The organism is Streptomyces sp. TE5632 (genome assembly GCF_054061295.1).
Window position 1 is genome coordinate 3,898,689 of sequence record NZ_JBSSEA010000003.1, and the last position, 56,775, is coordinate 3,955,463.

The following is a 56,775-nucleotide window of genomic DNA, read 5'->3' on the forward strand; positions in this document are numbered from 1 at the left end:
CCCGCTCCCGGCGACCCGCTGCCCCTCGGCCGGGACGCCGCGCGGTGGGCGTTGCTCCGGCCCGCGTCGCACGACCGGCCCCGGATCACCGGCGAGCACCTGGTCCAGCGGGAGAGCAACCCCCTCTTCCGGGTGCGCTACGCCCACGCCCGCACCCGTGCCCTCCTGCGCAACGCCGCCGATCTCGGGTTCGGGCCCGAGCCCGGCCCCGTCGGCGTGAGCGGAACCCGGCCCCTGCTCGCCGCCCTCGCCGACCACCCCCGCGTCCTGGCCGCTGCCGCCCGGCACCGTGCCCCCGACCGGCTCGCCCGGCACCTCGTCACCGTCGCCGATGCCACGCAGCCCCTGCTTCCCACCGTGCTGCCCCTCGGTGAGGAGAAACCCTCGGCCGCCCACCGCGCCCGGCTCGCGCTCGCCGAAGCCGCCGGGACGGTGCTGGCCGGCGGCCTGTCCCTGCTCGGCATCGACGCACCCGACCATCTGTGAAAGAGCACGCGAAGAATGAGCCGTTCCGCACACCCCGCCGGACCCCGTCACGCCGACGTCCTTCCCGAGGGGCACTATTCCGCACCGCCCGCCGATCTCAACGCCCTCGACCCGAAGGTGTGGGCGCAGACCGTCAGCCGTGACGAGGACGGTGTGGTCACCGTCGGCGGGATTCCCGTCACGCGCCTCGCCGAGGAGTTCGGCACCCCCGCCTACATCCTCGACGAGACCGACTTCCGCGCCCGCGCGCGGGCCTGGCGCAGCGCCTTCGGGGAGGACGCCGACGTGTTCTACGCCGGTAAGGCGTTCCTCTCCCGGGCCGTCGTGCGGTGGCTCGACGAGGAGGGGCTGAACCTCGACGTCTGCTCCGGCGGGGAACTGGCCACCGCACTGTCCGCCGGTATGCCCGCCGACCGGATCGCCTTCCACGGCAACAACAAGTCCGTGGCGGAGATCCGCCGGGCCGTCGAGGCCGGTGTCGGGCGGATCGTGCTCGACTCCTTCCAGGAGATCGTCCGGGTCGCGCACATCGCGCAGTCGCTGGGCACCCGGCAGCGGGTGCAGATCCGGGTCACCGTCGGCGTCGAGGCGCACACGCACGAGTTCATCGCCACCGCCCACGAGGACCAGAAGTTCGGGATCCCGCTCGCCGGCGGGCAGGCCGCCGAGGCCGTGCGGCGGGCGCTCCAGCTGGACGGGCTGGAGGTCATCGGGATCCACTCGCACATCGGGTCGCAGATCTTCGACATGTCGGGGTTCGAGGTCGCCGCGCACCGGGTGGTCGGACTGCTCAAGGACATCCGTGACGAGCACGGGGTCGAGCTGCCCGAGATCGACCTCGGGGGCGGCCTCGGCATCGCCTACACCAGTGACGACGACCCCCGCGAGCCGCACGAGATCGCCAAGGCGCTGACCGAGATCGTCACCCGGGAGTGCGAGGCCGCCCGCCTCGGCACCCCGCGCATCTCCGTGGAGCCGGGGCGTGCCGTCGTCGGGCCGACCGCCTTCACGGTGTACGAGGTCGGCACGGTCAAGCCGCTGGCCGGCCTGCGCACCTACGTCTCCGTCGACGGCGGGATGTCGGACAACATCCGCACCGCGCTGTACGACGCCGAGTACAGCGTCGCCCTCGTCTCCCGCCGCTCCGACGCCGAGCCGATGCTCAGCCGGGTCGTCGGCAAGCACTGCGAGAGCGGGGACATCGTGGTGCGCGACGCCTTCCTGCCGGGGGACCTGGCGCCGGGCGACCTGATCGCCGTACCGGCCACCGGGGCGTACTGCCGGTCGATGGCCAGCAACTACAACCACGTTCTTCGCCCGCCCGTCGTCGCCGTCGCGGACGGCGAGGCGCGGGTGATCGTCCGGCGCGAGACCGAGGAGGACCTCCTCCGCCTCGACGTCGGGTGAGGTAAGAACAGAGGACGCGAGGAGACGCGGGAGAGGGAGGCGGAAGATCTTCGGTTCTCGCGGGCTTCGCAATGAAATTGATGTCTCACGATCCGGACAAAGGGCAGAAACTTCCGTCCGGTGAGTGAGACTGGTGCAATCGAGACGGTAATCGGGAAACGAGGTCGGATGATGCGTACGCGTCCGCTGAAGGTGGCGCTGCTGGGCTGTGGAGTGGTCGGCTCAGAGGTGGCGCGCATCATGACGACGCAGGCCGACGACCTCGCCGCCCGCATCGGCGCCCCGGTGGAGCTCGCCGGGGTCGCCGTGCGGCGCCCCGACCGGGTGCGTGAGGGCATCCCGGCCGAGCTGGTCACCACCGACGCCACCGCCCTCGTCAAACGGGACGACCTCGATGTCGTCGTCGAGGTCATCGGCGGGATCGAGCCCGCGCGGACGCTGATCACCACCGCCTTCGCGCACGGCGCGTCCGTGGTCTCCGCGAACAAGGCGCTGCTCGCCCAGGACGGTGCCGCGCTGCACGCCGCCGCCGAGGAGCACGGCAAGGACCTCTACTACGAGGCCGCCGTCGCCGGTGCCATCCCGCTGATCCGGCCGCTGCGCGAGTCGCTCGCCGGTGACAAGGTCAACCGGGTGCTCGGCATCGTCAACGGGACGACGAACTTCATCCTCGACGCCATGGACACCACCGGCGCCGGCTATCAGGAGGCGCTCGACGAGGCCACCGCCCTCGGGTACGCGGAAGCCGACCCCACCGCCGACGTCGAGGGCTTCGACGCCGCCGCCAAGGCCGCCATCCTCGCCGGAATCGCCTTCCACACGCGTGTGCGGCTCGACGACGTCCACCGCGAGGGCATGACCGAGGTCACCGCCGCCGACATCGCCTCGGCGAAGGAGATGGGCTGCACCATCAAACTGCTCGCCATCTGCGAGCGGGCCGGTGACGGCGCCTCCGTCACCGCGCGCGTGCATCCGGCGATGATCCCGCTCACCCACCCGCTGGCCTCGGTGCGCGGCGCCTACAACGCCGTGTTCGTGGAGTCGGAGGCCGCCGGGCAGCTGATGTTCTACGGGCCCGGCGCCGGCGGGGCGCCCACCGCCTCCGCCGTGCTCGGCGACCTCGTCGCCGTCTGCCGCAACCGGCTGGGCGGGGCCACCGGACCGGGTGAGTCCGCCTACGCGGCGCTGCCCGTCTCGCCGATGGGCGACGTCGTCACGCGCTACCACATCAGCCTCGACGTGGCCGACAAGCCGGGCGTTCTCGCTCAGGTCGCGACCGTGTTCGCGGAGCACGGCGTCTCGATCGACACGGTTCGCCAGCAGGGCAAGGACGGGGAGGCATCCCTCGTCGTCGTCACCCACCGTGCGTCCGACGCGGCCCTCGGCGGCACCGTCGAGGCGTTGCGCAAGCTCGACACCGTGCGCGGTGTCGCCAGCATCATGCGGGTTGAAGGAGAGTAAGCAGCAATGACCCACCAGTGGCGCGGAATCATCGAGGAGTACCGGGACCGGCTGCCGGTCGCCGACACCACGCCGGTTGTGACGCTCCGTGAGGGCGGTACGCCGCTCGTGCCCGCGCAGGTGCTCTCCGAGCGCACGGGCTGCGAGGTCCACCTCAAGGTCGAGGGTGCCAACCCGACCGGGTCCTTCAAGGACCGGGGGATGACCATGGCCATCTCCAAGGCCAAGGAGGAGGGCGCGCAGGCCGTCATCTGCGCCTCCACCGGCAACACCTCCGCCTCCGCCGCCGCCTACGGGGTGCGCGCCGGGATGGTCTCCGCGGTGCTCGTGCCGCAGGGCAAGATCGCGCTCGGCAAGATGGGCCAGGCCCTGGTGCACGGGGCGAAGATCCTCCAGGTCGACGGCAACTTCGACGACTGCCTCACCCTCGCCCGCGCGCTCAGCGACAACTACCCCGTGGCGCTGGTCAATTCGGTCAACCCGGTGCGTATCGAGGGGCAGAAGACGGCCGCCTTCGAGATCGTGGACATGCTCGGCGACGCCCCCGACATCCACGTCCTCCCGGTGGGCAACGCGGGCAACATCACCGCCTATTGGAAGGGCTACCGGGAGTACGCCGCCGACGGCGTGGCCACCCGGACCCCGCGCATGTGGGGCTTCCAGGCCTCCGGCAGTGCCCCGATCGTGCGCGGCGAGGTCGTCAAGGACCCGGCGACCATCGCCACCGCCATCCGGATCGGCAACCCGGCCTCGTGGCAGTACGCGCTCGCCGCGCGGGACGAGTCCGGCGGCCTCATCGACGAGGTGACGGACCGTGAGATCCTGCGCGCCTACCGGCTGTTGGCCTCGCAGGAGGGCGTCTTCGTCGAGCCCGCGTCCGCCGCGTCGGTCGCCGGTCTGCTGAAGGCCGCCGAGCAGGGCAAGGTCGACCCGGGGCAGAAGATCGTGTGCACCGTCACCGGCAACGGTCTGAAGGACCCGGACTGGGCCGTCGCCGGCGCCCCGCAGCCGGTCACCGTCCCGGTGGACGCCGCCACGGCCGCCGAACGGCTCGGGTTGGTCTGACGGTGCCGACGGGGCCGACGGGCCCTCGCGCCCCCGGCCCCTTCGGCGCCCTCCGCGCCCCGCAGCCGCCGCATCGGACGGCAGGAAGGGCGTAAGAGGGCGCTTGCCCGGGGAAGTTCCCCGCGGGGGGTGCACAGGGGGCTTGAGACACGCATCGTGCGCCTCCCGTGCGCCCTATGTCGACACAGAACCGTCCTTCGATAGGCTGTACTCAACCCGCCCGCCGCATATGCCGCGGTACCGCGTCGTCTCCGTGGTCCGGAAGCGACCCCCGAGAGGCGCGGAAAGCGGCCGGCCACCCTGGTCGGCGGCGATCCCGGGGTTCCGTACGTCGTCGAATGCCATTCGGCAGTCACCAGCTCAATCGACAGTCGCCCAGATCCCACGACAGTCACCAGCTCAAGGAGAGTCAACGAGCGATGGCCGGTCCCGCGTTCCGCGCCGCCGCCGTCCGGGTGCGCGTCCCCGCCACCAGCGCCAACCTCGGTCCGGGCTTCGACGCCCTGGGCCTCGCGCTGGGCTTGTACGACGACGTGGTCGTCCGGGTGGCCGACGCCGGGCTGCACATCGACATCGCCGGTGAGGGCGGCGAGACCCTCCCGCGTGACGAGAGGCATCTGCTCGTACGCTCCCTGCGCACCGCCTTCGATCTGCTGGGCGGACAGCCGCGCGGCCTGGAGATCGTCTGCGCCAACCGCATTCCGCACGGTCGGGGCCTGGGCTCCTCCTCGGCCGCCATCTGCGCCGGCATAGTCGCCGCCCGCGCCGTGACCATAGGCGCCGAGGCCAAGCTCGACGACACCGCGCTGCTCGAACTCGCCACCGAGATCGAGGGACACCCCGACAACGTCGCGGCCTGCCTGCTGGGCGGCTTCAGCCTCTCCTGGATGGAGGGCGGAGCGGCCCGCGCGATCAGGCTGGAGCCCGCCGAATCCATCGTCCCGGTGGTCTTCGTACCGGGGAAACCCGTTCTCACCGAGACCGCCCGCGGCCTGCTGCCGCGTACCGTGCCGCACGTCGACGCCGCCACCAACGCGGGCCGTGCCGCCCTGCTCGTCGAGGCTCTGACCAGGCGTCCCGAACTGCTGCTGCCCGCCACCGAGGACCGTCTGCACCAGGACTACCGGGCCCCCGCCATGCCCGAGAGCGCGGCGCTGGTGGAGCGGCTGCGCGCGGACGGCGTCCCCGCGGTGATCTCCGGTGCCGGGCCCACCGTCATGGCGCTGGCCGACGCCGACACCGCCGACAAGGTCGAAGCACTGGCCGGTGCCGACTGGGCCGCCAACCGGCTCCGTCTCGATCTGCAGGGAGCGAGCGTGCTTCCGCTTGCCGCCTGACACACGGTTGCCGGATGAGGAGAGGGGGAATGTTTGTTGGATCCGGTAGTGTTAACCTCAAGTCTGCACCCGACCCCACCACGGCGAGGTGCCTCGTGTCCCCGTTCGGGACAGACATTCTTCCGGGAGCTCCCCAAGCCACACTGTGTTCTCTGCGCCGTACGCGGACAGTACGTCGCACGCGGACACTGAACGGCCCGCCGAGCACGCTCCGGAACCGGTGCGACCGCGCCACGTGACACTGGATGTCACGGCTCGGCAAGCGCCATCACCAGAAATTTCTTCCGCCGTTCCGGCGGACAACCGCCCCGGCACGGTTCGCCCAGTAAGGACCGAAGCCGGACAGCACAACCGGTCGCCGAGCCAGACAGGCCGACGTCCGCTCCAGGGAAGGACCCTTCGTGAGCGACACCACCGATCTGATGGGCGCACGTGTCGAGGAGACCGCTGCCGCGCCCGCCACGGACGCTTCCGCGCCTGCCAGCGGTGCCGGCTCCCGGCGGCGCCGCGGTACCGGCCTCGAAGGCATGGTGCTGGCCGAGCTTCAGCAGGTCGCATCGGGCCTCGGTATCAGGGGCACCGCGCGTATGCGCAAGAGTCAGTTGATCGAGGTCATCAAGGAGGCGCAGGCGGGAGCAGGCGCCGCCGCGCCGAAGAGCGAGGCCCCGGCCGAGGCGGCGGAGACCAAGCCCAAGCGCCGCGCCACCTCCCGGACCCGTACGGGTGAGACCGCCGAGAAGAAGCCGGCCGCCGCCGAAGACACCGCGGCCCAGCAGCAGATCGACATTCCCGGCCAGACGGCCCCGAAGGCTCCCGCTCCGGCCGAGCAGGCCCCCGCCGAGGCCGCCCCCGTCGAGCGCCGCCGTCGCGTCACCGCCGAGGCGGGCGCTCCGGCCGCCGCGCCGGAGAAGACCGCCGTCGAGGCGAAGACCGAGCCGCAGGACGAGCCGAAGAGTGAGGCCCCGTCGCAGCAGTCGCCGTCGCAGCATTCGCAGGGCGACGCCAGGTCCGACCACGACGGCCACGACGGGCGCCGCCGCGACCGCCGTGACCGCGGCCGCGACCGTAATGACCGCAATGACCGGAGCGACCGGGCAGACCGCGGTGACCGTCGCCACAGGAGCGACGACCAGCAGCAGACCCAGGGTGGCCAGAGCGGTCAGGGTGGCCAGGGTCGTCAGCAGAGCCAGCAGCAGGGCGGCGGCCGTCAGGACGACGGTTACGACGACGACGGCAGCGGCCGTCGCGGCCGGCGCGGTCGCTACCGCGACCGTCGCGGCCGGCGCGGGCGCGACGACGTGCAGGAGCCGCAGATCAACGAGGACGACGTCCTGATCCCGGTCGCGGGCATCCTCGACATCCTCGACAACTACGCGTTCATCCGGACCTCCGGCTACCTGCCCGGTCCGAACGACGTGTACGTCTCCCTCGCCCAGGTCCGCAAGAACGGCCTGCGCAAGGGCGACCACCTCACCGGCGCGGTGCGCCAGCCCAAGGAGGGCGAGCGCCGCGAGAAGTTCAACGCGCTGGTCCGCCTGGACTCCGTCAACGGCATGGCGCCCGAACACGGCCGCGGCCGCCCGGAGTTCAACAAGCTCACCCCGCTGTACCCGCAGGACCGCCTCCGCCTGGAGACCGACCCCGGTGTCCTCACCACGCGGATCATCGACCTCGTGTCGCCGATCGGCAAGGGCCAGCGCGGTCTGATCGTGGCCCCGCCGAAGACCGGCAAGACCATGATCATGCAGGCGGTCGCCAACGCGATCACGCACAACAACCCCGAGTGCCACCTGATGGTCGTCCTCGTCGACGAGCGTCCGGAAGAGGTCACCGACATGCAGCGGTCGGTCAAGGGCGAGGTCATCTCCTCGACCTTCGACCGCCCGGCCGAGGACCACACCACGGTCGCCGAACTCGCCATCGAGCGGGCCAAGCGCCTGGTGGAGCTGGGTCACGACGTCGTCGTGCTGCTCGACTCGATCACCCGTCTGGGCCGTGCGTACAACCTCGCCGCCCCGGCCTCCGGCCGCATCCTGTCCGGTGGTGTCGACTCGACGGCGCTGTACCCGCCGAAGCGCTTCTTCGGTGCGGCCCGCAACATCGAGGACGGCGGCTCGCTGACCATCCTCGCCACCGCGCTGGTGGACACCGGGTCCCGCATGGACGAGGTGATCTTCGAGGAGTTCAAGGGCACCGGCAACATGGAGCTCAAGCTCGACCGGAAGCTCGCCGACAAGCGCATCTTCCCCGCGGTGGACGTCGACGCGTCCGGCACCCGCAAGGAGGAGATCCTGCTCGGCAGTGACGAGCTGGCCATCACCTGGAAGCTGCGCCGGGTGCTGCACGCGCTCGACTCGCAGCAGGCGATCGAACTGCTCCTCGACAAGATGAAGCAGACGAAGTCGAACGCCGAGTTCCTGCTGCAGATCCAGAAGACGACGCCGACACCGGGCAACGGCGACTGACGCCGGTCCCGCCCGCCTCGGCTCCATCTGGCACAAGGGCCGCTCCCCTCCGGGGGAGCGGCCCTTTGCGTGTACTCGGACAGGTGTACGATCACGCTGTTCCGGGCCGATTTTCACATCAAGGCCCGAACTTCCGATCCCGAGGGGGGACTTGCGTGGGTACTTCCATGTCCGGGGGCGGTCGGCACAGACGCCGGGTCAGAATCGCGCTGCCCGTCGCCGCCGCCGGCGTCGCCGCAGCCGTCACCGCCGCCCTGCTGACCTCGTCCGCCGGCGCCGCCACCGCGCTGCCGCAGCCGACTGCCGCCCCGGCGTTCGGTTCGCCGTCACCGGCCGAGCTGAAGAAGCGGGTCGCCGGCGCGCTCGCCGGTGACGACACCGCCGGCCAGACGAACCGGTCGTCGCTGAACAAGAGCACCACCACCGGCGCCGGCGGCAGCGGCTCCGTCATCGACGCGAAGATCATCGGTGGCAGCACGACCGCCGTCACCTCTGCGCCCTGGATGGCGCAGCTCCACTACTACGACGACCGGGGCACCAGCCGCACGAGCGACGACATCGGCTTCTTCTGCGGTGGTGCCGTCGTGGCCCCGACGAAGATCCTCACCGCCGCGCACTGCGTCAAGGGTTACAACTGGAAGGCCAACGGCGCCGTCGTCACGGGGACCGCACAGCTCCCCTCCGCCGACGGAAACCTGAACGGCGGCACCGTAACCGGCGTCTGGCGGCAGTGGAACCACCCGTCGTACAACGCGACGACCATCGACAACGACATCGCGGTGCTCACCCTGCCCGGCCCCGTCAAGGCCACCCCGATCCGCATGACCACCTCCGGCGACACCGCCTCCTACGCCGCCGGAAAGAGCGCCAAGGTCTACGGCTGGGGCCGCACCAGCTCCACCAGCCAGGACGTCTCCGAGACGTTGAAGGCGGCCACGCTGCCCATCCAGTCCGACGCCACGTGCGCCCGCACCTACGGCGCCGACTTCGTCAAGGGCCACATGGTCTGCGCCGGCAAGCCCGCCACCGGCACCGACAGCGGCACCACCTCCGCCTGCAACGGCGACTCCGGCGGCCCGCTGGTCGTGAACAACCGGATCGTCGGCGTCGTCTCCTGGGGCGTGAGGGACTGCGTCGAGAAGGGTGCCTACAGCGTCTTCGCCAAGGTGAGCAGCTACGTCGGGGCCGCCTACGCCCGCGTCGACGACACCAACATCAGCGGCGACCACCGCGCCGACCTGTGGGTGCGCAAGTCCTCGACGACGACCGGCTACTCCATGGACTCCAAGGGCTCCTCCTTCGCCGCCCGCAAGTCCTGGGGCGACTGGAAGGGCGTCAACGTCGTCCTGCAGACCGACCTCAACCGGGACGGGTACCAGGACCTGGTGTACCGGCGCAGCAGCGACGGCGCCGTCTACTGGACCCGGTACGTGATCTCCAGCGGCACCTGGTCCACCAAGCGCGTCTTCGACAACTGGAAGTCCCGTACCCGCATCGTCACCCCCGGTGACGTCACCGGCGACTACCTGCCCGACCTGCTGTCCGTGGACTCCGCCGGTGTGCTGTGGATCTACCCGGGCAAGGGCAACGGCACCTTCTCCGCCCGCGTGAAGGTCGGCTCCGGCTGGAACCAGTACGACTCCGTGCGCGGCCACGGCGACTTCAACGGCGACGGGAAGACCGACCTGATCGCCCGCCACAAGAGCACCGGCGCGATGTACCTGTACCGGGGCACCGGCAAGGCCGGCACCGGCGCCTTCTCCGGCCGGGTCAAGGTCCGCACCTGGAGCAACAAGACGTACAACGCCTTCGCCACCGTGGGCGACGTCAGCGGCGACGGCAAGGCCGACTTCCTGGCCCGCACCCCCGGCGGCACCCTGTACCTGTACAAGGGCACCGGGAAGGCCACGAGCGGGATCTTCGCCGCCAGGATCTCCGTCGGCACCGGTTTCCAGCAGTACGGCATCTTCGGCTGACGGCGCGGGACACCGCAGGTGAGCGCCGTGCTCACCGCTCCTGAACGGAACACCCCGGGCCCGGCCGTGCAACGGCCGGGCCCGGGTGCCGTGCGGCCACCCGCCGGACTCCCCCTCCGGCCGGGCGGCGGGACGACGGGTACGGCGGGACGATGGTTGCTGTACGGGTCGTCGCCCGGCCGGATCCAACACCGGACGCAGGGGTGACCGACCGGGCAGGAGCTGAGGAGCGCATGTCCGCGGAGAGCACACCCGAGGCCGGTCCACGGGCCTGGAGAAGGCGCCGCACGCCGCACGACGGGCGGCACAGCGGTCTGAGGGCCATGGCGTGGACCGCCGCGGCCGTGCTCGTCCTGGGCGGCGTCGGCGCCGGATACGTGTACGTCGGACTCAACGGCAACCTCACGAGCATCGACATCGACGGTCTCCTCGGCACCGACCGGCCCGAGAAGGCCGGCGACGGCTCCGAGAACGTCCTCGTCCTCGGTTCCGACACCCGCTCCGGGGGGAACCGGAAGCTCGGCGGCGGTGCCGACGGCGGCGGCGCCCGCGCCGACACCGCGATGATCGTGCACGTCCACGAGGGGCGCGAGAAGGCGTCCGTGGTGTCCGTCCCGCGGGACACCGTCGTCGACCGGCCCGAGTGCACCGACACCGAGGGCGGCACCCACCCCGCCGCGAACGGTGTGATGTTCAACTCCGCGTACACCACCGGTGGGGCCGCCTGCGCCGTGAAGACCGTCGAGTCGATGACCGACCTGCGCATGGACCACTACCTGGAGGTCGACTTCACCGGCTTCCGGAAACTCGTGGACGAACTGGGTGGCGTCGAGGTCACCACCACCGCGGACATCGACGACCCCGACAGCCACCTCGAGCTGGCGGCCGGCACCCACCGGCTCGACGGCGCACAGGCCCTCGGTCTGGTGCGCACCCGGCACGGCGTCGGCGACGGCTCGGACCTGGGCCGCATCCAGCTCCAGCAGGCTTTCGTCAGGGCCCTGGTCCGGCAGGTGAAGGACGTCGGCCTCCTCACCGACCCCAAGAAGCTCTACGACATCGCCGACACGGTCACCAGGACCGTCACCACCGACTCCGGCCTGGGCTCGGTGAACTCCCTGATGTCCTTCGCCGACGACCTGAAGGGCATCGGCCCCGACAGCATGCACATGGTGACCATGCCGGTGCGTTACGACCCCGCCGCTCCCAACCGCGTCCTGCCGTGGAAGGAGAAGGCGCGGCTGGTCTGGGAGGCCCTGAAGAACGACGAGCCGATCCCGAGCGCGGCGACGGCGGACACGGCCACGGGTGGAGCCAGGGGCGTCGTCAGCGCCTCCTGAACACGCCTCGCGCGCCCCTCGGGCCCCGGAGCCGCCGGCCGGACCCGCCCCGGGGGGCTCCCGGAAATCCCCGGGGACCCCCGGGGAACAAACGACGGCTGCCCCCGGTTTTGGGGGATGGCCCCAGTCCTGGCAGACTGGTACGTCGGCTCCGGTTCACGCTCCCGCATCCCGTGGTGGCGACCCGGCGCCCTCCCCGATCTAGGAGACACCTTGAAGCGCGACATCCACCCCGCGTACGTCGAGACGCAGGTCAGCTGCACCTGCGGCGCGTCGTTCACCACCCGCAGCACCATCGAGTCCGGCACCGTCCGCGCCGAGGTCTGCTCCGAGTGCCACCCGTTCTACACGGGCAAGCAGAAGATCCTTGACACCGGTGGCCGTGTGGCCCGCTTCGAGGCCCGCTTCGGCAAGGCCTCCGGCTCCAAGAAGTAGCGAGCCACCTATCGCCGGTCCACGGCAGCGCCTCCTCCGGGAGGTGCCCGCCGGGACCGGCGTTTTTGGTCGCCCGCCTTCCCCTTCCCACGCAGCAGCAGGAGCCCAAGATGTTCGAGGCCGTCGAGGAACTCGTCACCGAGCACGCCGACCTGGAGACGAAGCTCGCCGACCCGTCGGTCCACGCCGACCAGGCCAACGCGCGCAGGCTGAACAAGCGGTACGCCGAGCTCACCCCGATCGTCGCCACGTACCGCTCCTGGAAGCAGACGGGCGACGACATCGAGACCGCGCGTGAACTGGCCGCCGACGACCCGGACTTCGCCGCCGAGCTCAAGGACCTGGAGCGGCAGCAGGGGGAGCTGACCGAGAAGCTGCGGCTCCTGCTGGTCCCGCGCGACCCCAGCGACGACAAGGACGTCATCCTCGAGGTCAAGGCGGGCGCGGGCGGCGACGAGTCCGCCCTGTTCGCGGGAGACCTGCTGCGGATGTACCTGCGCTACGCCGAGCGCGTCGGCTGGAAGACCGAGATCATCGACGCCACCGAGTCGGAGCTGGGCGGCTACAAGGACGTCCAGGTCGCTGTGAAGACCAAGGGCGGCCAGGGCGCCACCGAGCCCGGACAGGGCGTGTGGGCCCGGCTGAAGTACGAGGGCGGCGTGCACCGCGTGCAGCGGGTGCCGGCCACCGAGTCGCAGGGCCGTATCCACACCTCCGCGGCGGGCGTCCTGGTGACGCCCGAGGCGGAGGAGATCGACGTCGAGATCAACCCGAACGATCTGCGGATCGACGTCTACCGGTCCTCGGGCCCCGGCGGCCAGTCCGTCAACACCACCGACTCCGCCGTGCGCGTCACACACATCCCGACCGGAGTCGTCGCCTCCTGCCAGAACGAGAAGAGCCAGCTGCAGAACAAGGAGCAGGCACTGCGTATCCTGCGCTCCAGGCTGCTCGCGATGGCGCAGGAGGAGGCGGAACGGGAGGCCTCCGACGCCCGTCGCAGCCAGGTCCGCACCGTCGACCGCTCCGAGAAGATCCGTACCTACAACTTCCCGGAGAACCGCATCTCGGACCACCGCGTCGGGTTCAAGGCGTACAACCTGGACCAGGTCCTGGACGGCGACCTGGACGCGGTGATCCAGGCCTGTGTCGACGCGGACTCGGCTGCCAAGCTCGCCGCAGCGTAACTCTCGTAGACAGTCCGGAGGACCAGCGTGCAGCAACCATTTGGGGGGCGCCCCCCGAACCCCCGCAGCGTGCTGCTCACGGAGGTGGCCCAGGCCACCCAGCGGCTCGCCGACGCCGGCGTGCCCTCGCCGCGCACCGACGCGGAGGAGCTCGCCGCGTTCGTGCACGGAGTCAAGCGCGGCGAGCTGCACCAGGTGAAGGACTCCGACTTCGACGCCCGGTACTGGGAGGTCGTCGCCCGCCGCGAGGCGCGCGAACCGCTCCAGCACATCACCGGGCACGCCTACTTCCGCTACCTCGAACTCCAGGTGGGGCCCGGGGTGTTCGTGCCGCGCCCGGAGACCGAGTCGGTCGTCGGATGGGCCATAGACGCGGTACGGGCCATGGACGTCGTCGAGCCGTGCGTCGTCGACCTGTGCACCGGCTCGGGCGCGATCGCGCTCGCGCTGGCCCAGGAGGTCCCGCGGTCCCGGGTGTACGCCGTGGAGATGTCCGAGGACGCCCTGGTGTGGACCCGCAAGAACATGGAGGGGTCACGGGTCGAACTGCGCCAGGGGAACGCCCTGACGGCCTTCCCGGACCTCGACGGCCAGGTCGACCTGGTGATCTCCAACCCGCCGTACATCCCGCTCACCGAATGGGAGTACGTCGCCCCCGAGGCGCGTGACCACGACCCCGAGATGGCGCTGTTCTCCGGCGAGGACGGCCTCGACCTCATCCGCGGCCTGGAACGCACCGCGCACCGGCTGCTGCGCCCCGGCGGGGTGGTGGTCGTCGAGCACGCCGACACCCAGGGCGGCCAGGTGCCGTGGATCTTCGCCGAGGACCGCGGCTGGACCGACGCCGCCGACCACCCCGATCTGAACAACCGGCCCCGGTTCGCCACCGCCCGCAAGGCGGTCCCGTGAGTCCCCCGCAGACTTCATCCACCCCCAGCCGCACGTGTACGAGGAGGCCCGCCAGATGGCTCGGCGATACGACACCAACGACGCGACCGATCGCGCGACCGGTCTGCGTGAAGCCGCGTCCGCCGTCCGTCGTGGCGAACTCGTGGTGCTGCCGACGGACACGGTCTACGGCATCGGCGCGGACGCGTTCACCGGGGAGGCCGTCGCCGACCTCCTGGAGGCCAAGGGACGCGGCCGCAACATGCCCACGCCGGTGCTCATCGGCTCGCCGAACACCCTGCACGGGCTGGTCACCGACTTCTCCGAACAGGCCTGGGAACTGGTCGACGCCTTCTGGCCGGGCGCGCTGACCCTGGTCGCCCGGCACCAGCCGTCCCTCCAGTGGGACCTCGGGGACACCCGGGGCACGGTCGCCGTGCGGATGCCGCTGCACCCGGTCGCCATCGAACTGCTCACCGAGGTCGGCCCGATGGCCGTCTCCTCGGCCAACCTGACCGGACACCCCGCGCCGGAGAACTGCGACGCGGCGCAGGACATGCTCGGCGACTCCGTCTCCGTCTACCTCGACGGCGGGCCCACCCCGGGCATCGTCCCCTCGTCGATCGTCGACGTCACGCGCCCCGTGCCCGTACTGCTGCGCGAAGGCGCCGTCTCCCCGGAGGAGCTGCGCAAAGTGGTACCCGACCTCGAGGTGGCGAATTGACGGCGCCCGAGTCGGGGCGTGGCATAGGCAACGGGGAGAGCGGCGCGGAGGAGACGACCACCTTCGGGTTCCCGCGCGACAGCTTCCGCATCCTCCACGTCAGCACCGGAAACGTCTGCCGCTCGCCCATCACCGAGCGGCTGACCCGGCATTTCGTGAACCAGCGGCTGGGCATCCTGGGCTGCGGCCTGATCGTGGAGAGCGCGGGCACCTGGGGTCACGAGGGCGCGCCGATGGAGACGCACGCGGAGACCGTGCTGGCCGAGTTCGGCGCGGACGCCTCCGGCTTCGTCGGCCGTGAGCTGCTGGACGAGCACGTCATCCGCGCCGACCTGGTCCTGACCGCGACCCGGGACCACCGCGCCCAGGTCATCTCCATGGGCCACTCGGCGGGCCTGCGCACCTTCACGCTGAAGGAGTTCACCCGCCTGGTGAACGCGATCGACCCGGCGACGCTGCCCCCGCTGGACGACGGTCTGGTCATGCGCGCCCGCGCCCTGGTCCGCGCCGCCGCCGCGCTGCGCGGCTGGCTGCTGGCCCCGACCGCCGAGGCGGACGAGGTCTTCGACCCGTACGGGGCGCCCCTGCCCCTCTTCCGCTCCATCGGTGACGAGATACACCAGGCCCTGGACCCGGTCGTCACCGCCCTCACCGGCGTCCCGACCCGGGCCTGACCACTCCGCCCGCGGCCGCCCGACCGTCCTGCGCGGGGTGTCGTAGCGCCGGAGCACCTCACGTGGGCGGCCGCCCCGGCCGCGGTGTCCGGTCCGGCGTGGTTCCGGGCGCCCGTTCCCACCGCCACGTGGGGCGCGGGCCGTCCGGCCGCCCGTCCGGGCCGTCGAGGTGGCCGTGAGCGGGCGCCTGCCGACCTCCGGGCGGCGTCCGGCAGCCCCCGGGAGGGGTGCGACGGCCGGGCGCTCCCGGGGCGGCGGGCCTACATTGGTCGTACGACGGCGTCGACGTCCGGGAGCCACCATGACGGTCACCCATGCCCTCGAAGGCGAGTTCGGGGTTCTGCGGCGGCAGGACCCCGAACTCGCCGAGATCCTGCTCGGCGAGCGCGAGCGGCAGGCGACCACGCTCCAGCTGATCGCCGCCGAGAACTTCACCTCGCCGGCCGTGCTGGCCGCCCTCGGCTCCCCGCTGGCCAACAAGTACGCCGAGGGCTACCCGGGCGCCCGCCACCACGGCGGCTGCGAGATCGTCGACGTCGCCGAACGGCTCGCCGTGGAGCGCGCCAAGGCGCTGTTCGGCGCCGACCACGCCAACGTCCAGGCGCACTCCGGCTCGTCGGCCGTACTGGCCGCCTACGCCGCCCTGCTGCGCCCCGGAGACACCGTCCTCGCCCTCGGCCTGCCCCACGGCGGCCACCTCACCCACGGCTCGCCCGCGAACTTCTCCGGCCGCTGGTTCGACTTCATCGGCTACGGCGTGGACGCGGAGACCGGGCTCATCGACCACGACCAGGTCCGCACCCTGGCCCGTACGCACCGGCCCAAGGCGATCGTGTGCGGCTCCATCGCCTATCCGCGCCACATCGACCACGCCTTCTTCCGCGAGGTGGCCGACGAGACCGGCGCCTACCTCATCGCGGACGCCGCGCACCCCATCGGCCTGGTCGCCGGGGGAGCGGCCCCGAACCCGGTCCCGTACGCGGACATCGTCTGCGCCACCACGCACAAGGTGCTGCGCGGACCGCGCGGCGGCATGATCCTGTGCGGCGCGGAACTGGCCGAGCGCGTCGACCGTGCCGTCTTCCCCTTCACCCAGGGCGGGGCGCAGATGCACACGATCGCCGCCAAGGCGGTCGCGTTCGGGGAGGCGGCGACACCGGCCTTCACCGTGTACGCCCACCGGGTGGTCGCCAACGCGCGGGCGCTCGCCGCCGTACTGGCCGACGAGGGACTGATCGTCACCACCGGCGGCACCGACACCCATCTGATCACCGCCGACCCCGCCCCGCTCGGCGTCGACGGGCGAGAGGCCCGCGGCCTGCTGGCGGGGGCCGGGATCATCCTGGACTGCTGCGCGCTGCCGCACGCCGACGACCGCGGGCTGCGCCTGGGCACCGCGGCGGTGACCACGCAGGGCATGGGGGAGCCGGAGATGGCGCTGATCGCGGGCCTGCTGGCGAGCGTCCTTCGGGGCGGCACCGAGCCCGCGCGGGCCCGCGCGGACGTACGGGAACTGACCGCGGCCTTTCCGCCATATCCCGGCTGAGACGTGTCACTCCGGTCGGGGGTTTCGCACCCGTATCGACGCGCATGCGGGGTAGGCGCACCCGCATGCCGGGCCACGCGCACAGTCACTCGTGCAACCATCGTCGCTACCCGGAAGTCCTCACCCGTATGCGTGCCTCGCTAGGGTGTGGGGCTGTGATGGCCAGCGAGATCTGTGGGGAAGCCCGTGCGTGAATACCTGCTGACGCTCTGCATCACGGCCGCGGTGACGTATCTGCTGACAGGGCCGGTACGGAAGTTCGCGATCGTGGCGGGTGCGATGCCGGAGATCCGGGCACGTGACGTGCACCGGGAACCCACTCCGCGGCTCGGCGGGATCGCCATGTTCTTCGGGCTGTGCGCGGGACTGCTGGTGGCCAGCCACCTCACCAACCTCAACCAGCTCTTCGAGAGGTCCAACGAACCGCGGGCGCTGCTCTCCGGAGCGGCGCTGATCTGGCTGATCGGTGTGCTGGACGACAAGTTCGAGATCGACGCCCTGATCAAGCTGGGCGGGCAGATGATCGCCGCCGGTGTGATGGTCATGCAGGGGCTGACGATCCTGTGGCTGCCCGTCCCCGGCGTCGGCTCGGTCGCCCTCACCCAGGGGCAGGGCACGCTGCTCACGGTCGCCCTGGTCGTCATCACCATCAACGCCGTCAACTTCGTCGACGGCCTGGACGGTCTCGCGGCCGGCATGGTGTGCATCGCGGGGACGGCGTTCTTCCTGTACGCGTACCGCATCTGGTACTCGTACGGCATCGAGGCCGCCGCCCCGGCAACGCTGTTCTCGGCCATCCTGATGGGCATGTGCCTGGGCTTCCTGCCGCACAACATGCATCCCGCGCGGATCTTCATGGGCGACTCCGGTTCCATGCTCATCGGACTGGTCCTCGCCGCCGGTGCGATCTCCATCACAGGCCAGGTCGACCCGGACGCGCTGAACCTGTACGCGGGTTCGGAGAAGGAGGCCGTGCACCAGACGGTGCCGGTCTACATCCCGCTGCTGCTGCCGCTGACGATCATCGCGGTGCCCGCCGCCGACCTGATCCTGGCCATCGTGCGGCGCACCTGGCGCGGCCAGTCGCCGTTCGCGGCGGACCGGGGCCATCTGCACCACCGCCTGCTGGAGATCGGCCACTCGCACAGCAGGGCGGTGCTGATCATGTACTTCTGGTCGGCGCTGATCGCCTTCGGCGCGCTCGCCTACTCGGTCAACTCGGCGTCCATGTGGATCGTGCTGAGCGTCGCCATCCTGAGCGCCATCGGCCTGCTGCTGCTCCTGCTGCCCCGCTTCACCCCCCGCGCCCCGCGCTGGGCGGAGGCGTTCGTCCCGCCGCGCTACCGCCGCCGCAAGGCCCTGGTGGCGGCGGAGGCACCTGAGGCATCCGGCGGCCCCGCCACGGCGGGGTCGCGGGCCGCCGACGACCCGGAGGAGGCCGACCCCGGCCACCGCGCCCCGGTCACCGCCGGCGTCTCGGGCGTCAACGGCGCGACGGCCCTCGGCCACCACGCACGTCTGGGCGACCGGGGGAAGGCCGGCAGCTCCCGCTGACGGGGCGTCACGACGGGCGTCGGGGCGGACAGCACGGTCAAGGTAAGAATCCGACTAGAGCATTGCCAAGTCGTGGGGCTGCGATGGGGCGCTCTTGGGGGTGCGAAGCGCCTCAATATCAGACAAGTCGCCCTCGCGCGCGCTCAGGTGCGCCGCTTCACTCTCGTGTGTGACGTTCTGCACGCTCATTAGGTAAAGAGTCCATCAAATAGTTTGTGATACCGTTCACGAGTCTCGCCGGAGAGAGCCGACGGACCGTGGTACACGGTGCGTCGGTGGGGAGGAAAGCTCACTCCATTCGGGGGACTACGCTCGTCCCCGGCGACATCTCATGTGCCTCATGCCCCCTTTTCAAAGCGGAGTTCCGTCATGCCGTCCAACGACGTCCGGATTCTGATCCAGGCTGCCGTCCCCACCGCTGCCGTCGGTGCGGTCGCGGTCGCGGTCGGTGGTGCCGTCGAAGGCGGCCAGGGGGTGATCGGAGCGGTCATCGGGGCGCTGCTCGTGATCCTGCTCATGGGGGCGGGTCTGTACGTGCTGCAGTGGATCGCCAGGTCGATACCTCATCTGTTCCAGGCGATGGGGCTGATGATGTACATGACGCAGATCCTGCTGATCTTCGTCTTCATCGCGCTCTTCAAGGACACGACCCTGTTCCACCCGCAGGTCTTCGCCCTCTCGCTGCTCGTCTCCACCCTCACCTGGGTCGCCGCGCAGGCGCGGGCCACGATGAAGGCCAAGACCTTCTACGTGGACCCCGAGCCGACGACGGCCGGGAACACGGCGGGGAAGAAGGAATCCGCGGAGCGGCCGTCGTGAGACGTAGGGCCGGGATAAGGGCGCACGACGGACCCTGCTATCGTCCGGTGCCAACTGCGGCATCGCGGGCGCGGGCATCCACGCTGACGCCTGTCACATCGCGAGGCGAGATGCCCCATCGCCGCCCCCACATCCGTAACACCAGTCCCGTGCCGAACCGCGGCTCCGTGCCGCGCCGACACCACGAGGTTGCCGAATCCATGCGCCACGCTGAAGGAGCCCGCGGTGAGTGCTGACCCGACACAGGTGCTCGCCTTCGAGACCGACTGCCACATCTTCGACGGCTGTGGCTTCCCGTCTCCCGGGCTGCACTCGTTCCTGTTCGAGCCCCTGTGGGGCGACGGCGACAGCAGCGTGTACTTCAACAAGACGATGCTGCTGGCGCTGCTCGGCTCGATCATCATCATCGGCTTCTTCTGGGCGGCGTTCCGCCGACCCCAGGTCGTCCCCGGCAAGCTCCAGATGGTCGCCGAGGCCGGCTACGACTTCGTCCGCCGGGGTGTCGTCTACGAGACGATGGGCAAGCGCGAGGGCGAGAAGTACGTCCCGTTCGTCGTCGCGCTGTTCTTCTTCGTCTGGATGATGAACCTCTGGTCGATCATCCCGTTCGCCCAGATGCCGGTGACGTCGATCTTCGCCTACCCGCTGGGCCTCGCGCTGCTCGTCTACATCGTCTGGGTCTCGCTGACTTTCAAGCGGCACGGCTTCACCGGCGCCCTGAAGAACTTCACCGGCTACGACAAGTCGCTCGGTGCCGCGCTGCCGGTCGTCATGCTGATCGAGGCCTTCTCCAACCTGCTCGTGCGGCCCTTCACCCACGCCGTGCGACTCTTCGCGAACATGTTCGCGGGTCACATCCTGCTGGTGCTGTTCACCATCGCCAGCTGGTACCTGCTGAACGGCATCGGCATCGCCTACGCCGGCGTCTCGTTCGTGATGGTCCTGGTGATGACCGTCTTCGAGCTCTTCATCCAGGCCCTGCAGGCGTACGTCTTCGTCCTGCTGACCGTTACCTACATCCAGGGCGCGCTCGCCGAGCAGCACTGAGCGTCCCGCACCGCCCCCATTCGACCGGTGGCCCACCCCCACCGGCCCGTGAAGAAAAGGAAGAACCGGAATGTCCCAGACCCTGGCTGCTGTCACCGGCTCCATCGCGTCCATCGGCTACGGCATCGCCGCGTTCGGCCCCGGCATCGGCGTCGGCATCATCTTCGGCAAGGGCACCGAGGCCCTCGCCCGTCAGCCCGAGGCCGCCGGTCTCATCCGCGCCAACCAGATCCTGGGCTTCGCCTTCTGTGAGGCGCTCGCCCTGATCGGTCTGGTCATGCCGTTCGTCTACGGCAAGTGATCATCTGATCCGCGACCGACTCACCGGACGAAAGGCACTCTGATATGAGCCCACTGCTTCATATCGCGGCCGAGGAGGCACAGAACCCCCTCGTCCCGCCGATTCCCGAGCTCGTCATCGGCCTGCTCGCCTTCGTCATCGTCTTCGGCTTCCTCGCCAAGAAGCTCCTCCCGAACATCAACAAGGTTCTGGAGCAGCGTCGCGAGGCCATCGAGGGCGGTATCGAGAAGGCCGAGGCCGCTCAGACCGAGGCCCAGAGCGTTCTCGAGCAGTACAAGGCCCAGCTCGCCGAGGCCCGGCACGAGGCCGCGCGACTGCGCCAGGAGGCGCAGGAGCAGGGCGCCGTGCTCATCGCCGAGATGCGCGCGGAAGGCCAGCGGCAGCGTGAGGAGATCATCGCCGCCGGTCACTCGCAGATCGAGGCGGACCGCAAGGCCGCCGCGTCGGTGCTGCGCCAGGACGTCGGCAAGCTCGCCACCGACCTGGCCGGCAAGCTCGTCGGCGAGTCCCTCGAGGACCACGCCCGGCAGAGCCGCGTGATCGACCGGTTCCTCGACGACCTCGACCAGAAGGCCGAGGCCGCACGATGAACGGAGCGAGCCGCGAGGCCCTGGCAGCCGCACGTGAGCGTCTCGACGCGCTGACGGACTCCACGTCCGTCGACGCCGGCTCGCTCGCCGAAGAGCTGGCCGCCGTCACCGCGCTGCTCCACCGCGAGGTGTCGTTGCGCCGGGTCCTCACCGACCCGGCGCAGGCCGGCGAGGCCAAGGCGGAACTGGCCCAGCGCCTGCTCGGCACCCAGCTCAGCGGCAACGCCGCCGACCTGGTGGCCGGCATGGTGCGCTCCCGCTGGTCGCAGTCCCGCGACCTGGTGGACGCACTGGAACAGCTGGCCGACCTCGCCGACCTCACCGCCGCGCAGCAGGCGGGCGCGCTCGACGGTGTCGAGGACGAGCTGTTCCGGTTCGGCCGGATCGTCTCCTCGAGCACCGAGCTGCGCGCCGCGCTGACCGACCGCAAGGCCACCACCTCCGCCAAGAGCGAGCTGCTGCACAGCCTGCTCGGCGGCAAGGCGCACGCGACCACCGAACGTCTGGTGACGCGTCTGGTGACCGCGCCGCGGGGACGTAGCCTGGAATCGGGACTCGAGTCCCTGTCCAAGCTCGCCGCCGAGCGTCGTGACCGCATGGTGGCCGTCGTCACCTCCGCGGTGCCGCTGAGTGACGCGCAGAAGCAGCGCCTCGGCGCCGGCCTCGCGAAGCTCTACGGCCGCCGCATGCACCTCAACCTCGCCGTGGACCCCGAGGTCATCGGCGGAATCCGGGTGCAGGTCGGCGACGAGATCATCAACGGATCCATCGCGGACCGGCTGGAGGACGCGAGCCGCCGGCTGGCGAGCTAGCGCCGACGCGGCAGTCGCGCACGGCGCGGCGGACGCGGCAACTGAACACCAAGAACGTACTTGCGGCCCTGGTTGGGCCGTGCAGAGGATTCACCTCTTCCGGGGGGAGTCCCGACTCGTGGAATACCCCCAAAGTGAAACTTCGGGCCCAACAAGGAGAGCAGGGAACTCAGATGGCGGAGCTCACGATCCGGCCGGAGGAGATCCGGGACGCACTGGAGAACTTCGTCCAGTCGTACAAGCCGGACGCGGCCTCGCGCGAGGAAGTCGGCACGGTCACCCTCGCCGGCGACGGCATCGCCAAGGTCGAGGGTCTGCCCTCGGCCATGGCCAACGAGCTGCTGAAGTTCGAGGACGGCACCCTCGGCCTCGCCCTCAACCTCGAGGAGCGCGAGATCGGTGCCATCGTCCTCGGTGAGTTCAGCGGCATCGAGGAGGGCCAGCCGGTCGCCCGCACCGGCGAGGTCCTGTCCGTCGCCGTGGGCGAGGGCTACCTCGGCCGCGTGGTCGACCCGCTCGGCAACCCGATCGACGGCCTCGGCGAGATCGAGACCGAGGGCCGCCGCGCCCTCGAACTGCAGGCCCCCACGGTCATGCAGCGCAAGTCGGTGCACGAGCCGATGGAGACGGGCTACAAGGCCGTCGACGCCATGACCCCGATCGGCCGCGGCCAGCGTCAGCTGATCATCGGCGACCGCGGCACCGGCAAGACCGCGCTGGCCGTCGACACGATCATCAACCAGCGTGACAACTGGCGCTCCGGCGACGTGAACAAGCAGGTCCGCTGCATCTACGTCGCCGTCGGCCAGAAGGGCTCCACCATCGCGTCGGTCCGCCGCGCGCTGGAGGAGAACGGTGCCCTGGAGTACACGACCATCGTCGCCGCCCCGGCGTCCGACCCGGCCGGCTTCAAGTACCTGGCGCCCTACACCGGATCGGCCATCGGCCAGCAGTGGATGTACCAGGGCAAGCACGTCCTGATCATCTTCGACGACCTGTCGAAGCAGGCCGACGCCTACCGCGCCGTCTCCCTGCTGCTGCGCCGCCCGCCGGGCCGCGAGGCCTACCCGGGCGACGTCTTCTACCTGCACTCCCGCCTCCTGGAGCGCTGCGCCAAGCTCTCCGACGAGATGGGCAAGGGCTCGATGACCGGTCTGCCGATCGTCGAGACCAAGGCGAACGACGTCTCGGCGTTCATTCCGACCAACGTCATCTCCATCACCGACGGCCAGTGCTTCCTGGAGTCCGACCTGTTCAACGCCGGTCAGCGTCCGGCCCTGAACGTCGGTATCTCGGTCTCCCGCGTCGGTGGCTCGGCCCAGCACAAGGCGATGAAGCAGGTCTCCGGCCGACTGCGCGTGGACCTCGCCCAGTTCCGTGAGCTGGAGGCGTTCGCCGCCTTCGGCTCCGACCTGGACGCCGCGTCGAAGTCGCAGCTGGAGCGCGGTCAGCGCATGGTCGAGCTGCTGAAGCAGGACCAGTACCAGCCGATGGCCACCGAGGACCAGGTCGTCTCCGTCTGGGCCGGCACCACCGGCAAGATGGACGAGGTACCGGTCGTCGACATCCGCCGCTTCGAGAAGGAGCTGCTGGAGTACCTGCACCGCAGTGAGCAGGGCCTCATGACCTCCATCCGCGAGGGCGGCAAGATGTCGGACGACACCCTCCAGGCCGTGGGCGACGCGATCGCGGCCTTCAAGAAGCAGTTCGAGACGAGCGAAGGCAAGCTGCTCGGCGAGGACGCTCCGGCCGCTGCCGCCAAGTGACGTTCAAGGAAGGGACCTGACTCATGGGAGCCCAGCTCCGGGTCTACAAGCGTCGCATCCGATCCGTCACCGCGACCAAGAAGATCACCAAGGCGATGGAGATGATCGCCGCCTCGCGCGTCGTCAAGGCGCAGCGCAAGGTGCGGTCCTCCACGCCGTACGCCGAGGAACTGACCCGTGCGGTCACGGCCGTCGGCACCGGTTCGGACGCCAAGCACCCGCTGACCACGGAGGCGGAGAACCCGACCCGTGCCGCGGTCCTGCTCCTCACGAGCGACCGCGGCCTGGCCGGCGCCTTCAACGCCAACGCGATCAAGGCGGCGGAGCAGCTGACCGCGCGCCTGGAGGGCGAGGGCGTGGAGGTCGACACGTACATCGTCGGCCGCCGCGGTCTGGCGCACTACAACTTCCGTGAGCGCACGGTCGCGGAGTCGTTCTCGGGCTTCACCGACGAGCCCACGTACGCGGACGCCAAGACCGTCGCGGCGCCGCTGATCGAGGCCATCGAGAAGGACGCGGCGGACGGCGGAGTGGACGAACTCCACATCGTCTACACCGAGTTCGTCTCGATGATGACGCAGACCGCGGTCGACTCCCGGCTGCTTCCGCTGCGCCTCGAAGAGGTCGCGGAGGAGACGGCGTCCACCAAGGACGAGATCCTTCCGCTGTACGACTTCGAGCCCTCGGCGGAGGACGTCCTCGACGCCCTGCTGCCGCGCTACGTGGAGAGCCGCATCTACAACGCGCTGCTCCAGTCGGCCGCTTCGAAGCACGCCGCCACGCGGCGCGCGATGAAGTCGGCCACCGACAACGCGGGTGAGCTGATCAACACGCTCTCCCGTCTTGCCAACGCGGCCCGCCAGGCCGAAATCACCCAGGAAATCAGCGAGATCGTCGGTGGCGCAGGCGCTCTGGCCGACGCAAACGCGGGGAGTGACAATTAATGACCACCACTGTTGAGACCGCGACGGCCACGGGCCGTGTCGCCCGGGTCATCGGTCCGGTCGTCGACGTGGAGTTCCCCGTCGACGCGATGCCGGAGATCTACAACGCCCTGCACGTCGAGGTCGCCGACCCGGCGAACGCGGGCGAGCTGAAGACGCTGACCCTGGAGGTCGCCCAGCACCTGGGTGAGGGTCTGGTCCGCACCATCTCCATGCAGCCCACCGACGGTCTGGTCCGCCAGGCCGCGGTGACCGACACGGGCTCGGCCATCTCCGTCCCCGTCGGCGACTTCACCAAGGGCAAGGTGTTCAACACCCTCGGTGAGGTGCTGAACAGCGACGAGAGCTACGACGGCGAGCGCTGGCCGATCCACCGCAAGGCGCCGAACTTCGACGAGCTCGAGTCGAAGACCGAGATGTTCGAGACCGGCGTCAAGGTCATCGACCTGCTGACCCCGTACGTCAAGGGCGGCAAGATCGGTCTGTTCGGCGGTGCCGGCGTCGGCAAGACGGTGCTCATCCAGGAGATGATCTACCGCGTCGCCAACAACCACGACGGTGTGTCGGTGTTCGCCGGTGTCGGTGAGCGCACCCGTGAGGGCAACGACCTCATCGACGAGATGAGCGAGTCGGGCGTCATCGACAAGACCGCCCTGGTCTTCGGCCAGATGGACGAGCCCCCGGGCACCCGTCTGCGCGTCGCGCTGGCCGGCCTCACCATGGCCGAGTACTTCCGTGACGTCCAGAAGCAGGACGTGCTGTTCTTCATCGACAACATCTTCCGCTTCACGCAGGCCGGTTCCGAGGTGTCGACCCTGCTCGGCCGCATGCCCTCCGCGGTGGGTTACCAGCCGAACCTGGCCGACGAGATGGGTCTCCTCCAGGAGCGCATCACCTCGACCCGCGGTCACTCGATCACCTCGATGCAGGCGATCTACGTCCCCGCGGACGACCTGACCGACCCGGCCCCGGCCACCACCTTCGCCCACCTCGACGCGACGACGGTGCTCTCCCGTCCGATCTCCGAGAAGGGCATCTACCCGGCCGTGGACCCGCTGGACTCCACGTCCCGCATCCTGGACCCGCGCTACATCGCGCAGGACCACTACGACGCGGCCATGCGGGTGAAGAACATCCTGCAGAAGTACAAGGACCTGCAGGACATCATCGCGATCCTCGGTATCGACGAGCTCGGCGAGGAGGACAAGCTCGCCGTCCACCGCGCCCGTCGCGTGGAGCGCTTCCTGTCCCAGAACACCCACGTCGCCAAGCAGTTCACCGGCGTGGACGGTTCGGACGTGCCGCTGGACGAGTCGATCGCCGCGTTCAACGCGATCTGCGACGGTGAGTACGACCACTTCCCGGAGCAGGCGTTCTTCATGTGCGGTGGCATCGAGGACCTGAAGAAGAACGCGAAGGAGCTGGGCGTCTCCTGAGCCTCGCGCTCGAGTCGGGGGGCGGGCACCGTCCCGCCCCCTGACCCCCGCCCATTAGACTTGTAACCAACACCCGGCGGACCTGCCGGGTGGTGACCCGAGGAGCCATCTTGGCTGCTGAGCTGCACGTCGCGCTGGTCGCGGCCGACCGAGAGGTCTGGTCGGGCGAGGCCACCCTGGTCGTCGCGCGCACCACGTCCGGCGACATCGGCGTCATGCCCGGTCACCAGCCGCTGCTCGGTGTGCTGGAGTCGGGCCCGGTGACCATCCGTACGAACGACGGCGAGACGGTCGTCGCCGCGGTGCACGGCGGTTTCATCTCGTTCGCGGACGACAAGCTGTCGCTGCTGGCCGAGATCGCCGAGCTGTCGGACGAGATCGACGTCAAGCGCGCGGAGCGGGCGCGGGACCGTGCGAAGTCGGAGGCTGACGCCTCGGCGGAGCGGCGCGCGGACGTACGACTGCGTGCGGCGGCGGGGCACTGAACGACCCGAGGAGCCTTCCAGGCCGTCTAGGCTCTGGGGGAGCCGTGCAATGACGTGACTCAGCCGCGGCTGGGACCGGAGCGATCCGGACCCGGTCGCGGCTGAGGCAGATCTGGATGATTTTTCCGTTCCGTTACCTAGGAGACGAGGAGGTCGGTGTCGATGGTCCTCGCTCTGACTGTGTGCGGAAGTGTCGTGGCGCTCGTGGTGGTGGGCCTCTTCGTGTTCGGCCTGCGCCGCCGCTTCATCCAGCGTTCCGGCGGAACCTTCGACTGCAGTCTGCGCTGGGACGTCCCGGAAGCGGGCGACACCGGCGGCAAGGGCTGGGCGTACGGGGTGGCCCGCTACAACGGCGACCGGGTGGAGTGGTTCCGGGTCTTCTCCTACGCGCTGCGTCCGCGCCGCGTCCTGGAGCGCTCGGCGATCGAGGTGGCCGGCCGCCGGGTGCCCGAGGGCGAGGAGGAGCTGGCGCTGCTGTCGGACGCGGTGATCCTGGCCTGTCTGCACCGGGGCAGGCGGCTGGAGCTGGCGATGAGCGACGACGCGCTGACCGGTTTCCTCGCCTGGCTGGAGGCGGCACCGCCCGGCCAGCGGGTGAACGTCGCGTAGGCACGTGTAGACGTGTGTAGACGCGGGTGCTCCCCCGGACGTGTGTCCGGGGGAGCACCTTTTGTTGCTCGCGGTCGGGTGCCGGTGGCCTACTTCAGGCCGTTGTGGATGGCGCCGACCAGTTCACCGCCCGCGGTGTCACCGCTGAACTCCCAGAAGAACGCTCCGCCCAGGCCCTGGTTCTTGGCCCAGGCCATCTTGCTGTTGATGGTGGCGGGGGTGTCGTAGGACCACCAGTTGTTGCCGCAGTGGGCGTACGCCGTGCCGGCGATGGTGCCGGTGGCCGGGCAGCTGTTCTTGAGGATCTTGTAGTCCTCGATGCCGGCCTCGTAGGTGCCGGGCGCCGGGCCGGTGGCGGTGCCGCCGGGGGCGGCCTGGGTGACGCCGGTCCAGCCGCGGCCGTAGAAGCCGATGCCGAGCAGCAGCTTGCTCGCCGGGACGCCCTTGGCCTTCAGCTTGGCGATGGCGGCGGCCGAGTTGAAGCCGTCCTGCGGGATGCCGTTGTACGCGGTCAGCGGCGAGTGCGGGGCGGTGGGGCCGTCCTTGTCGAAGGCGCCGAAGTAGTCGTACGTCATCACGTTGTACCAGTCGAGGTACTGGGCGGCGCCGCCGTAGTCGGCCGCGTCGATCTTGCCGCCGTTCGAGCCGTCCGCGGTGATGGCGGCGGTGACCAGGTAGTCCTTGCCGAACTCGGCACGCAGGGCCTGGGAGAGGTTCTTGAAGGCCGCCGGACCACTGGTGTCGCAGGTGAGGCCGCAGGCGTTCGGGTACTCCCAGTCGATGTCGATGCCGTCGAAGACATCGGCCCAGCGCGGGTCCTCCACGACCTGCTTGCAGGACTTGGCGAACGCGGCCGGGTTCTGCGCGGCCTGGCCGAAGCCACCGGAGTAGGTCCAGCCGCCGAACGAGTAGAGCACCTTGATGTGCGGGTACTTGGCCTTCAGCTGGCGCAGCTGGTTGAAGTTGCCGCGCAGCGGCTGGTCCCAGGCGTCGGCGGTGCCGCTGACGGACTGGTCCGCGGTGTAGGCCTTGTCGGTGGCGGCGTAGGCGTCGTCGAGCTTGCACTGACCGCCCACGACGTTGCCGAACGCGTAGTTGATGTGCGTGATCTTGGCGGCGGAGCCGGACGTCACCAGGTCCTTGACGTGGTAGTTGCGGCCGTAGACGCCCCACTCGGTGAAGTAGCCGAGGTTGATCTTGTTGCCGGTGGGCGGCGGCTCCTCGGTGTTGCCGGTGGTGCGGACCCGCACCGCGCCGCTGACCGGACCGGTCTGGTCGGCGGTGTCACGGGCCTGGACGGTGTACGAGTAGTCGGTGCCCTTGGCCAGGCCGGTGTCCGTGTACGAGGTGCCGGTCACGGTGGCGACCCTGGCGCCGTCGCGCAGGACGTCGTAGTTCTTGACGCCCTTGTCGTCGGTGGCCGCGGACCAGGACAGCCGCACGGAGGTGTCGGTGATGCCCGAGGCGGTGGGGGTGCCGGGGGCGGAGGGGGCGGCGTCGCCGGGGACGGAGGTGCCGTCGCAGCTGCCGCCGTTGAGCTTGCAGCCGGACGGGGAGCCGGGGCCGCTGCCGTTGAAGCCGAAGGAGATCGACGCCCCGGGGGCGAGGGTGCCGTTCCAGCCGACGTTCTTGGCGGTCCAGTGGTCACCGGAGCTTGTGACCGTGGCGTCCCAGGCGGAGGTGACCTTGGTGCCGGAGGGGAAGTCCCACTCCACGGTCCAGGAGTTGATCGTCGTGGTGCCGGTGTTCTTCACCGTCCACTTGCCCTCGAAGCCGGAGCCCCAGTCCTGGGTCTTGGCGTAGGTGGCGGTCGCCGAGGTCGCGGCCTGGGCGGGGCTCGCGAGGGCGACGAGAGCGGAGAGGGGGAGGAGCAGGGTCGAGAACCCTGCCACGGCTCTGTGTCTGAAGCGCATGGCGCGCCTCCTTTGTGGGGTGGGGGATATCGCCGTGGACATGACTGAGCCTTCACATCCACGGTGCCGCGAGGATAGAAAGGTCTGGACCACGGGTCAATAGGTCTGGACCACCCACTCGTTTCGGTCAGATCCCCAATTCCTGTGCCAGTACCGCCGCTTGCACGCGACTGCGCAGCCCCAGCTTCCCCAGCAGGCGGCTGACGTGGGTCTTCACCGTGGCCTCCGCCATGTCGAGGCGCTCCGCGACGGCGGCGTTGGACAGGCCCTCGCCGAGACAGGACAGCACCTCCCGCTCGCGCCGGGTGAGGGAGTCCAGCACCGCCGGATCGACCGTGGACCCGCGGGCGGGCTTCGCGGCGAACTCGGAGATCAGCCGTCGGGTCACGGCCGGGGCGACGATCCCCTCCCCGCGTGCCACCGTGCGTACGGCCTCGATGAGGTCCTTCGCCTCCGTGTTCTTCAGCAGGAACCCCGAGGCCCCGGCCCGCAGCGCCCCGAAGACGTACTCGTCGAGGTCGAAGGTGGTCAGCACCAGGACGTCGGCGAGCCCCTCCGCGACGACCTGCCGGGTGGCCGACACTCCGTCCAGGCGCGGCATCTGCACATCCATCAGCACCAGGTCCGGGCGCAGTTCACGGGCGAGCGCCACCGCCTGCTCACCGTCCGCCGCCTCACCCGCCACCTCGATGTCGGGCGCGCTGCGCAGGATGAGCACCAGCCCGGCGCGGACGGCGGACTGGTCCTCGGCGACCAGGACGCGGATCATTCGGTCCCTCCTCGGGGAACGTCGGTGACGGGAAGGGTGGCGCGGACGACCCAGAGCTTGCCGCCGGTGCCGTCCGCGGCGTTCTCCGGGCCGGCCTCGAAGGTGCCGTGCAGCAGCGCGGCACGCTCCCGCATCCCGACGAGCCCGGCCCCGGAGCCCGGCGCGCGCGGGGCGTCCCGGCCGCCGTAGGGGCTGGTCACCCGCAGCTCGAGGGCGCCGTCCAGGTCGCGCAGCCGCACCGTCACCCGCCCCTTCGCGGCGTGCTTCAGCGCGTTGGTCAGCGCCTCCTGCACGATTCTGTACGCGGCGAGCTCCACCGGCGCGGGTACGGAGCCGTGCGCGGCCTCGGGCAGGGAATCGAGGGTGACCTCCAGGCCGTTGGCGCGGGCCCCCTCCACCAGGGTGCCGAGACCGCCGAGGGTGGGGGTGGCGGCGGGCACCTTGTCGTCGGCGGTGGCGCCGTCCCGCAGGATGCCGATGAGGCGGCGCATCTCGGACAGCCCCTGGACACTGTTCTCCCGGACCACGGTGAGCGCGTCGCGGGAGGCGCCGGCGTCGTCCAGGGAGAGCGCGGCCGTGGAGTGGATGGCGATCGCGGACAGGTGGTTGGCTACCACGTCGTGCAACTCCCGGGCCATCCGCGCGCGTTCCGCGACCACCGCCTGAGTGCGGTCCATCTCGGCGAGCAGCGCCGTCTGTTCGGCGCGCAGCCGGGCGGCCTCGGCGGCCTCCCGGTGGTTGCGCACGACCAGCCCGGTCGAGGCGGGCGCGAACGCGACGACACCGACGGCCACCCCGATCAGCAGTGACTCGGGCTCCCGCCACACCGCGTACGGCACCAGCGTCCCCACGAGCGTGAGCAGTGCGGCGATCCGGGGGAGGCGGCGGGCGGTGCCGGGGGTGCCGTACAGGACGGCGGCGTAGACGAGGTCGGTGTACATGATGACCGTGGCCAGGCTGCCCTGGGTGAGGCCGTCCGCCACCAGTGCGGCCGTACCGATGAGCAGCGCGGTGCGCGGGGCGGTCCGGCGCAGCAGCTCGCAGCCGGCGATCACGGCGAGCGGCAGCAGGAGCGGCCACCGGCCGTCGAAGACCACATAGGCGGCGTCGGCGGGTCGCATACCCAGCCCGATGCCCCACAGCAGCAGCCCGCCGAGCAGTCCGGCGAGTGACGCCCACACGTCGATGCGCTGGGGCCGGGGGAGTCGTAGGGCCATGACCCCATCCAACACGGTGCACCCGGGCGTCGCCTGATGCCCCGGTACGTTCCTGCACGGCGCTGGACTGCATCTTTCGATGTACCCGAGGTTCGTCGGCGACGACGACGCGCCCGACCGGTCCGCACGGGAGCCTGAAAGGGTGACCGAGAGGAGCGAACCGTGATCGTCGCCTTGATCGCCGCATGCGAGATCGGCTTCTGGGTGCTGCTGGCCGCCGGACTGGCCTTCCGCTACCTGCTGCGCATGCCGCGCACCGGCCTGGCGCTGCTGCTGTGCGAGCCACTGCTGGAAGTCGTCCTGCTGGTCGCCACCGCGCTGGATCTGAAGAACGGTGCCGAGCCGGGCTGGGCGCACGGTCTGGCCGCGCTCTACATCGGCTACACCGTCGGGCACGGCCACCGCACCGTGAAGTGGCTCGACGGCCACGCCGCCCACCGGTTCGGCGGCGCCCCCGAGCCGGCCGGCCCGCCCCGTTACGGCATGGCCCGCGCCCGGCACGAGGCCAAGGTGTGGCTGGGCACGCTGGCGGGGGCCGCCGTGGCCACCGTGCTGCTCCAGCTCGCCATCTGGTACGTCGGCGACGCGAGCCGGGTGGGCTCCCTGGAGAGCTGGCGCACCACCGCCTGGAAAGCCGCGGGCATCCACGGCCTGATCGCCCTGACGTACTGGCTCTGGCCGAAGAAGGCCCCGGCGGGCGAGGGGCGGGCGGACCGGGACGGTCTCGCCGAGCCGAAGAAGAGCGTCCGCCGGTGAGCCCGGCCGGGGGGCCGTCGGGGCAGACGCCCGGACGGCCCGCTGCCGTCGCCCCTCAGCGCTCGCCGCCCGGCACCCACAGCACGTCGCCGGTCTCCTTGTTGGCGGTGCGGGCCAGGATGAAGAGGAGGTCGGAGAGGCGGTTGAGGTAGGTGGCGGTGAGGGGGTTCATGGTGTCGCCGTGCGCCTCCAGGGCCGCCCAGGTGGAGCGCTCCGCGCGGCGGACCACCGTGCAGGCCTGGTGGAGGAGGGCGGCGCCCGCCGTGCCCCCCGGGAGAATGAAGGAGCGCAGCTTCTCCAGCCGCTCGTTGAAGTGGTCGCAGTCCGTCTCCAGCCGGTCCACGTAGAACTGCTCGACCCGCAGTGGCGGGAACTCCGGGTTCTCCACGACCGGCGTCGACAGGTCGGCTCCCACGTCGAACAGGTCGTTCTGCACGCGGGTGAGGACCTCGACGACCTCCTCGTCCAGGGCACCCAGCGCGATCGCCGTACCGATCACCGCGTTCGCCTCGTTGGCGTCGGCGTAGGCGGCGATGCGCAGGTCGGTCTTGGCGACCCGGCTCATGTCACCGAGGTTGGTGGTGCCCTTGTCGCCGGTCTTCGTGTAGATGCGTGTCAGGTTGACCATGGGGCCAGCCTAGTGAGGCCCCGGAGGTCCGGACACGGGTGTGCCGACCGTCACGGCCCGCCGTGACGGTCGGTCTCGGGTGGGGTGAAGCGTCGTGTCAGATCCCGCAGGTGGGTGCGGACCAGTACGGTGACGGGTCGAAGGCCACGTGGGTGTGGTCGTTGTGGCCGGGGTAGCCGGGGCCGAGGATCTCGGAGAAGCCGTGGACCCTGGACTGGCGGGCGAGGGTGCACAGGCTCGGCGAGCCGACGAGGTCGGCCGCGTCGCCGTAGAGGTGACGGCTGGTCGACGAGCCGCCGACCGCGCTGTTGCAGGCGTAGGAGCGGAAGCCGCTGGAGATGGTGATCGGCACGTCACCGAGCGCGTGTCGCAGCGCCTCCAGCTTCCACATGGTCTTCAGGGCGTTCGCCTTGGCGGTGGCCGCCGGGACCGCGCCGCCCGACCAGGTGGAGTTGCACTTGTTGAGTTCGGCGTAGCTGAAGTGGACGGGCGTGCAGTCGGCGTCCTGGAGCGCGTAGATCTTGTTGAAGGTCTGCGGACCGGCGACACCGTCGGCGGGCAGTCCGTACGCCGACTGGAACTTCTTGACGGCGGCGGTGGTGCGGGCACCGTACTGGCCGTCGTAGGAGAGCCGCTCGCCGGAGGTCACCCAGCCGGCGACCCGGATCTGCAGCTGCGTCACATCGCTGCCGGAGGAGCCCTGGGACAGCGTGCGGTTCCAGGTGTAGCACTCGTCGGCGTGCGCCGTGCCGGCGGTGGCGCCCACTCCGAGGACCGTTCCCGCCATGACCATGACAAATGAGAGAAGGATGCGTGTCGCGCGTCTCAGCATTCCGGCCTCCCGACCGTCCGTCGCTGGATGGGGCGGCGCCGCCCGCCCGGACGGCACCCGTCGACCAGCGTGCGGCACAGTGCTACGCGCGTCAACAATCAGTGGATGAATGACTGGAGTTGACGGTGGGGAGGATTGACGGCCGAACCCGAGGATCCCCCGAGGCGCCGGGAGTGATGGGCGTCTCACTGCGTGAGACGTGACACGCATTACTAACCCCTCACACATCCGCTCGCGAGCGCTAGTGTCCGCGAGTGACGTACAGGAACAGCGTGTGAGTGTTTCGAAGGGGAGTCGCACAGTGGCACGGAAGCTCGCCGTCATCGGGGCCGGTCTCATGGGGTCCGGAATCGCCCAGGTCTCCGCTCAGGCGGGCTGGGACGTCGTCCTGCGCGACGTCACCGACGAGGCGCTCACACGGGGTACCGACAGAATCAAGTCGTCGTACGACAAGTTCGTGAGCAAGGGCAAGCTCGAGGCCCACGACGCCGACGCGGCCCTCGCCCGGATCACCGCGACCACCGACCTGGACGCCTGCGCGGACGCGGACGTCGTGGTCGAGGCGGTCTTCGAGAAGCTCGAGGTCAAGCACGAGATCTTCCGCGCCCTCGACGGGATCGTGCGCGACGACGCCGTGCTCGCCTCCAACACCTCGGCCATCCCGATCACCAAGATCGCGGCTGTGACGGAACACCCGGAGCGGGTCGTCGGCGCGCACTTCTTCTCGCCGGTGCCGATGATGCAGCTGTGCGAACTGGTCCGCGGCTACAAGACCAGCGACGAAACCCTCGCCACCGCACGGGAGTTCGCCGAGTCGGTCGGCAAGACCTGCATCGTCGTCAACCGCGATGTGGCCGGCTTCGTGACCACCCGCCTCATCAGCGCCCTCGTCGTCGAGGCCGCGAAGCTCCACGAGTCGGGTGTGGCGAGCGCCGAGGACATCGACCTGGCCTGCAAGCTGGGCTTCGGTCACGCCATGGGGCCGCTGGCCACCGCCGACCTGACCGGCGTCGACATCCTGCTGCACGCCACCGGGAACATCTACACCGAGTCCCAGGACGAGAAGTTCGCCCCGCCCGAGCTGATGCGCCGGATGGTTGACGCCGGTGACATCGGCCGGAAGAGCGGGCAGGGCTTCTACGCGTACTGATCATCCCGAACGCCCCGGTGCTCATCACGCGCCGGGGTTGATTCGGTATCGGTTGGCTTACGCGGGGCAACCTCTGCGGGCTCCAAGCAGTCAGAGGTGGCATCAGCGTCGTCAAAAACGTGAAAAGCCTGAAAACCTTAAAAAGCTGAAAACCCTGAAAAATACGGAGCACGGCACGCACGGGAGCGCATATGCATATCAGGGGCGACCACGCCGAACTGGTCGTCGGGGGCCGCCTCGATGTCCGCAGTGCGGCGGACGCCCGTACGGTCCTGCACTCGGCCGTCGACGACGGAGTCGGCGATCTGCTGCTGGACCTGTCCGAACTGGACTCCTGGGACGCCACCGGACTCGGCGTGATCATGGGGGTCCACCGACGGGCCGGCCGCTGCGGCCGGCGGCTGGTGCTGCGTGACGTACCGCCACAGCTGCAGCGCCTGTTGGTGGCCACCCGGCTGCACCGGATCCTGGCGATCGAAGGGGGCATCGGGGTGGACACGCTGCCCCGTGTGTGAGGGCCGTACGGGGGCCGAAGCAGATGAACCGGGTCAACCTGATGAACCTGACGACCGGCAAGGCCCGGCCGGACTGACGAGGGGCCCCGGCGACCCGTACGACGTGCGCACAATCCTCACGAGACTGTGATGTCCCGGACCGAGCGGTACCCCGGACTGTCGTAGATACTGGGAGAAGGTTTAGGGTTCGGCTGCCCGCTGCCTCACCAACCCTCGAGCGGGCCCGGGCCAGAAGCGACAGCGCGGTGTGCAGCAAGGCCGGGAGGGGCTTGGACCCAGGCACACGACGCTTTTGGGGGGCTAGGACCTTATGGACCCGAACAACCCGGGACCCGAGGAGTACGGTCGTGACGGTGACGGGCACGCGCCGCGCCAGCGCCCGCCCAGGGAATCCCTCGCATCCGACTTCGGGCAGCCCGCGCCCGTGCTCGCCCGCACGGTGCAGCTCGTCTCCGACGACTTCCTGCTGACCGTCAATCCCGTCGACGGCAGTGAGATAGAGCCCTGCCCGCCCGCCGAGCGGCCCGCACGCCCCGTGAAACTGACGGAGGCCGAGCGCGCCGAGACCGAGCGGGCCGCCGGGCCGCCCGTCCCGCCCGGCCCGGCCCGGCCCGAGCTGCCGCTGACGGCCCGCCAGGACGAGCGCGAGAAGCTGGTCCGGCTGCTCGCCCGCGGCCGCTCCGTGCGCCTCACCGGACCCGCGGGCTCCGGCCGTACCCGGCTGCTCGACGTCGTCGCCGAGGACTGCGCGGACCTCGCCCCCGACGGCGTGGTCCGCCTGGACGGCCACCGCCGCAGCGCCGACGATCTGCTGTACGACCTCTTCTACGCCGTGTACAACGCCCCGCTGTACCGCCCCGGCCGGGACGAACTCGCCGACTGCCTCCGTGAGGTCGGCGCGGTCGTCGTCCTCGACGACCTCGGGTTCGGCGGCGCCGCCCTCGACGAACTGCTCGACGCGACGCCCGAGTGCGCCTTCCTGCTCGGCGCCACCCCGGACGTGCCCGCCCCGTCGGCCGACTCCGCCGTGGAGGAGGTCGTCCTCGACGGACTCGACCGCGCGGCCGGTCTCGACCTGCTGGAGCGCGCCGTCGACCGGGACCTCACCGAGGACGAGTCGAACTGGGCCGGTGACCTCTGGTTCGAGTCCGAGGGCCTGCCGCTGCGCTTCGTCCAGGCCGGTGCCCTGCTGCGGCAGCGCGACCGGCTGCGCGCCGGCACCAGCGCCGTCGACGAGTTCGGAGTCTTCGAGGACGTCTGGCCCGGCGACCTGTCCGACGAACTGCCCGTCGACGCCGTCGACGCCGTCGACGGTGACGAGATCCCGCTGCCCTCGCTCGGCGAGGCGGCCGCTCCCGCCCCGCTGCTCGCGGCACGGCTCAGCGCCTCCGCCCGCGCCACCCTGCGGTTCGCCGTCGCGCTCGGCGGCGAACTCCCGCACCAGGCGCATCTGCCCGCGCTGGTCGGCGACACCCACGCCGACGCCGCGCTCGGCGAACTGGCCGCCTGCGGGCTGGTCGCCCCGGCCGGCTCCCGCTACCGGCTCGCCGCCGGCGTACCGGCCCAGCTGGAGGCCGCCGGGTACGCCGACGGGGCGCAGGCGCAGGCTCGCACCGCCGCCCAGCACTACGCCTGGTGGGCCGGACACCCCTCGGTCACCCCGGAACGGGTCTGCGCCGAGGCCGACGCGGTGCTCGCCGCGCTCGCCGTGCTGTCGCCGCTCGCCTCGGCCGCCGACGAGGGCGAGGCGGACGTGGCGGTGCGACTGGCCCGCACCGCCGCCCCCGCGTTCGCCGCGGGCCTGCACTGGAGCGCCTGGGAGCGGACCCTGCGGGCCGGCGCGGAGGCCGCCCGGCTCGCCGGGGACGTGGCGGAGGAGGCCTACTTCCACCACGAGCTCGGCATCCACGCCCTGTGCGTGGGGGAGCTGGACCGCGCCCGTGCCGAACTGGAGGCCTCCGTCGGCCTGCGCGGGGCCGTCGCCGACAAGCGCGGCACCATCGCCGGACGCCGGGCGCTGGCCCTGGTCAGCGACCGCTCCGGCATCCCGGCGGCGCTCGCGCCGACCGCGGGGGAGGAGGTGCCGGACGCCCAGTACGAGGAGTCGGCCTCGCCGCCCCGCGGGGTGCCGACGGCCTTCCCGGAGCTTCAGCCGCCCACCGACACCGGCCTGATCGTCCACCGCACCTCGCCCGTGCCGACGCCCGCGCCCACGCCCAAGGCCGGCGTCGGACTGAAGGGCCTGGCCCGGCGCAACCTCGTGGCGGCCGGCGCGGGCGCGCTGCTCGTCGCCGTGCTGGGCACGGTGGTCACCCTCGGAGCCACCTCGGAGAACGACCCCGGTGCCCCGTCGGAGAACGTCGGCGTCAACCCGTCCGCGAGCCAGGGTGCCGACGACGGCAGCCTGGGCGCGGACCGGCGGACCGAGGAGGGCGGTGACACCGGTGACGCCACCAGCCGGCCGGCCGGCCCCGGCCCGGACGGCACCCTCGGCACCTCCGACGACCCGACGCCGACGGCCACGGAGTCGGGCGAGGTCTCGGCCGATCCGAGCGACACCGGGAAGCCGGACGACTCGACGACCACGCCCTCTACGCCGACGGCGTCGTCGTCCTCGCCCGCGAATCCGTCGACGTCGACCAAGCCGAGCGATCCCACCGACAAGCCGACCGAGTCGCCGGACGAGCCGACGGACGAACCCACGGACGAGCCGACCACCCCGACGACGGACCCGACGGGCGACTACACCCCGCCGCCGGCCACGTCCGACTCGGCGAGCGGCCCCACCTCCTCCACCCCGGCCCAGACGGAGTCGGGGACGAGCAGTTCGGCGAGCGCCCCGCAGAGCAGCGAGGCGGGCACGCCGAGCAGCTCCGAAACGACGGTGATCTGACACCCCCGGGCGTCCGCGGACGCCCGGGAACACTTTCGGGCATGTGCGAAGGGCCGGTTCCCCGACGGGGAACCGGCCCTTCGCACATGCCGTGACGCCGCTCAGAACAGGCGCAGTTTGTCGTCCTCGATGCCCCGCATGGCGTCGTAGTCGAGGACCTGACAGCCGATGCCCCGATCGGTGGCGAGCACACGGGCCTGCGGCTTGATCTCCTGGGCCGCGAACACACCGCGTACCGGGGCGAGATGCGGATCGCGGTTCAACAGCTCCAGATAGCGAGTGAGTTGCTCCACGCCGTCGATCTCACCACGTCGCTTGATCTCCACCGCGACGGTCTGTCCCTCGGCGTCGCGGCAGAGGATGTCGACGGGGCCGATGGCGGTCATGTACTCGCGACGGATGAGGGTGTAGCCCTCGCCGAGCGTCTCGATGCGGTCCGCGAGCAGCTCCTGGAGGTGGGCTTCCACGCCGTCCTTGATCAGGCCGGGGTCGACGCCCAGTTCGTACGAGGAGTCGTGCAGGACCTCCTCCATCGTGATGATGAGTTTCTCGCCCGCCTTGTTGACGACGGTCCAGATCCCCTCCTCGTCACCGCTGCCCTCTTTGAGCGTGCAGGGCGGCGACATCCAGTTCAGGGGCTTGTAGGCCCGGTCGTCGGCGTGGATCGAGACACTTCCGTCCGCCTTGACCAGGATCAGGCGGGGTGCCGAGGGCAGGTGCGCGGTGAGCCGCCCGGCGTAGTCCACGGAGCAGCGGGCAATGACGAGACGCATGGTCGGCAACGCTACTCGAAGGGCCGCGGTCGATGCGATTCGCCCGGTCCCGCGAACGACTCGGAACCGAGTCACAGGAGCCACTCCAGGCCCTCGAGGTGTGTCCTGTATCTCCTGGAAAACGCGTGTTCGGCGATGGCCGATTCCCGGCCCACAGCAAGTCCCGCATCCGGGGATTCTCCTGGTGCGGCCCCGGCCAGTTGCTTACGGTATTGAACGGGAGGTCGCGGCGTGTGCACGCAGCGTGTCGGATTCTGCGAACTCCCGTATCTGTCAGGCAACCCCCGCCCGGCGGGGGTGCGAGAGGAGAACCCATGTCGCTCGACGTCTCACCGGCCCTACTCGAACAGGCCGAGCGAGGCGAGGTCGACGAAGCAGACTTCGTCGACTGCGTCCGGACCTCCCTGCCCTACGCGTGGGAGATGATCAGCTCCCTGGTGGCCCAGTTGAAGGTGGACGGCGGAGAGTTCGCCGACAACCAGACGCCTCCGCCGGACGAGCAGGCTCGCGGTCAGCTGCTGCGTGCGCTCGCGAGTGACGCGATACGCGGCGCGCTGCAGCGGCACTTCGGTGTCCGGCTGGCCTTCCAGAACTGCCACCGGGTGGCCGTGTTCCCGCTCGACTCCTCGGTCGACGAGAGGCTGGCCAAGTTCACCTCGGTCCGCGGGCAGCTGCTGAACCAGTCGCCGGAACTGCGCGACTGCTGACGCGCCACGTCGCTTGCCGCTCCGTACGCGGGAGGTGCGCTCTGTACCGGGGCGGCAAGTCTCACCGGAATCCCCCGCTCGTTCAGACGAGTTGGGGGATCACTTCGGCGCCGAGCCGCCGTACGTTCTCCTCGGTCGCCGCGAGGTCGCCGGAACCCTCGACGAGCAGGGCGAACCGGGAGATGCCGGTCCGCTCGCTGGTCGCGGCGAGCCGGTCCGCGCACAGCCGCGGGGTGCCCACCGGATGCAGCCCGCAGAGGAGTTCGGTGTAGGCCAGCGGGTCGCGCATCCGCCGCTCCCGGTCGTCCACCGTGACATGGGCCTCGAGCCCCTGCCGCAGCCAGCCGGGCAGCGCCTTGAGGAGCGTCTCCGCCGCGTCGGCGCGCCGGTCGGCGATCTGCGCGACGCCGGCCGACACATGGGCCGCGCGGTGGATCTCCGCCGCCGGCCGTCCGCACGCACGCGCGTGCCGCTGCCACAGGGCGACCATCTCGGCCTTCTCCTCGTCCCCCACATGCATGCCGAGCAGCATCGGCAGCCCGCGCTCGGCCGCGAGCCGCACGCTCGCCGGGGAGGTGCAGGCGACCACGACCTCGGGGCCCTCCGCCTCGGTGAGGGACTCCGACGGACGCGGGACGACGGGCACTTCACGGAACCGGAAACGCTCCCCGGCGGCCGCGACGGAGGGTTCGCGCAGCCAGCGCGTCAGAAGATCGAGTGATTCGGGGAACCCCTTCTCGTACGCCTCGAGGCCGGACCCGAAGACCTCCAGGTCGACCCACGGCCCGCCGCGCCCGACGCCCAGCGAGAACCGCCCGCCGCTGGTGACGTGCAGCAGCGCCGCCTGCTCGCCGAGCGCCACCGGATGGACGGTGGGCAGCACACTGACCGCCGTACCGACCCGGATGCGACGGGTGCGGCCCAGCAGTAACGCCGCCAGGGTGACCGCCGACGGACAGGTGCCGTACGGCACGAAGTGGTGCTCGCCCAGCCAGACCGCTTCCAGCCCGGCCTCCTCGGCCACCTCGGCCGAACGGACCGCTCGGTGCAGTGCCTCCCCGTCGCCCTGCCCGGGGAACCGGGCGGCCAACACGAAACTTCCAACGCGCATCGCTTTCCTGCTTCCTTGGCTCCGACACGGAGCTCCCCCGCAGGGCATAACCGTCTGACACGTGCCGAGGACACGGCTCGGAGGGGAATTTACGGATTGTCTGCAGAATGGGCGGTTCTGGAGCGAGTGTTGCGCCCTTGTGAAGGGAAGCTTGTGATGTTTGGTTCCCTACGCGTGCCCCGGTCGGCGCCGCGTAGGCTGGAAGCGGTCCCGCATCCTGTATAGCTCCGTGAGGTGTTCTGTGTCCCCGCGTCGTAACCGACCCAAGGGAGCCGGTTCGTCCGGCCGGAGCGCCGAGGACCACTCCGGACGGTACGGCGGTTGGCAGTCCACCGAGAGCTGGCAGGGCGAGGAGTGGAGCGTGCGGCACGTGGCGGGCTCCAGTGCCCAGGGCAAGGCGTACCGCTGTCCCGGCTGCGACCAGCTGATCCCGGACGGGGTGCCGCACGTGGTGGCCTGGCCGGAGCACGCGGGGGCCGACGACCGCCGGCACTGGCACAAGGCCTGCTGGAACGCGAAGGACCGCCGCACCACGCGGGTGCAGCGGTCCCGTAACGCGCCGAGGTTCTGAGCCCGGCGCTCTCCCGTTCCGGCCGGGCTCCTACACGTCCCGCTTCCCCAGCAGGGCGAAGGCGCCGCCGAGCGCCGCAGCCGTGACCCCGAGCATGATCCACAGCGGATCCCAGCCGGACGGACCGGACGTGGTCAGGGAGTTGGCGTAGAAGACGCTCATCTGGCTCGGGACGGAGTACTCGAACAGGGCGTTGCGCACCTCCTCCAGCGAGGAGGCGAACATGAACATGGCGATCACCAGCGGGGCGAGCACGGCGCCGATCATGATGGTGATGGCACCCGCCGAGTGCCGGATGATCGAGCCGACGGCCAGCGAGAGCGTGCCGAGCAGCGCGAGGTAGAGCGAGATGCCGACGGTGGCCTTCAGCCACTCGTCGGCGGTGGGCTCCCCCGCGTTGTTGCCCTCCAGCATCACCACGTGCAGGAACGCGACGGCCGTGGCGGACAGCAACGTCACCACGAAGGCGACCAGGAAGAACACCAGGGTCTTCGCCGCGAGCACCCGCCCGCGCGAGGGGCAGGCCACCATGGTGGTGCGGATCATGCCGGTGCCGTACTCCGTGGCCGTGGTCAGCACGCCCAGCGTGATGACGCACATGCCGCCCAGGAGCAGTCCGAAGAAGCCCATGGACAGCGCGTTCTCACCGTTCAGGTCCGTGTCGGTGCTCGCCACCACCGCACCGGTCAGCAGGCCGATGCCGACGACGAGCAGCACGAACACGCCCAGCGTCCACATCGTGGAGCGCACCGACCGGATCTTCGTCCACTCGGAGGCGATCGCGTGCCCCAGGTGCGTGCGCACCACCGGGATCGGCGAGTGGTAACCGGGGTCCGTCGCCTGCCGTACGGGCGCGGCCTGCTGGGTCGGGGGCTGGGGCGTGCTCATCGGGCGTCCTCGGGCTTGGTCACGTCGGAGCTGGACGGGCTGGGCGGGGCGGCCGGGGGAGCGGCCGGCGGGGGAGCGGCCGGCGCCGTGCCCCGGACCGGCTGAGCGGCGGCGGGAGGCTGCGGGACGGGCTGGGCGTACGGGTTGGCCATCGGGGCCCCCGAGGCGGCTCCAGGGGCGCCCGGAGCGCCGTACGGGCCCGTGGGAGCCTGCGGTGCGCCCGGGGCCGCCGCGAACTGCTGACCGCCCTGCTGGGGTGGCGGCGGGGCGTACCAGCCGGGCTGGCCCTGGCCCGGCACCGGCACCGGAGGCTGCACGCCCGGCGGCAGCGGCTGCTGGAGCCCTGCCTTCTGGTCATCGGTCGAGCGGTAGTCGACCGCTCCCTGTGTCATCCGCATGTACGCCTCCTCCAGCGAGGCCTGGTGCGGTGACAGCTCCCACAGCCGTACGCCGGTGTCGTGGGCGATGTCACTGACGCGCGGCAGCGGCAGCCCCATCACCCGCAGCGCGCCGTCCTGCTCGGGCAGCACCTGGCCGCCGGCCTCGCTGAGCGCGGCGGACAGCTTCTCGCGCTGCTGCGGCTCGGTGTCGGGCGTACGCACCCGCGCGAAGTCGGCGGAGTTGGCCGAGATGAAGTCCTTCACACTCATGTCGGACAGGAGCTGTCCCCGGCCGATCACGATGAGGTGGTCGGCGGTCAGCGCCATCTCGCTCATCAGGTGGGAGGAGACGAAGACCGTACGACCCTCCGCGGCGAGCGACTTCATCAGGTTGCGCACCCAGAGGATGCCCTCGGGGTCGAGGCCGTTGACCGGCTCGTCGAACAGCAGCACCTGGGGGTCGCCGAGCAGCGCGGCGGCGATGCCGAGCCGCTGGCCCATGCCCAGGGAGAAGCCCTTGGAGCGCCGCCCGGCCACCTCGTGCAGCCCGACCACGCCGAGCACCTCGTCCACCCGCCGGGCCGGGATGCCGGACAGCTGGGCCAGGCTCAGCAGGTGGTTGCGGGCGGACCGGCCGCCGTGCACGGCCTTGGCGTCCAGCAGCGCGCCGACCTGCCGGGCGGCGTTGGGCAGACTGCGGTAGGGGTAGCCGCCGATCGTGACGTGGCCCGCGGTCGGGTTGTCCAGGCCGAGGATCATCCGCATCGTCGTGGACTTGCCCGAACCGTTGGGGCCGAGGAAGCCGGTGACGGCACCGGGGCGCACCTGGAAGGAAAGGTTGTACACAGCGGTCTTGTCGCCATACCGCTTGGTCAGGCCGACTGCCTCGATCATGCTCCGCCCCATCGAGAGGTTCAGGACAACGAGGGCACACGCCCCCCGTAAGGGTTAGGAGGATATCCAGAGGCTGACGGTTCCACCCAAGGGGAGGTAAAGACGGTGGAAACTCAGCCCCGCCTCCCGAACCGGACGGGGCGCCTCCGCTGCCCGGCCCGCGCCCTGCCCATGGGGCCTGTCCGGCGGATCATGCCGCAGACGCGGGGCCGGCACGCCCTCCCCCAAGCCCTGCGAGCAGGGGGACCCCCAGCGGCGTTGCCGTCACGCTCCCCCACGCTCGGCTTCGCTCGAGCGGAAGGGACCCCCACCGCCCCCGCTCACCCACGCCGACAGGGCACCGTCGATTCCCTGCGACCTGATCCGCCGGACAGGCCCTACGCGTCGCGTCTCCTCAGCACCAGGTATCCGCCGACGAGTGCCGCGACCACCCACAGCGCCATGATGCCGAGGCCGCCCCAGGGCCCGTACGGGGTGTCGTCGTCGAGCGGCGTGACCACCTGCATGATCCTGCTGCCCGCCTGGTCGGGCAGGAACCGGCCGACCTTCTTCGTCGCGTCGACGTTGGCCAGGATGTTGGAGATCAGGAAGAAGAACGGCATCAGGATGCCCAGCGACAGCATCGGGGAGCGCAGCATGGTGGCGACGCCCATCGAGAACACCGCGATCAGGGTCATGTAGAGACCGCCGCCGATGACGGCCCGCAGTACTCCCTCGTCCCCGATGGCCGCCTTGTGCTCGCCGAGCATCGCCTGCCCGAGGAAGAAGGCGGCGAAGCCGGTGACCATGGAGACGACGAGCGCGAGCGCGGTGGCCACGCCGAGCTTGCCGGCCATGAAGGCGCCGCGCTGCGGTACGGCGGCCAGCGAGGTGCGGATCATGCCGGTGCTGTACTCGTTCGACACCACCAGCACCCCGAACACGATCATCGCGAGCTGGCCGAGACTCATCCCGGCGAAGCTGATGAACGTCGGGTCGAAGGAGAGCCGGCTCTGCGGGCTCATGTTGTCGAACTCGTTCGCCGACAGCGCCGAGATCAGCATGCCGAGCGCGATGGTGACGACCACCGCCAGGGAGAGCGTCCACACCGTGGACGCCACCGACCGGATCTTGGTCCACTCGGACCGGACGACCTGTGCCGACGTCATGCTCAGCCCCTCTTCCAGCCGTCGCCCCACTGCTGCGGGGGCGCGGGCGTGCCGGAGTGCGCGTGGTACTCCACCGACTCCGCGGTCAGCCGCATGAACGCCTCCTCCAAGGAGGCCTGCTGCGGGCTCAGTTCGTGCAGCACCAGGTGGTGGGCGGCCGCCAGCTCCCCGACCTGCTCGGCCTTGGCGCCGTCCACCTCCAGCACCCCGCTGCCGCTCTCGACGACCGTGAGCCCGGCCTCGTGCAGCACGTCCAGCAGCCGTTCCCGCTGCGGGCAGCGGATCCGGACGTACGAACGGGAGTTGTGCTCGATGAAGTCGGCCATGGAGGTGTCGGCGAGCAGCCGGCCCTGCCCGATGACGATGAGGTGGTCGGCGGTCAGCGCCATCTCGCTCATCAGGTGGGAGGAGACGAAGACCGTACGGCCCTGCGCGGCGAGCGACTTCATCAGGGTGCGGATCCAGTGGATGCCCTCGGGGTCGAGGCCGTTGACCGGCTCGTCGAACATCAGGATGCGCGGATCGCCGAGCAGCGCGCCGGCGATGCCGAGCCGCTGGCCCATGCCGAGCGAGAACCCCTTGGTCTTCTTCCTCGCGACGGAGGTGAGCCCCACGGTGTCCAGTACCTCGTGCACCCGCTGCCGGGGGATGCCGTTGCTCTGGGCGAGGCACAGCAGATGGTTGAAGGCGCTGCGGCCGCCGTGCACGGCCTTGGCGTCCAGCAGCGCGCCGATGTACTTCAGCGGGTCCTTGAGCCGGTCGTAGTGCTGGCCGTCGATGCGGACGTCGCCGGCCGTGGGCCGGTCCAGGCCCAGCATCATCCGCATGGTGGTGGACTTGCCCGCGCCGTTGGGACCGAGGAACCCCGTGACGATGCCCGGTCTGACGGTGAACGTCAGGTTGTTGACCGCCACCTTCTCGCCGTACCGCTTGGTCAGCCCCTCGAGCTCGATCATGCCGCCACGCTAGAACGGGACGAAGCCCTCTGCCAACTCCGTGGCAGAGGGCTTCGCCGATGTTCGGCCGCTGTATCCCGGCCGGTTACCGGAACCGCCGGTTACCGGGTCTGCTGGGCCGGAACCCCGCGGGAGGCGGTCTCGTCCTCGGCCGGCGTGCCGGCCGCGGCCACCGCGGCGCCCGTGAGCGTCGCCAGCATCTCGCGGACGTTGGTCAGCTGGGCGTTGATGGAGTCGCGGCGGTTGGTCAGCGCCGCCAGCTCCCGCTCGGATTCCGAACGGATCCGGTCGGCCTTGGCGTTGGCGTCGGCCACGATGTCCTCGGCCTGGCGCTGAGCGGTCTCCACCGTCTGGCGGGCCCGGCGCTCGGCGTCGGTGCGCAGCTTCTCCGCCTCCAGGCGCAGCTGCTCCGCACGGTGCTCGATCTCGGCGAGCCGCTTCTCGGCCTTGGCCTGACGCGACGCCAGGTCGCGCTCGGACTGCTCGCGCCGCTTGGCCAGGTTCGTCTCGAAGTCGGCGGCGGCCTGCGCGGCCTTCGCGCGGGTCTCCTCGAAGAGGGCGTCCGCCTCCTCGCGCTTGGACTGCGCGTCCTTCTGCGCGTCCGACCGCAGCTGGGCGGCCTCGCCCTGGGCCTTCTCGACGATCCGGACGCCCTCGTCCTCGGCCTTCGCCTTGCGCTCGGCGGAGTACGACTCCGCGTCGTTGCGCACCTGCTGGGCGGCCGACTCGGCGAGCTCACGGTGCTGCTCGGCCGCGCGCCGGGCCTCCTCGCGGAGGTCCTTCGCCTCCTCCTCGGCCAGGCGCAGGATCTTCTCCACGCGCGCGCCGAGACCCGCGTACGACGGCTCGGCGTCGGTGACCTGGGACTGGGCGTTCTGCGTCTCGAGGTGGAGCTCCTCGATGCGCTTTTCCAGAGCGGTGATGCGGGCGAGAGCGCTGTCACGGTCGGAGACGAGCTTGGAGATTCGTTCGTCCACCTGAGCGCGGTCGTATCCACGCCGCACAAGCTCGAAGCCGTAGGGGGAAGTGTCGCTCATGGGGTTCCTGTCGAATGAGACCGGTGAGGTGATACGGGGAATCCTAGGCGCCGAAGCGCTGTGTCATCGAGCGGATGCACGTTTGATACGGAGAATGACACCCCTTTTGAGTGGCCGGCACCCGGAGCGCTTGCCAAGTGCATGCTCAAACCCCCTTGTCGGCACGGGATTTGGCATGCCGACAGGGGGTTTCCCACACCGTCGAAGAGTTTGACCGGTTCGTTATACGGCGCCCTAACTGTCCGAAGACCTGCTCCGCTGGCCCGGCGGACCGGCCGCCGCGGCGGCCTTCACCCCGTTGTCCTTGCCGCCGCCCGGAGCCTCGAACGACTCCAGCGCCTCCAGGACGTCCTGCACGCGGGAGATCTCGACGTTGATGTCCTCGCGTCGCCGCACCAGGACCTCCAGCTCGCGCTTGCCCTCCTCGACCGTGGCCCGGGCCTCGCGGATCGCCTCGGCCTTGAGCTCCTCGGCCTCCTTGACGAGCGCGGCCTTCTTCTGCTCGGCCTCCTTCAGCAGCCCCTCGGCCTTCTTCACCGCGGCGATACGCACCTTGCCCGCCTCGGAGTTGGCCTCGGACACGAGCTCCTTGGCCTTCGCCTGGGCCTTGGCGAGCTGCTCCTCGGCCGCCTTGATGAGCGCGTCGCAGCGGTCACCGGTGGACTTCATCGTCTCGGCCGCCTCACGGCGGGCCCGCTCGTGCAGCTCCTCGATCTCGCCGGTGATGCGGTCCCGCAGCTCCTCGGCGCGCTCCCGGATCCGGGTCGCGTCCTGGCGGGCCTCGACCAGCAACTCGTCCGCGTCCGTACGGGACTTCTCCACCCGCGAGTTGCCCTCGACGGTCGCCTCGGAGACGATCCGGTCGGCCTCGGTGCGGGCCGCGCCCACCATCGAGTCGGCCTGGGCCTCCGCGTCCGCGGTGGTCTTCTGCGCCTGCTGCTGCGCCTCGGTGAGCAGCTTGTCCGCCTCGGCGGTGGTCTCCGTGATGAGCGTGTCCACCTGCTCGGCCGCTTCGGAACGCCGCTTGTTGGCGTCCTTGCGGGCCTCGTCCAGTGTGCGCTCGGCCTCCTCGCGCGCCGAGGTCACCAGCCGCTCGGTCTCCTGCTCCGCGTCGGCCCGCAGCCGCTCCGCCTCGCCCCGGACCTGCTGCGCGTGCTGCTGCGCCGAGCCGACCGCCCGGGACGCCTCGGCCCGCAGCCGCTCCGCGTCGCCCGTCGCGTCCGAGATCAGCTTCTCGGCCTTGGCGACCGACTCCGCGCGCTGCCGGTCGGTCTCCTCGATCGTCTCCGCGGTGAGCCGCTCCGCCTCGCTCCGCGCCTCGGTGATGAGGGTGTCCGCCTGCGTCGCCGCCTCCGAACGGATCCGGTTGGCGTCCTGACGGGCCTCGGCCCGGGTGCGCGCGGCGCTCTGCTCGGCCTCGGCGACCGTGTCCGACGCCTCCGTACGCATCCGCTGGGCCTGCTCGGAGACCTCCGAACGGACCCGCTCCGCCTCGGTGATCGCCTCGGACACCGTGCGCTCGGCGAGCGACTTGGCGGCCTCCGTCTCCTCCCGCGCCTCGCGCCGCAGCCGGCTCGCGTCCTCGCTCGCCCGCTCCCGCTCCGCGTAGGCGTCGGTCCGGACCCGGTCCGCCTCCTCCTCGGCCTCGCGCCGGGTACGGTCCGCCGCGTGCTCGGCGGCGCTGCGCAGCCCGGTGATCTCCTCCTGCGCCTGCTCGTGCAGGTCCGCGACCGAATCCCGGACCTGCTGCGCGTGCTGCTCGGCCGCCGACACCATCTCGGTGGCACGACGGTCGGCCTCCTCGACCAGCCGTACGGCCTCGGCCTGCGCCTCCTCCACGCGCGTGCGCGCCGCGGCCAGCAGCTCCTCGCTCTGCTCCCGGGCCCGCTCGCGCTCCTGGTCGGCCTCCTGCCGGGCCGCGCCCAGCAGTTCCTCGGCCTCGCGGCGGCGCCGGGCGGCCTCCTCCTGCGCGCCGGCCAGCGCCTGGGACGCCTCCGCGCCGAGCCGCTCGGCGGCGGCCAGCGCCTCGGCCCGCATCCGGTCGGCGCTGTCCTGCGCCTCCGACTTGAGCCGCTCCGCCTCCGCCGCGGCCTCCGAACGCAGCCGCACGGCGACCGACTCGCCCTCCGCGCGGGACGCCGCCGCGTCCGCCGCGGCCTCGGTACGCAGCCGCTCGGCCTCCGCCTCCGCCTGCTCACGGAGCGTGCGACCCCGCTCCGCCGCCTCGGCGCGCAGCCGCTCGGCCTCCTCCGAGGCCTCCCGGCGGATGCGGCCCGCCTCCTCACGGGCCTCGCTCAGCGCCTGCTCGGCCGAGGCCAGCCGCTCCTCGGCCTCCGTGTGCAGCCGGGTCAGCTCATCGGCGGCCTCCGCGCGGCGTGCCGTGACGGCCCGCTCGGCCTCCTCGTGCAGCTCGCGCGCGGCCCGCTCGGCGTCCTCCTTGAGCGCGTCGGCCTGCTCGGTGGCCTCCGCGCGGTGCCGCTCCGCCTCCTTGCGGGTGCGCTCCAGCGTCTCCTCGGCCTGCCGGCGCAGCGTCGTGGCGCGCTCGATGGCCTCGGTGCGGACCTTCTCGCTGTCCGTCTGCGCGGTGGAACGCAGCTCGTCCGCGTCCGCCTTCGCCTTGGCCAGCAGCTCCTCGGCGGACCGGGCCGCCTCCTCGATCTGCGCCACGGCCTCCTTGCGGGCCTCCGCGCGGATCTTCTCGCCCTCGGCGACCGCGTCGGCACGCAGGTGCTCGGCCTCGCCGCGCAGTCGGCGGGCCTCCTCCTGCAGCTCGACCGTCTTGGCGCGGTACTCCTTGGTGTCGTCCTTCGCCGCGCCCTTGAGCTGGGTGGCGATGTCGTGCGCCTCGGCCCGCAGCCGGTCCGCCTCGGCCTCGGCCTCCCCACGGATCCGCTCGGCCTCCTCGGCCGCCGCCCTGGTGGTCCGCTTGGCGTCCTCCGACGCCTTGTTGAGCACGTCCTCGGCGGTCCGGGCCGCCTTGGACAGCTGGGTGGCGCTCTCCTCGGCGGTGATCGTGCGGGCCTTCTCGGAGGCCTCCGCGACGATCTTCTCGGCCTCCGCACGGGCGTCCGCGACGACCTGCTCGGCGTCCGCCTTGGTGGACTCGGCCTCCTTGGTGGCCTCGCTGACCAGCCGGGCGACCTGCTCCTTGGCCGTACGCGTGCGGGTCTCGTTGGCGGCCTCGGCGGAGGAGAGCGCCTTTGACGCGGCCTCCTTCGCCTCGGCGAGCACCTTGTCCGCCTCGGCACGGGCCTCGCGCAGCGCCGCCTCGGCGTCCGCCATGCGCTGTTCGGCCGCCCTGGCGAGCTCCTGGGCCTCGCGACGGGCGGACTCCGACTCGCTGGCCGTCGACGTCCGCAGCTGCTCGGCGTGGTCGGTGGCCTCCTGCGCCTGCGCGGAGGCGGCGTTCAGCAGCCGCTCGGCGTCCGCGCGGGCCCGGCGCAGGGTCTGGTCGGCCTCCGTGCGCGCCGCCTCGGCCTCGCTGCGCAGCCGCTGGCGGGCCTCGGCGGTCACCCGTTCGGCCTCCGCGCGGGCGGCGGCCAGGGCCTGTTCGGCCTCCGCGCGGGACTCGTCGAGCAGCCGGCGGGCCTGCTGCTCGGAGCGGGCCCGCACCTGCTCCGCCCACGCCACGTTCTCGTTGACGTGCGACTCGACGGTCTGCCGACGCTCCGCCAGCTCCTGGTCGAGCTGCTGGCGCCGGGTCACGGCCTCCTGGTGCAGCTCCGACTGGAGCCGGGCCGCCTGCTCGGCGTGCTCCTGGAGGATCCGCTGGGTCTGCGCCCGCACCTGGCTCAGCTCACGCTCGGCGTCCGCGCGGAGCTGGTCGGCCTGCACCTGCGCGTTACGCAGCAACTGCTCGGCCTGATAGCCGATGTCGCCGCCCTCGTAGGTGGGCCGGGACATGATGGTGCGCCGCGCCTCGTGCAGCTTGGCGCGCAGCACCTCGACCTGGTAGCCGAGGTCATCGGCGTGCTGGATCGCCTTTTCCCGCTCGGTCTTCAGCCGCTTCATCTCGGCTTCGAACCGAGAGAGGTGGTCGACGTCAGCCGCCGGCTCTCGCTCCTGGCTCTCGTAGCCCCGCACTGCGCGGTCCCATCCGTCCCCTGGTCGCAACTCTGGCCGAGCCCCGCCCATCCGCCGAACGGGGCCCCCGGGGAATGGTGTCAGATCGGTGGAGGAGCATGCGCTGCTGCCCCCGCACTCGCCCCCCGAAACCCGGACCCCGGTAAATCCTGCTGTCAAGAAGGACGACGTTCACCCGAACGGAGTCAGGCGTCACCTTTTTGACGGCAGGACCTGATCGCCCTGGATCGAGCGGCGACCGCACCCAACCCTACCGGCCCTTATGTACGTGGGTCAGTGCTCAGGTGACTCAACGGGCGCCGAAGTGACCAGTTCGGTCAGTACGCCGTGGCAGTCCTTGGGGTGCAGGAAGGTGATTCGTGACCCCATGGAGCCGCGCCGGGGCTCTTCGTACAGCACGCGTACGCCCTTGTCCTTGATGTCGGCGGCCTCGGCGTCGACGTCCGCCGTACCGAAGGCGATGTGGTGGACCCCCTCGCCGTTCTTCGCGAGCCACTTCGCGACGGTGGAGTCCTCCCGGGTCGGCTCGAGCAGTTGGAGGTAGGACGCGCCTCCGTCCGAGGTCTCGTTGATCTTGAGCATCGCCTCCCGCACTCCCTGCTCCTCGTTGACCTCGGAGTGGAACACCTCGAAGCCGTACGTGGCCCGGTAGAACTCCACGGTCGCGTCAAGGTCGTGGCAGGCGATCCCGATGTGGTCGATTCGCGTCAGCATGGAATCAGTGGAGCGCCACCGGAGCGGTTACGCAACGTGCGCGCGATCACACCGTAAGCCCGATGACGGGGCGGACCGCAGCTCAGTACATTCGAAGTAAACCCTCGTTCACTCCTCGGCTGTGCAGCCGGAAGGGGATCGCAGCTCATGACTTCCGCAGCTTCTGAATCCACCGCATCATCAGCGCCTTCCGCCGCGAACGGCACGACGTCCGTCATCGTCGCGGGCGCCCGGACCCCGATGGGCCGGCTGCTCGGCTCGCTGAAGTCCTTCTCCGCGGCCGACCTCGGCGGCTTCGCGATCAAGGCCGCCCTCGACCGTGCGGGGATCGGCGGCGACCAGGTCCAGTACGTGATCATGGGGCAGGTGCTCCAGGCCGGGGCGGGACAGATCCCGGCACGTCAGGCCGCCGTCAAGGCCGGCATCCCGATGAACGTCCCGGCGCTCACCGTCAACAAGGTGTGCCTGTCCGGTCTCGACGCGATCGCGCTGGCCGACCAGCTGATCCGGGCCGGTGAGTTCGACGTGGTCGTCGCCGGCGGCCAGGAGTCCATGACCAACGCCCCGCACCTGCTGCCGAAGTCCCGCGAGGGCTTCAAGTACGGTGCGGTCCAGATGATCGACGCCATGGCGTACGACGGTCTGACCGACGCCTTCGAGGGCATCGCCATGGGCGAGTCCACGGAGAAGCACAACACGCGCCTCGGCATCGGCCGGGCCGAGCAGGACGAGATCGCCGCCCTGTCCCACCAGCGGGCCGCCGCCGCGCAGAAGAACGGCGTCTTCGCGGCGGAGATCACCCCCGTCGAGATCCCCCAGCGCAAGGGCGACCCGGTCCTCTTCAACCAGGACGAGGGCATCCGCGGCGACACCACCGCCGAGTCGCTCGGCAAGCTGCGCCCCGCCTTCACCAAGGACGGCACGATCACCGCCGGCACCTCCTCGCAGATCTCGGACGGTGCGGCGGCCGTGGTCGTGATGAGCAAGGCCAAGGCGCAGGAGCTCGGCCTGGAGTGGATCGCCGAGATCGGCGCCCACGGCAATGTGGCCGGCCCCGACAACTCCCTCCAGTCGCAGCCGTCCAACGCGATCGCCCACGCCCTCAAGAAGGAGGGCCTGGAGGTCTCCGACCTCGACCTCATCGAGATCAACGAGGCCTTCGCCGCGGTGGCCGTGCAGTCGATGAAGGACCTCGGGGTATCCACGGAAAAGGTGAACGTCAACGGCGGTGCCATCGCCCTCGGTCACCCGATCGGGATGTCCGGCGCCCGGCTGGTGCTGCACCTGGCGCTGGAGCTGAAGCGGCGCGGCGGCGGCGTCGGCGCGGCGGCGCTGTGCGGCGGCGGCGGCCAGGGCGACGCCCTGATCGTGCGGGTGGCCAAGGCCTGACCCGGCTCGGACGGTCGGCCGGTTTTTCTCTCGTGAACGGAGCTGTGATGCAGGACGTCTCCACTCTGGTGGCCCAGGCCAGGGACGGCAGGCCGCGGGCCGTGGCCCGGCTGATCTCCTTGGTGGAGGGGGCGTCCCCGCAGTTGCGGGAGGTCATGGCGGCCCTGGCGCCGCTGACCGGCAACGCGTACGTGGTCGGGCTGACGGGATCGCCGGGCGTCGGCAAGTCGACGTCCACCTCGGCGCTGGTGACCGCGTACCGCAAGCGGGGCAAGCGGGTCGGTGTCCTGGCCGTCGACCCGTCCTCGCCCTTCTCCGGCGGCGCGCTGCTCGGTGACCGGGTCCGGATGTCGGAGCACGCCTCCGACCCCGGCGTCTACATCCGCTCCATGGCGACCCGCGGCCACCTGGGCGGCCTCGCCTGGGCCGCGCCGCAGGCCATCCGTGTCCTGGACGCGGCGGGCTGCGAGGTGGTCCTGGTGGAGACGGTCGGCGTCGGCCAGTCGGAGGTGGAGATCGCCTCCCAGGCCGACACCTCGGTGGTGCTGCTGGCGCCCGGCATGGGCGACGGGATCCAGGCGGCCAAGGCCGGGATCCTGGAGATCGGCGACGTCTACGTCGTCAACAAGGCCGACCGCGACGGCGCGGACGCCACCGCCCGTGACCTGAACCACATGCTGGGGCTCGGGGAGGCCCGGGCCCCCGGTGACTGGCGCCCGCCGATCGTCAAGACGGTCGCCTCGCGCGCGGAGGGCGTCGACGAGGTCGTCGAGGCCCTGGAGAAGCACCGCGCGTGGATGGAGGAGCACGGAGTCCTGGCGGAGCGCCGGCTGGCCCGCGCCGCCCGCGAGATCGAGACGATCGCCGTCACGGCCCTGCGGCAGCGCATCGGCGACCTGCACGGCGACCGCCGGCTGGGCGCGCTGGCGGACCGGATCGTCGGCGGCGAGCTGGACCCGTACCGCGCGGCGGACGAACTGGTGGCGGGGCTGACGGAGGGCTGACGGAGGACTGACGGGAAGGGGCGGTGCGGGCGAATTCGCCCGCACCGCCCCTTTGCCCACCGGTCCGTTCAGCGGTCGTCGTCACCGCGGTCGTCACCGCGGTCGTCGTCATCGTCTGCCGTGACCTTGCCGCTGTTCGGGTCGACCAGCCATTCCCGGTCGTCGTCGCCGGAGGTGACCGTCTCGACCTCCCAGCCCCTGGAGTCGTCGTCCTCCAGGTCCACCGAGGTCACCGTGCCCTTGGCGGCGGCCGCCTTCGCGGCCTGCCCGGCCGTCACCGACGTGCCCTTCAGCGCCGCCCGCACCTCGTCGGCGTCGTCCTCGTCGTCAACTTCCGAGCCCAGGACCTTGCCGGTGTCCGGGTCGATCCACACGCTGTACCAGGTGTCGCCCTTGCCGAGGATGTCGACCTCCCAGGCCGCCTTGCCGCGGTGGTCCCGGTCGTCGTCGCCGTCGTCATCGTCCATCTCGACGGAGACCGCGGTGCCGGGTCGGTGCTCCAGGGCGGCGGCGACGGCGTCGGCCGCGTTCACCTTCGCGGAGAGCGCCAGAGCGTCGTCGTCATCGAGGTCGTCGCGGTCGCCCCGGTCGTCACCGTCGTCGTCACGCCGGTCGTCGCGGTCGTCGTCCGATCCCAGTGTCTCCACCGGGTGCGTCGTCGTCGGCGTTTCGTCGTCCCCCGAGATCGCGATGGCCGTCGCGGTGCCTCCCCCGATCAGTGCCGCGGCGGTGACGACGGCGATCACGATGTTGCGCTTCATGGTGGTTCCTCCCCGGTCGCTTCGTTTTCGACGTCCTCAATCTCGCCGATCGATCCTGAGGGGAACCTGAAACCACCTGAAGTGATCTTCAGGTTCGCTCTGCGACCCTGGTGCGCATGCGCCTGCTGATCGTGGAGGACGAAAAACGCCTCGCCCTGTCCCTCGCCAAGGGTCTGACCGCCGAGGGGTACGCCGTGGACGTCGTCCACGACGGCCGGGAGGGCCTGCACCGGGCCACCGAGGGCACCTACGACCTCGTGATCCTCGACATCATGCTGCCGGGCCTCAACGGCTACCGCGTCTGCGCCGCCCTGCGCGCCGCCGGCCACGAGGTGCCGATCCTGATGCTCACCGCCAAGGACGGCGAGTACGACGAGGCCGAGGGGCTGGACACCGGCGCCGACGACTACCTCACCAAGCCGTTCTCCTACGTCGTCCTCGTCGCCCGCGTGAAGGCGCTGCTGCGCCGCCGGGGTCGGGGCGCCGGGGCCTCCCCGGTGCATGTGCACGGGGACCTCAAGGTGGACACCGCGGCCCGCCGGGTCTTCCTCGGCGAGGACGAGGTGACGCTCACCGCCAAGGAGTTCTCCGTACTGGAACAACTGGTGCTGCGGGCCGGCGAGGTGGTCTCCAAGGCGGAGATCCTGGCGCACGTCTGGGACTTCGCCTACGAGGGCGACCCGAACATCGTCGAGGTCTACATCAGCGCCCTGCGTCGCAAGCTCCGCGCCAAACTGATCCGGACGGTGCGCGGCGCCGGTTACCGGCTGGAGACGGCGCCATGAGCCGGCTGTTCGGCTCGGTCCGCTCCCGGGCGACGCTCGGTGCCACGCTCGTGGTCGTGGTCGCGCTGGTCGTGACCGGTGCCGCGGTCCTGCAGGCGCTGCGCTCCAACCTGACCGCCGAGGCGGGCACCCAGGCGGAGCGCAGGGCGCAGTCGATCGCCTCGGAGCTCGCCGAGCGGACCCCGTACGACGAGTTGTCGGGGCTGGACGGCGAGGCCGGACCGGTGCAGATCGTCGACGAGGACGGGAACCTGGTCAAGGCCGCCGAGGGCCTGCGGTGGATCAACGGCACGGTCACCGACGAGGTGAAACCCCGGCCGTCCTCCTCACCCTCCGCTTCGCCCTCGCCCTCGCCCCCGGCCCGCGAGGACGATGACGACGAAGACGGGGACGACGAAGACGGGGACGGGGACGGGGACGACGGGGACGACGAGGACGAAACGGAGGACCCCGACGACGACTCGGTCGAAGCGGAGGAGTCGCAGGAGGCCGACGACGACGCCCCGTCCCTCGCCCCCGGCGAGACCAGTCGGCGGACCACCTTCAGCAACGGCGCCGCGACGATCGGCGGTGAGACCGCCGACTACCGCTTCGCGGCCGTCGACGTGCGGACCCACGAACGGGGCCTGCTCACCGTCTACGCCGGCTCCCCGCTGGCCGCCGAGCACAGCGCCGTACGGACCGCGCTGACCGTGATGCTGATCGGTTTCCCGCTGCTGGCGGCGCTCGTCGCCGCCATGACCTGGGTGCTCACCGGGCGTGCCCTGCGTCCGGTCGCCGCGATCCGCGAGGAGATGGCCGCGATCACCGCGTCCGAGGACCTCACGCGCCGGGTCCCGGAACCGGCGACCCACGACGAGATCGCGCGGCTCGCCCGCACCACCAACGAGACCCTCGCAGCCCTGGAGACGTCCGTGGAGCGGCAGCGGAGCTTCGTCGCCGACGCCTCGCACGAGCTGCGCAGCCCGATCGCGTCCCTGCGCACCCAGCTGGAGGTGGCCGCCGCCCACCCCGAACTCCTGGACCTGGACGGCGCCGTCGAGGACACCGTGCGGCTCCAGCACCTCGCCGCCGACCTGCTGCTGCTCGCCCGGCTGGACGCGGGGGAGCGGCCCGTCGAGGGCAGGGTGGACCTGGCCGCGCTGGCCCGCGAGGAGGCGGCGGGACGGACGGGAGTGACGGTGGACGCGGAGACGGCGGAGGTGGCCGGATCGCGGGGGCAGCTGGGCCGGGTGCTCGGCAACCTGCTCGACAACGGCCGTCGGCACGCCCGCGAGAAGGTCTCGGTGACCGTGCGGTGCGAGGGTGGCTGGGCGGTGCTCGGCGTGGCCGACGACGGCGACGGGGTGGCCGAGGCCGACCGGGAGCGGATCTTCCAGCGGTTCGTGCGGCTGGACGACGCCCGCAGCCGCGACGACGGCGGAGCCGGCCTGGGCCTCGCCATCGCGAGGGACGTCGCCGTACGGCACGGCGGGACGCTCACGGCCGGTGCGGCGCCGGCAGGCGGAGCCCTGTTCGAACTCCGCCTGCCGCTCGCCTGAGGAGAA

Annotated in this window: 50 protein-coding genes (1 of these 50 cut by a window edge); 35 read left to right on the plus strand and 15 right to left on the minus strand. The window is 71.0% G+C overall.

Features of this window, described 5'->3' with window-relative positions; genetic code table 11:
- From nrtL to ACVW19_RS23295, 25 genes are all read left to right on the plus strand, one after another.
- A protein-coding gene (gene nrtL, locus ACVW19_RS23175; protein ID WP_457461425.1) for an ArgS-related anticodon-binding protein NrtL crosses the window boundary here: on the plus strand, nt 1–486 show its 3' portion. The gene continues 615 nt to the left of window position 1, outside the view; only the last 486 of its 1,101 coding nucleotides appear in the window; its start codon lies off the left edge, out of view; its stop codon occupies nt 484–486.
- Nucleotides 487–501: 15 nt separating this feature from the next.
- Nucleotides 502–1,893, plus strand: coding sequence for a diaminopimelate decarboxylase (gene lysA / locus ACVW19_RS23180; RefSeq protein WP_457461426.1), 1,392 nt, complete (start codon nt 502–504; stop codon nt 1,891–1,893).
- A 168-nt stretch (nt 1,894–2,061) separates the two neighbouring features.
- A complete protein-coding gene (locus ACVW19_RS23185) occupies nt 2,062–3,354 on the plus strand; it encodes a homoserine dehydrogenase (RefSeq protein WP_457461427.1) in 1,293 nt (430 codons plus the stop codon).
- 6 nt (nt 3,355–3,360) lie between these two features.
- Nucleotides 3,361–4,419: a threonine synthase gene (gene thrC / locus ACVW19_RS23190; RefSeq protein ID WP_202277430.1), complete on the plus strand. Its 1,059-nt coding sequence runs from the start codon at nt 3,361–3,363 to the stop codon at nt 4,417–4,419.
- A 419-nt stretch (nt 4,420–4,838) separates the two neighbouring features.
- Nucleotides 4,839–5,756 (plus strand): homoserine kinase, encoded by a 918-nt coding sequence (gene thrB / locus ACVW19_RS23195; protein WP_457461429.1) that lies wholly within the window; start codon nt 4,839–4,841, stop codon nt 5,754–5,756.
- Nucleotides 5,757–6,157: 401 nt separating this feature from the next.
- A complete protein-coding gene (gene rho / locus ACVW19_RS23200; RefSeq protein ID WP_457461431.1) occupies nt 6,158–8,221 on the plus strand; it encodes a transcription termination factor Rho in 2,064 nt (687 codons plus the stop codon).
- Between the two features lie 167 nt (nt 8,222–8,388).
- A complete protein-coding gene (locus tag ACVW19_RS23205) occupies nt 8,389–10,197 on the plus strand; it encodes a trypsin-like serine protease (RefSeq protein WP_457464746.1) in 1,809 nt (602 codons plus the stop codon).
- A 233-nt stretch (nt 10,198–10,430) separates the two neighbouring features.
- Nucleotides 10,431–11,537, plus strand: a complete 1,107-nt coding sequence (locus ACVW19_RS23210; RefSeq protein ID WP_457461432.1) for an LCP family protein — start codon at nt 10,431–10,433, stop codon at nt 11,535–11,537.
- A 213-nt stretch (nt 11,538–11,750) separates the two neighbouring features.
- Nucleotides 11,751–11,972, plus strand: coding sequence for a 50S ribosomal protein L31 (gene rpmE / locus ACVW19_RS23215; RefSeq protein WP_202277427.1), 222 nt, complete (start codon nt 11,751–11,753; stop codon nt 11,970–11,972).
- A gap of 110 nt (nt 11,973–12,082) precedes the next feature.
- On the plus strand, nt 12,083–13,159 hold the full coding sequence (prfA, locus tag ACVW19_RS23220) for a peptide chain release factor 1 (RefSeq protein ID WP_457461435.1): 1,077 nt from the start codon (nt 12,083–12,085) through the stop codon (nt 13,157–13,159).
- Between the two features lie 69 nt (nt 13,160–13,228).
- Nucleotides 13,229–14,068: a peptide chain release factor N(5)-glutamine methyltransferase gene (gene prmC, locus ACVW19_RS23225; RefSeq protein WP_109378027.1), complete on the plus strand. Its 840-nt coding sequence runs from the start codon at nt 13,229–13,231 to the stop codon at nt 14,066–14,068.
- Between the two features lie 55 nt (nt 14,069–14,123).
- Nucleotides 14,124–14,771, plus strand: coding sequence for an L-threonylcarbamoyladenylate synthase (locus ACVW19_RS23230; RefSeq protein WP_202277425.1), 648 nt, complete (start codon nt 14,124–14,126; stop codon nt 14,769–14,771).
- Nucleotides 14,768–15,445 carry an arsenate reductase/protein-tyrosine-phosphatase family protein gene (locus ACVW19_RS23235; protein WP_202277424.1) on the plus strand — a complete coding sequence of 226 codons (678 nt, stop codon included), beginning with the start codon at nt 14,768–14,770 and terminating at the stop codon, nt 15,443–15,445. The genes ACVW19_RS23230 and ACVW19_RS23235 overlap by 4 nt, the downstream gene beginning before the upstream one ends.
- Before the next feature lie 301 nt (nt 15,446–15,746).
- Nucleotides 15,747–16,991, plus strand: coding sequence for a serine hydroxymethyltransferase (locus ACVW19_RS23240; protein WP_457461436.1), 1,245 nt, complete (start codon nt 15,747–15,749; stop codon nt 16,989–16,991).
- Between the two features lie 186 nt (nt 16,992–17,177).
- On the plus strand, nt 17,178–18,545 hold the full coding sequence (locus ACVW19_RS23245) for an MraY family glycosyltransferase (RefSeq protein WP_457461437.1): 1,368 nt from the start codon (nt 17,178–17,180) through the stop codon (nt 18,543–18,545).
- 369 nt (nt 18,546–18,914) lie between these two features.
- Complete coding sequence (locus ACVW19_RS23250; protein ID WP_457461439.1) at nt 18,915–19,364, plus strand: hypothetical protein; 450 nt, start codon at nt 18,915–18,917, stop codon at nt 19,362–19,364.
- A gap of 225 nt (nt 19,365–19,589) precedes the next feature.
- Nucleotides 19,590–20,411, plus strand: a complete 822-nt coding sequence (gene atpB / locus ACVW19_RS23255) for a F0F1 ATP synthase subunit A (protein WP_457461441.1) — start codon at nt 19,590–19,592, stop codon at nt 20,409–20,411.
- A gap of 70 nt (nt 20,412–20,481) precedes the next feature.
- Nucleotides 20,482–20,712, plus strand: coding sequence for an ATP synthase F0 subunit C (gene atpE / locus ACVW19_RS23260; RefSeq protein WP_363037620.1), 231 nt, complete (start codon nt 20,482–20,484; stop codon nt 20,710–20,712).
- Between the two features lie 44 nt (nt 20,713–20,756).
- Nucleotides 20,757–21,302: a F0F1 ATP synthase subunit B gene (locus tag ACVW19_RS23265; RefSeq protein ID WP_406725462.1), complete on the plus strand. Its 546-nt coding sequence runs from the start codon at nt 20,757–20,759 to the stop codon at nt 21,300–21,302.
- Complete coding sequence (locus tag ACVW19_RS23270; RefSeq protein ID WP_457461442.1) at nt 21,299–22,114, plus strand: F0F1 ATP synthase subunit delta; 816 nt, start codon at nt 21,299–21,301, stop codon at nt 22,112–22,114. The genes ACVW19_RS23265 and ACVW19_RS23270 overlap by 4 nt, the downstream gene beginning before the upstream one ends.
- Nucleotides 22,115–22,287: 173 nt before the next feature.
- Entirely contained in the window at nt 22,288–23,880 is a 1,593-nt protein-coding gene (atpA, locus tag ACVW19_RS23275) for a F0F1 ATP synthase subunit alpha (RefSeq protein WP_457461444.1), read from the plus strand.
- A 23-nt stretch (nt 23,881–23,903) separates the two neighbouring features.
- Nucleotides 23,904–24,824 (plus strand): F0F1 ATP synthase subunit gamma, encoded by a 921-nt coding sequence (locus ACVW19_RS23280; RefSeq protein WP_457461445.1) that lies wholly within the window; start codon nt 23,904–23,906, stop codon nt 24,822–24,824.
- Nucleotides 24,824–26,260: a F0F1 ATP synthase subunit beta gene (gene atpD / locus ACVW19_RS23285; protein WP_361462055.1), complete on the plus strand. Its 1,437-nt coding sequence runs from the start codon at nt 24,824–24,826 to the stop codon at nt 26,258–26,260. The genes ACVW19_RS23280 and atpD overlap by 1 nt, the downstream gene beginning before the upstream one ends.
- Before the next feature lie 110 nt (nt 26,261–26,370).
- Nucleotides 26,371–26,745, plus strand: a complete 375-nt coding sequence (locus ACVW19_RS23290; protein ID WP_457461446.1) for a F0F1 ATP synthase subunit epsilon — start codon at nt 26,371–26,373, stop codon at nt 26,743–26,745.
- Nucleotides 26,746–26,907: 162 nt separating this feature from the next.
- Entirely contained in the window at nt 26,908–27,354 is a 447-nt protein-coding gene (locus ACVW19_RS23295) for a DUF2550 domain-containing protein (protein WP_109378015.1), read from the plus strand.
- A gap of 89 nt (nt 27,355–27,443) precedes the next feature.
- Here the strand turns inward: ACVW19_RS23295 and ACVW19_RS23300 are convergent, their stop codons facing one another.
- The 3 genes from ACVW19_RS23300 to ACVW19_RS23310 form a co-directional block, all read right to left on the minus strand.
- Nucleotides 27,444–29,267, minus strand: a complete 1,824-nt coding sequence (locus tag ACVW19_RS23300; RefSeq protein ID WP_457461448.1) for a glycosyl hydrolase family 18 protein — start codon at nt 29,265–29,267, stop codon at nt 27,444–27,446.
- Nucleotides 29,268–29,394: 127 nt separating this feature from the next.
- Nucleotides 29,395–30,036 carry a response regulator gene (locus ACVW19_RS23305; protein ID WP_457461450.1) on the minus strand — a complete coding sequence of 214 codons (642 nt, stop codon included), beginning with the start codon at nt 30,034–30,036 and terminating at the stop codon, nt 29,395–29,397.
- Nucleotides 30,033–31,253 (minus strand): sensor histidine kinase, encoded by a 1,221-nt coding sequence (locus tag ACVW19_RS23310; protein WP_457461452.1) that lies wholly within the window; start codon nt 31,251–31,253, stop codon nt 30,033–30,035. Before ACVW19_RS23310 ends, ACVW19_RS23305 begins: the two co-directional genes overlap by 4 nt.
- 162 nt (nt 31,254–31,415) lie before the next feature.
- Here ACVW19_RS23310 and ACVW19_RS23315 point away from each other — a divergent pair, with 162 nt between their 5' ends.
- Nucleotides 31,416–32,009 carry a hypothetical protein gene (locus ACVW19_RS23315; RefSeq protein WP_457461453.1) on the plus strand — a complete coding sequence of 198 codons (594 nt, stop codon included), beginning with the start codon at nt 31,416–31,418 and terminating at the stop codon, nt 32,007–32,009.
- Between the two features lie 55 nt (nt 32,010–32,064).
- Here the strand turns inward: ACVW19_RS23315 and ACVW19_RS23320 are convergent, their stop codons facing one another.
- Both ACVW19_RS23320 and ACVW19_RS23325 read right to left on the minus strand, forming a co-directional pair.
- On the minus strand, nt 32,065–32,637 hold the full coding sequence (locus ACVW19_RS23320) for a cob(I)yrinic acid a,c-diamide adenosyltransferase (RefSeq protein WP_457461455.1): 573 nt from the start codon (nt 32,635–32,637) through the stop codon (nt 32,065–32,067).
- Between the two features lie 97 nt (nt 32,638–32,734).
- Entirely contained in the window at nt 32,735–33,469 is a 735-nt protein-coding gene (locus ACVW19_RS23325; RefSeq protein ID WP_457461457.1) for a D-Ala-D-Ala carboxypeptidase family metallohydrolase, read from the minus strand.
- A gap of 301 nt (nt 33,470–33,770) precedes the next feature.
- On the opposite strand from ACVW19_RS23325, the gene ACVW19_RS23330 reads away from it, so the two are divergent.
- From ACVW19_RS23330 to ACVW19_RS23340, 3 genes are all read left to right on the plus strand, one after another.
- Nucleotides 33,771–34,619 carry a 3-hydroxyacyl-CoA dehydrogenase family protein gene (locus tag ACVW19_RS23330; RefSeq protein WP_457461458.1) on the plus strand — a complete coding sequence of 283 codons (849 nt, stop codon included), beginning with the start codon at nt 33,771–33,773 and terminating at the stop codon, nt 34,617–34,619.
- Nucleotides 34,620–34,810: 191 nt separating this feature from the next.
- Complete coding sequence (locus tag ACVW19_RS23335) at nt 34,811–35,134, plus strand: STAS domain-containing protein (RefSeq protein ID WP_363037596.1); 324 nt, start codon at nt 34,811–34,813, stop codon at nt 35,132–35,134.
- 310 nt (nt 35,135–35,444) lie between these two features.
- Nucleotides 35,445–38,027: an ATP-binding protein gene (locus ACVW19_RS23340; RefSeq protein WP_457461460.1), complete on the plus strand. Its 2,583-nt coding sequence runs from the start codon at nt 35,445–35,447 to the stop codon at nt 38,025–38,027.
- A 101-nt stretch (nt 38,028–38,128) separates the two neighbouring features.
- On the opposite strand, the gene nucS is transcribed toward ACVW19_RS23340, so the two are convergent.
- Nucleotides 38,129–38,800 (minus strand): endonuclease NucS, encoded by a 672-nt coding sequence (gene nucS / locus ACVW19_RS23345; protein WP_457461461.1) that lies wholly within the window; start codon nt 38,798–38,800, stop codon nt 38,129–38,131.
- Nucleotides 38,801–39,114: 314 nt separating this feature from the next.
- Here nucS and ACVW19_RS23350 point away from each other — a divergent pair, with 314 nt between their 5' ends.
- Nucleotides 39,115–39,507 (plus strand): SCO5389 family protein, encoded by a 393-nt coding sequence (locus tag ACVW19_RS23350; protein ID WP_042167610.1) that lies wholly within the window; start codon nt 39,115–39,117, stop codon nt 39,505–39,507.
- An 82-nt stretch (nt 39,508–39,589) separates the two neighbouring features.
- On the opposite strand, the gene ACVW19_RS23355 is transcribed toward ACVW19_RS23350, so the two are convergent.
- The gene (locus ACVW19_RS23355) at nt 39,590–40,618 is read right to left on the minus strand and encodes an LLM class flavin-dependent oxidoreductase (RefSeq protein ID WP_457461463.1); all 1,029 of its coding nucleotides are present in this window, start codon (nt 40,616–40,618) and stop codon (nt 39,590–39,592) included.
- Nucleotides 40,619–40,859: 241 nt separating this feature from the next.
- On the opposite strand from ACVW19_RS23355, the gene ACVW19_RS23360 reads away from it, so the two are divergent.
- On the plus strand, nt 40,860–41,189 hold the full coding sequence (locus ACVW19_RS23360) for an ATP/GTP-binding protein (RefSeq protein WP_457461465.1): 330 nt from the start codon (nt 40,860–40,862) through the stop codon (nt 41,187–41,189).
- A 30-nt stretch (nt 41,190–41,219) separates the two neighbouring features.
- Here the strand turns inward: ACVW19_RS23360 and ACVW19_RS23365 are convergent, their stop codons facing one another.
- The 7 genes from ACVW19_RS23365 to mce form a co-directional block, all read right to left on the minus strand.
- The gene (locus ACVW19_RS23365) at nt 41,220–42,077 is read right to left on the minus strand and encodes an ABC transporter permease subunit (RefSeq protein WP_457461467.1); all 858 of its coding nucleotides are present in this window, start codon (nt 42,075–42,077) and stop codon (nt 41,220–41,222) included.
- Nucleotides 42,074–43,351 carry an ABC transporter ATP-binding protein gene (locus ACVW19_RS23370; protein ID WP_457461468.1) on the minus strand — a complete coding sequence of 426 codons (1,278 nt, stop codon included), beginning with the start codon at nt 43,349–43,351 and terminating at the stop codon, nt 42,074–42,076. The genes ACVW19_RS23365 and ACVW19_RS23370 overlap by 4 nt, the downstream gene beginning before the upstream one ends.
- A gap of 377 nt (nt 43,352–43,728) precedes the next feature.
- Nucleotides 43,729–44,499: an ABC transporter permease gene (locus ACVW19_RS23375; RefSeq protein WP_457461469.1), complete on the minus strand. Its 771-nt coding sequence runs from the start codon at nt 44,497–44,499 to the stop codon at nt 43,729–43,731.
- Between the two features lie 2 nt (nt 44,500–44,501).
- The gene (locus ACVW19_RS23380; protein ID WP_457461471.1) at nt 44,502–45,455 is read right to left on the minus strand and encodes an ABC transporter ATP-binding protein; all 954 of its coding nucleotides are present in this window, start codon (nt 45,453–45,455) and stop codon (nt 44,502–44,504) included.
- Nucleotides 45,456–45,556: 101 nt separating this feature from the next.
- A complete protein-coding gene (locus ACVW19_RS23385) occupies nt 45,557–46,492 on the minus strand; it encodes a cellulose-binding protein (protein WP_457461472.1) in 936 nt (311 codons plus the stop codon).
- A 234-nt stretch (nt 46,493–46,726) separates the two neighbouring features.
- Nucleotides 46,727–50,575, minus strand: a complete 3,849-nt coding sequence (gene scy / locus ACVW19_RS23390) for a polarized growth protein Scy (RefSeq protein ID WP_457461473.1) — start codon at nt 50,573–50,575, stop codon at nt 46,727–46,729.
- Between the two features lie 273 nt (nt 50,576–50,848).
- Nucleotides 50,849–51,289 carry a methylmalonyl-CoA epimerase gene (gene mce, locus ACVW19_RS23395; protein ID WP_363037576.1) on the minus strand — a complete coding sequence of 147 codons (441 nt, stop codon included), beginning with the start codon at nt 51,287–51,289 and terminating at the stop codon, nt 50,849–50,851.
- A gap of 147 nt (nt 51,290–51,436) precedes the next feature.
- Here mce and ACVW19_RS23400 point away from each other — a divergent pair, with 147 nt between their 5' ends.
- Together ACVW19_RS23400 and meaB are read left to right on the plus strand one after the other, a co-directional pair.
- Nucleotides 51,437–52,678: an acetyl-CoA C-acetyltransferase gene (locus tag ACVW19_RS23400; RefSeq protein ID WP_457461474.1), complete on the plus strand. Its 1,242-nt coding sequence runs from the start codon at nt 51,437–51,439 to the stop codon at nt 52,676–52,678.
- Between the two features lie 47 nt (nt 52,679–52,725).
- Nucleotides 52,726–53,682, plus strand: coding sequence for a methylmalonyl Co-A mutase-associated GTPase MeaB (gene meaB / locus ACVW19_RS23405; protein ID WP_457461475.1), 957 nt, complete (start codon nt 52,726–52,728; stop codon nt 53,680–53,682).
- Between the two features lie 68 nt (nt 53,683–53,750).
- Here meaB and ACVW19_RS23410 read toward each other — a convergent pair whose 3' ends face one another.
- Nucleotides 53,751–54,443: a PepSY domain-containing protein gene (locus ACVW19_RS23410; RefSeq protein WP_457461477.1), complete on the minus strand. Its 693-nt coding sequence runs from the start codon at nt 54,441–54,443 to the stop codon at nt 53,751–53,753.
- Nucleotides 54,444–54,559: 116 nt separating this feature from the next.
- Between ACVW19_RS23410 and ACVW19_RS23415 the strand changes: the two genes are divergently transcribed.
- Nucleotides 54,560–55,228 (plus strand): response regulator transcription factor, encoded by a 669-nt coding sequence (locus tag ACVW19_RS23415; protein WP_457461479.1) that lies wholly within the window; start codon nt 54,560–54,562, stop codon nt 55,226–55,228.
- Nucleotides 55,225–56,769: a sensor histidine kinase gene (locus ACVW19_RS23420; RefSeq protein WP_457461480.1), complete on the plus strand. Its 1,545-nt coding sequence runs from the start codon at nt 55,225–55,227 to the stop codon at nt 56,767–56,769. The genes ACVW19_RS23415 and ACVW19_RS23420 overlap by 4 nt, the downstream gene beginning before the upstream one ends.
- Nucleotides 56,770–56,775 lie beyond the last annotated feature (6 nt).

Excerpts from the sequence above, each read along its gene's own strand:
- ACVW19_RS23365 (WP_457461467.1), bottom strand. The coding sequence starts at position 42,077 with ATGAGCACGCCCCAGCCCCCGACCCAGCAGGCCGCGCCCGTACGGCAG.
- thrB (WP_457461429.1), top strand. The coding sequence starts at position 4,839 with ATGGCCGGTCCCGCGTTCCGCGCCGCCGCCGTCCGGGTGCGCGTCCCC.
- atpA (WP_457461444.1), top strand. The coding sequence starts at position 22,288 with ATGGCGGAGCTCACGATCCGGCCGGAGGAGATCCGGGACGCACTGGAG.
- meaB (WP_457461475.1), top strand. The coding sequence starts at position 52,726 with ATGCAGGACGTCTCCACTCTGGTGGCCCAGGCCAGGGACGGCAGGCCG.
- ACVW19_RS23280 (WP_457461445.1), top strand. The coding sequence starts at position 23,904 with ATGGGAGCCCAGCTCCGGGTCTACAAGCGTCGCATCCGATCCGTCACC.
- ACVW19_RS23335 (WP_363037596.1), top strand. The coding sequence starts at position 34,811 with ATGCATATCAGGGGCGACCACGCCGAACTGGTCGTCGGGGGCCGCCTC.
- ACVW19_RS23355 (WP_457461463.1), bottom strand. The coding sequence starts at position 40,618 with ATGCGCGTTGGAAGTTTCGTGTTGGCCGCCCGGTTCCCCGGGCAGGGC.
- ACVW19_RS23305 (WP_457461450.1), bottom strand. The coding sequence starts at position 30,036 with ATGATCCGCGTCCTGGTCGCCGAGGACCAGTCCGCCGTCCGCGCCGGG.
- ACVW19_RS23320 (WP_457461455.1), bottom strand. The coding sequence starts at position 32,637 with ATGGTCAACCTGACACGCATCTACACGAAGACCGGCGACAAGGGCACC.
- ACVW19_RS23185 (WP_457461427.1), top strand. The coding sequence starts at position 2,062 with ATGATGCGTACGCGTCCGCTGAAGGTGGCGCTGCTGGGCTGTGGAGTG.
- ACVW19_RS23240 (WP_457461436.1), top strand. The coding sequence starts at position 15,747 with ATGACGGTCACCCATGCCCTCGAAGGCGAGTTCGGGGTTCTGCGGCGG.
- prfA (WP_457461435.1), top strand. The coding sequence starts at position 12,083 with ATGTTCGAGGCCGTCGAGGAACTCGTCACCGAGCACGCCGACCTGGAG.
- ACVW19_RS23410 (WP_457461477.1), bottom strand. The coding sequence starts at position 54,443 with ATGAAGCGCAACATCGTGATCGCCGTCGTCACCGCCGCGGCACTGATC.
- ACVW19_RS23310 (WP_457461452.1), bottom strand. The coding sequence starts at position 31,253 with ATGGCCCTACGACTCCCCCGGCCCCAGCGCATCGACGTGTGGGCGTCA.
- ACVW19_RS23415 (WP_457461479.1), top strand. The coding sequence starts at position 54,560 with ATGCGCCTGCTGATCGTGGAGGACGAAAAACGCCTCGCCCTGTCCCTC.
- atpE (WP_363037620.1), top strand. The coding sequence starts at position 20,482 with ATGTCCCAGACCCTGGCTGCTGTCACCGGCTCCATCGCGTCCATCGGC.
- ACVW19_RS23210 (WP_457461432.1), top strand. The coding sequence starts at position 10,431 with ATGTCCGCGGAGAGCACACCCGAGGCCGGTCCACGGGCCTGGAGAAGG.
- atpD (WP_361462055.1), top strand. The coding sequence starts at position 24,824 with ATGACCACCACTGTTGAGACCGCGACGGCCACGGGCCGTGTCGCCCGG.
- ACVW19_RS23230 (WP_202277425.1), top strand. The coding sequence starts at position 14,124 with ATGGCTCGGCGATACGACACCAACGACGCGACCGATCGCGCGACCGGT.
- ACVW19_RS23300 (WP_457461448.1), bottom strand. The coding sequence starts at position 29,267 with ATGCGCTTCAGACACAGAGCCGTGGCAGGGTTCTCGACCCTGCTCCTC.
- ACVW19_RS23340 (WP_457461460.1), top strand. The coding sequence starts at position 35,445 with ATGGACCCGAACAACCCGGGACCCGAGGAGTACGGTCGTGACGGTGAC.
- ACVW19_RS23370 (WP_457461468.1), bottom strand. The coding sequence starts at position 43,351 with ATGATCGAGGCAGTCGGCCTGACCAAGCGGTATGGCGACAAGACCGCT.
- ACVW19_RS23350 (WP_042167610.1), top strand. The coding sequence starts at position 39,115 with ATGTCGCTCGACGTCTCACCGGCCCTACTCGAACAGGCCGAGCGAGGC.
- nucS (WP_457461461.1), bottom strand. The coding sequence starts at position 38,800 with ATGCGTCTCGTCATTGCCCGCTGCTCCGTGGACTACGCCGGGCGGCTC.
- ACVW19_RS23375 (WP_457461469.1), bottom strand. The coding sequence starts at position 44,499 with ATGACGTCGGCACAGGTCGTCCGGTCCGAGTGGACCAAGATCCGGTCG.
- ACVW19_RS23270 (WP_457461442.1), top strand. The coding sequence starts at position 21,299 with ATGAACGGAGCGAGCCGCGAGGCCCTGGCAGCCGCACGTGAGCGTCTC.
- ACVW19_RS23400 (WP_457461474.1), top strand. The coding sequence starts at position 51,437 with ATGACTTCCGCAGCTTCTGAATCCACCGCATCATCAGCGCCTTCCGCC.
- ACVW19_RS23295 (WP_109378015.1), top strand. The coding sequence starts at position 26,908 with ATGGTCCTCGCTCTGACTGTGTGCGGAAGTGTCGTGGCGCTCGTGGTG.
- mce (WP_363037576.1), bottom strand. The coding sequence starts at position 51,289 with ATGCTGACGCGAATCGACCACATCGGGATCGCCTGCCACGACCTTGAC.
- ACVW19_RS23380 (WP_457461471.1), bottom strand. The coding sequence starts at position 45,455 with ATGATCGAGCTCGAGGGGCTGACCAAGCGGTACGGCGAGAAGGTGGCG.
- ACVW19_RS23250 (WP_457461439.1), top strand. The coding sequence starts at position 18,915 with ATGCCGTCCAACGACGTCCGGATTCTGATCCAGGCTGCCGTCCCCACC.
- thrC (WP_202277430.1), top strand. The coding sequence starts at position 3,361 with ATGACCCACCAGTGGCGCGGAATCATCGAGGAGTACCGGGACCGGCTG.
- ACVW19_RS23205 (WP_457464746.1), top strand. The coding sequence starts at position 8,389 with ATGTCCGGGGGCGGTCGGCACAGACGCCGGGTCAGAATCGCGCTGCCC.
- ACVW19_RS23265 (WP_406725462.1), top strand. The coding sequence starts at position 20,757 with ATGAGCCCACTGCTTCATATCGCGGCCGAGGAGGCACAGAACCCCCTC.
- ACVW19_RS23325 (WP_457461457.1), bottom strand. The coding sequence starts at position 33,469 with ATGCTGAGACGCGCGACACGCATCCTTCTCTCATTTGTCATGGTCATG.
- ACVW19_RS23420 (WP_457461480.1), top strand. The coding sequence starts at position 55,225 with ATGAGCCGGCTGTTCGGCTCGGTCCGCTCCCGGGCGACGCTCGGTGCC.
- lysA (WP_457461426.1), top strand. The coding sequence starts at position 502 with ATGAGCCGTTCCGCACACCCCGCCGGACCCCGTCACGCCGACGTCCTT.
- ACVW19_RS23385 (WP_457461472.1), bottom strand. The coding sequence starts at position 46,492 with ATGAGCGACACTTCCCCCTACGGCTTCGAGCTTGTGCGGCGTGGATAC.